This is a genomic window from Pseudomonas sp. SCPG-7 (genome assembly GCF_002156405.1).
Taxonomy (GTDB): Bacteria; Pseudomonadota; Gammaproteobacteria; order Pseudomonadales; family Pseudomonadaceae; genus Aquipseudomonas; species Aquipseudomonas parakoreensis.
This window is the reverse complement of sequence record NZ_MVOO01000002.1, coordinates 229,232-286,902: the sequence shown is the minus strand read 5'-3', so window position 1 is coordinate 286,902 and position 57,671 is coordinate 229,232. Positions and strand designations below refer to the sequence as shown.

Genomic DNA, 57,671 nt, shown 5'->3' with positions numbered 1-57,671 from the left:
CACAGCGCAACCACCACCTCGTCCGGCCAGTGAATCAACTGGCCGCCCAAACCCATGACCAGCAACAGCGCCGGATCCGAAGCACGGCCGATGCTCTGGTACGCCAGGCTCACCTGGGCCAGATCGACCCGTTCAGTCGGTACATTGACGTCACAACGCGAAGCCGCCATCGACGGCAGGCCGAACAACAGCGCGGCCAACAGAAAAAATAAACGCATGAAGAAACACCGAAACGCAGAACCCCAGTAGAGCGCGAGTCTGATGAAGTTTGTTCAAGCGCGCTGCCACAGTTGCGTGACAGTTTGATGAAGTTTTCCGAGCGGTCATTCTCCGACAACGAATCAGGCCGGAACGGTCGATACATCCTCTGCAACAAAACCACTCCCCAGCGATAACCATGTACCGCATGGGCTTGTGACAGCGCGCCTCTAATAGGCATGAAAACCGGAATCACCCGGTCTGCATGCCCTCTGGAGCCCTGTCGCATGACCCATTCGCCTCCCCTTGTAACAGCCGACTTCGGCCTTGATCAGCGGCTACAGCCCAACGTCGATCAACATCTGCACCTGTTGGCCACGGCGCGCTTGAACGACTGTCACCAGCAATGGCTGGACCTCATGGCCCAGCATCCCGGGCAACCCGAAAGTGCCTGGTGGGATGCCCGCGCGCCCGGCACTGCGCTGTCACGGCGCGAGCATGCCTTGAGTCTCTATCAGCAGCACTTTGAGGCCGCGCTTCAATGGGCGGCTGCCGAAGGCAAGCTCGACACCTCACAACGCCACAGGCTTGAGCAGCTTCTCACCCCGTCGAGCCAGGTCGCGGCGGATCTGCGGGTCGCGCAACCGGTACTCAATCGTGTCGATAACAGCCGGGTGCGCCTGTACGGCACGCTGCTGCTTCAGTTGGAGGAAACGCTGCTGCTTTACCTGCCCGCACACCCACAACCGTTGCTCCGCTTCGAAAAACAGGCCGACCTTGAGCGCTGGCTGATGGATCAGCAACCGGAGCAACTGCAAGTCTCCTCGCTGGACTTCATCGAATTCGGTAGTGATCCGCTCAAGCGCGGCGTTGAACCGCTGCTGTCGAGTTCGCCCGTCACTGGCGACAACGGGATCGCACTCGACAAGTTTTTCCCGATCACGTCCGCTCTGCCGCAAAGTGCCGGGCCAAGTGTCGATGAGGTTGCGCCCTTCGGTTTGCTGATGGCCGACATTCCCCTGGATCTGCGCCGGCAGACGCTGGTGCTTGAACAGCGTGCGCTTGACCGCTTGTTTGGCGACGCCGAGCCGAACAGTCCGCAACGTCAACAACTGGCACAACGACTCGTCGCCTTGAGCGAGGCTCAGCAGGCCAGTCATGACGCGGCATCGGCCCTGCTCGACAGCCACAATCCGCTGACCCTGCTCGAATTACGCCGCCGCTCAAACGAGCATTACCAGGCCCTGCTGCAGGCGCGTATCGCAGGGCTGCGCGCGGAGGTCGAACTGCAACGGACGCTGGAGCAACTGTCCGTCGCCGAACATCGGCGAGTCATCGCAATGCTGGACGCACCGGGACACCACCTGCCGCCAACGGACGGGGTCATCGCCTGCATATCCTTGGCAACGGCAGACGACAACATCAGCGTCGTCGAGGAGCTGCCAGGTGTACTGATCATCGCCCCTCTTGCAGCGCTGGCCCCCGGTTCCACCGACAGCCTGCTGCTTTACTGGCCCGGCGAGTTTGGCGGCCTGCAACGTTTTGCTTCGCATGCGGCATTGGAGCAGAACGTGTTCAAACGCTCGCCCCAGGACGGCGGGCTGACCCTGCACCTGACACCACTGACCGATGACCCGCTCGCCTGGTCACTCGATCAGCAGCTCTATCAATGCGAACAACAGGCCGCACAGATCCTGCGCGACAACCCGCTGCCCGGCCGTGCCGGCGAGCGTCAGGCCGAGATGGAAAAGTTGCGCGAACAACACTTGCCACGCCTGACCGTGCCGATCGCGCAGGCCCGCGAACGGGCATTTGCCGAACGTCAGGCGCAAGACCGCAGCGCCGCGCTGGCCGGCAGCCTGCCCGAGTGGTTCGACAACCTCGACGCGGCGCACCGGACCACGCTCAAAGCGCTGATCAGCCACTACCTCAGCGCCATGCATCGCGCCCATGCGCTGCTCGAACGGGAGCTGCCGTCGCGTCAGGCCTTCGCCGAAAAACGCATCGACGCCCGCTTGCGCGCGGACTTCGCGCTCAAACACAGCGTGAGCGTGAGCCTCGATCTGCCCGATTCGACGGTCTGGCAAAAAACCGTGATGGAAGGGGCTGCGCCTGGCACGCCGCAACGCAATGTCCTGACCGCGAGCGACAAGCGCAGCGATCTCGCCCTCGAACAACTGGCACAGCACAACATCGATCAAGCCATGTGGTGGCGACTGTCGTTCATGCAGGCCAGGATCCGTGCCGAGGACGAAACCGATCGGCAGCGCGTCGAAGCCGGACTCAACCCGGTCTACTTGCGCAAACTGGTGACCGAGCTCGATCTGCCCGGACGTTACGAAGAACAGATTCGCCAGGTGTTTTTCGGCGCGCCGGCAGAACCTGCGTTTCAGCAGGCCTGGCGTCGCGAATGCCTGAGCGAACCATGGCGGCTGATGCTCAGGTTGCAAGGTGAATTCGCCCTGCTGCAACGGCACATCGACAGTGCCGGCCATGCCGTACTGAAGGTCGCCATCGATGCGACTTCACCCCAGGCGTATGCCGTTGATGGGAAGCGCATCGCGCTGCTGCCGGTGCAGCTGACGGTTGGTGGAGAGGACACCGCGCATCAGGGACCGAGCACGCTCGCCGGGCTGACGTTCATTGTCGAACAGAACAATGGCCTGACCCTGCTCTACCTGCCCGACAGCACCGACGCCATCTTCCTGCGGCAGTACCCGACGCTGGAACAGGCCCGAATGGATCTGTTCAGGCGTTGTATGGACAGCAAAATGGTCAATTACCTGGCCGGACGCGCCGTGAGCGGCGATTTTGCCAGCCATGTCAGCCGTATCAATCAGGCGCAATTGCGCAATTTCGACGCTCTGATCGGCGTCGGAATGGCCTGGCCGGCGACCACATCGCTGGCCATTCATCTATTGAACGTGCACATGGGTCGATTGCTGGAAGCCCATCGCAGCAGTTCGCGTTCCAACGATGCGTTGTATCTGGAACGCTGTGCACTGAAATCCGGGGCATTGTTCAACTATCTGAAAATGGCCATCGGCATGGTGCCGTTCGTGGGGGCGGCAGTGGCCCTGTATGACGCCTGGAACAGCGCCAATCTGGCCGTCGCGGCGTTCTTGCGCGGCGAGCTCGGGCATGGTCTGGCGGAGGTGGAAGCGGTGCTGCTGTCACTGATCGACGCGGCAATGGATGTGCTGCCCGGAACCGTCTCGGCCCCCGCAGCAGCACGTCTGGCCACACGTCAGCGGCAAGGCGCGGCCCTGGGCGGATTCGCCACCATGTCGTCGTCCTGGCAACGGGCCCGGCAGTCGCTCGACCGCTTCAAGGGTTACGAGTACGAATTCGACATTTCCCTGGCCGGCCTGCACCCGGCCACCCACGGTGTCTATCGCAACGTCTACCGTCACGCCGATGGCGATTTCATCGTTCGTCAGGGCCGCATTTATCGGGTTCAGCTAAGCGATGCACCGCGTGGCTGGAGGCTTTACGGCACATGGATGCGCGGCTACAAACAACCGATCGCCCTCGACGACAGCGGTCAGTGGAACACCCACTATGCGGTGCACGGCACGGTAATGGACGGTGGCGGTCCTGGCGGCGGCGCAGTGCTCGGACATCTGGTCGACGGCCTGGATCCGCTTTGGCCTGCGCCGATCCGCCAGTGGCTACCGCGCTGGTGGACCGATCGGCAACTGCGCCGGCAAATGACCCTGACCAACACCGCCGACAACTACACCCGGCGCCTCGATGCTCAGACCCGCGCCACCAACCAGTTGCTGGAGAACTATCAGAACCTCGATATTGCCCAGCGCAAGCCCCTGCAGACAGCCGTTGACACAGCCTGCCTGAATGACATCGACGTCGCGATCGCCCAATACGACAACCTTGTCGAATTAATACCTTTGAGCCACGGCCGCAAACGTCTGCAGATTGAAGCCATCCAGAGCCGCTGCGCCTGGATCGTGGTCGACCGCGCCGTGCAGCGCGTCACCGTCGCCCGCGACCGCTTGCTGGAACACCTGAACCGGATCGACGCACTGGTCGCCGAGTCCGATGCCGTGCCCTTCGACCACACCAGCGTCCATATCACACTCATGGCCCGGCGCAAGCAGGCGCGCGAGGATTTCCTCAAGGAGTTCGATCAACTGCATGCGATCACCGAGCAGGCCAGACTGTGGAACAACCGCATCAGCAACCGCGCGCAGAAAGCCCGGATGGCGAAAGACATGGCCGCTATCAACCGCAATCTGGGAGACAACACGCATCACTACCTGAGAACTGCGCATCTGCTGGAAATCATTGCCCGCTACGATGCGGTCACTGACCTGTCCTGGGCGTATTTCCATACCCAGCTCAAAGACGCCCGGACCAAGGTCGGGCGCGCGTTGCTGACCCAGCATCACCTGCCAGAGGTCAGCGCCAGCCTGGTTCAGCGCAATCGGGTCCTTGAGGACTGCCTGCAAATCTATGCCGATTTCCGTCGTCAGTTGAACGCCTGGACACTGGGTTATGCACAGCATCTGGATCTGGAACAGGTCGGGCTGTTCCTCGAGGGACTGACTCAGGTCGAAGCGCAGGCGCGGCATGCGATCAGACAACGTGCGCCAATCAAGCCGAAAGAGCCTGGCGGCAAGCAACTGTTCGAAACCGAGGACAACCAGTTGCTGATCGGCACGGAAAGCATCGACGCCGGCACCCGGGAAAAACGCATCACCATTGAAGGCATCGACGGATTCCGCGAAACCTGGCTGCCGCGCTCCGGTGGCAAATACCATCTGCAAGTGCGCACCGCCCCGACGCCAGCAACGTTGCCAACTGACGTTCAGCCACTGCTGGTCGAAGCGCGCAAACGTCTGGCAGCTGTTCCGGTTTACAGCAACAAGGTGCAGGGCTATGCCCGCCAGGACATGCTGCCGGTGGATCTGGAACACATGCTCAGCAGCGAAGCGACCGAACTGAGCACCCGTGCCCAGGCCATCGAGCGACTGTCGCCGACCGAACCGGTAGTGCTGCAACTGCACGACAAGGCCCGCGAACTGCGCCGTACCGGTCGTACGCTGCGCATTGATCAGTCACTGCGCAGCAAGACGCCCACTGAAGGCTATCTGGATTATCTGCTGCACCAGCAAGTGGTGGATATCCGCCGCGAAGGTCCGCTGCGGGCACTGGGCAAAAGGGCTGATGGACGCAAGGATTTCCTTCAGGAATACGCCGTGCGCGACCTCACCTCCACGCCGCCGCGCACGCTGTGGTACGCGCACTTTCACTACACCTCGGACAAGGTGCCGTTTGCTGACTTCGTCAAGGCGCACCTGAAATTGCCGGAGCAACGCAACCTCGGCCTGCAATGGCAGCAGGTTCAGGCCGCCAGCGGGGCACAGGTCGAGGCGATCTGGCGCGGCGATATCGGTAAACCGCTGGGTATCCGGCATTTCGCAGACCTCTAGGGCGAAAAGCAGCGGGGCATGGCGATGCCCCGCTTCTGCTCGAGTGGTCGACAGCACTGTCAACATGAGACAAACTCACCGCCTTCGAATTTGTCACAAGTTTTCCTCATGGGGCCAGCCGTGCTTGAAATCCGTCATCTGAAAACCCTGCATGCCCTGCGCGAGGCCGACAGTCTGGTCGATGCCGCCGACCGTTTGCACCTGACCCAATCGGCGCTGTCACACCAGTTCAAGGAACTGGAGGAACGCCTGGGCATGCCGTTGTTCGTGCGCAAGACCAAACCGGTGCGTTTCACCAGCGCCGGTCTGCGCCTGTTGCAACTGGCCGACGCGACCCTGCCGCTGTTGCGCGCCGCCGAGCGCGACATCAGTCGTCTGGCCGGCGGTACCGCTGGACGCCTGCACATGGCGATCGAATGTCACAGCTGTTTCCAGTGGCTGATGCCGACCATCGACCAGTTCCGTGACGCCTGGCCGGAAGTCGAACTCGACCTCGCCTCGGGTTTCGCCTTTGCCCCGCTGCCGGCGCTGGCCCGCGGTGACCTGGATCTGGTGGTGACTTCCGATCCGCTGGACATCGCCGGCATCACCTACGTGCCGCTGTTCACTTACGAAGCGATGCTCGCAGTGGCGAACCAGCATCCGCTGGCGAGCAAACCGTACATCGTTCCCGAGGACCTGCTGACTGAAACGCTGATCACCTACCCGGTGGAGCGCGACCGGCTGGACATCTTCACCCGCTTCCTCGAACCAGCCGACATCGAACCGGCGCAGGTTCGCACCTCTGAGCTGTCGGTGATGATGATGCAACTGGTCGCCAGCGGCCGTGGCGTGTGCGGCATGCCGCACTGGGCACTGCACGAATACAGCTCGCGCGGCTATGTAAAAGCCAAGCGCCTGGGCGAAAAAGGCCTGTTTGCCACACTGTACGCCGCGATCCGTGCGGACATGCTGGATGCACCGTACATGCGCGACTTCCTGCTGACCGCCAAGGACACCTCGTTCTCGACACTGGATGGGGTTAGCGCGGTGCGTTGATTCACATCCACTTGTGAGAGCCGGTTCAGTGTGGCATCAGAGTTCGCGCCACATGTGAATCTTATCGAAGTAGTCTTCACCCACCCGCACCGCCAATGGCTCAAGGCCGAACTGGATGAAGCCGCAGCGCTGGTACAGGTTGAACGCGGCGTCGTTGCCGGCGGTGACGGTGAGCTGGAGGACTTTCAGTTCGGGATGGGTTTGGGCTTCAGCGATGGCAGCCTCGACCAGTTGATGGCCCAGGCCGTGCTGGCGAAAATCGGCTGAGACGTACAGGCCGAACAAGGTCGACTTGTGGCGGGCCTTCTCTCGCGGTTCGAACGCCAGGCCGACGATGCCGGCCAGTGTGCCTGCCTCGAACGCACCGAGCACCACATCCAGCTTGCTGGTCAGCCGCGCCTCCCACCAGCTCAACGGCATCACCGCGCGCTCGCGCACGCTGGAGGTGAACGCCTGCGGATGGCGGTCGTAGGCTTCGAGCATCAGCTCGCGGTAAGCCAGCGCGTGGCTGGCGTCGAGGCGTTCGATCCACATGCTCAGGCGGTCCTGCGTTGTTCAAGCATCAGGCGCACCGCCAGACCGGCGAGTACAAACCCCATGAAGTAACGCTGCAGCGCCAGCCATGTCGGGTTGCGCACGAACCAGGAAGCAATGCCTGCCGCGAACAGCGCGATCAGCAGATTGACGCTGAAACTGACGCTGATCTGGGTCAGGCCGAGGAGGATGCTCTGGGTGAATACCGAGCCGTGTTCGGGGCTGATGAATTGTGGAAACACCGAGAGGTAGAACACCGCAATCTTCGGGTTCAACGCACTGGTGAGAAAGCCCATGGTGATCAGTTTGCGCGACGAGTCCGGGGGCAATTGCTGCGCCTCGAACGGTGAACGCGCACCGGGTTTGAGCGCTTGCCAGGCCAGCCACAGCAAATACAGCGCACCGGCCCACTTCAGTACCTCGTAGGCCATCGGCACCGCCAGAAACACCGCGCTCAAACCGGCAGCCGCGGCAAACATGTGCACGAAGAAACCACCCACCACACCGAGCAACGAGGTGACCCCGGCCTTGCGTCCCTGACAGATCGAACGCGAGATCAGGTAAATCATGTTCGGCCCCGGCGTCAGTACCATCAACAACGCGGCGGCGGCGAAGATCAACAGGTCTTGAAGCGGGATCATGGTGGACGTCCTGTGCGTGGGGGATCAGGCGATCGCGGTCAGCGAGTGGCGATAAAACGGCAGGATCAGGTCGCGTGTCAATGGCGCCAGAACGACAGCAGGATCACTGACCGGATCAATCCAGATTACTTCCTCGATTTCGGCAGCGGGCGTCACATCGGCATCGATGGTCAATTGAAAGATCTCTGCTTGCACGACAAACCCCGGCTCGTTGGCGGCGGGCGCCGAGAACTGGCCGAGAAAAGACGCCTGTGCCGGATCGATCGTCAGCCCCAGCTCTTCTTCCAGCTCGCGGGCCAGCGCGTGCACTGGCAACTCATGCGCCTCGATCTTGCCGCCCGGTTGCATGAACGCCGTGGTGCCACGCTTGCGCACCAGCAGGGTCTGGCCTTGAGGGTTGAGCAACAGCGCAGCGGCAATACGAATGAGGTTTGGAGCGACAACGGATGCAGAGGTCATGGGTCAGCCACCGGCCTGGAAAAAGCGCAAGGATCCCATGCCCGGGCTGATCACGTCACCTCACAGGTCACTCTCCCAACGCCTTGAGGGCAGTTTCATCCGCCTCCGGCAGCTTGACGAAAATCTGATACTTGCCGCCCTCCATGGCTTCAAAGGCAATCAGCTTTTCCACCAACAGCGCGCTGAGCACTTTGCCGGCGTTGAGCAACAACATGCCGTTATCGGCATTGAGATTGCGCGCCAGAATCATCCCCGCTGCCAGGTCCCGGGTGGTCAGGACCTTGACCGACGGGTCGGCCAGGGTGATGTCGCCGAGAAATGCCGCACACACCTGAATGAAATCTTCGATCAGTTGCGGGTCATACAAGCGCCCGGCGTACTGGCGCAGGTACAGCAGCGCTTCATCGCTGTTCAAATGCCGCTCGAGGATCAGGCCGCGTTGCAACTCGACGAAATCCACCGCCAGTTTCAGCAGGCGCGAACCGAACGGAATGGCCTCGCCCTTGAGCCGGTCGGGAAAGCCGCTGCCGTCCCAGCGTTCCTGGTGATGCAGGATCAGGCGGGCCGCGTCCTTCATCGGGTCCAGCGTCATCAGCAGCGATTCGCTCTGCTTCGGATAGCTGCGATAACGCTCGCGATCGGTATGACGCAGCAGATCCGAAGGCGTGGTCATCATGCCGTCGGTCCAGCTCAGTTTGCCGATGTTGTACAGCGCGGCGGCCATGGTCAGATCGCGGCTGGTGGCCTCGTCCAGAGCATGCTGTTTGCAGTAGCTGCGCACCAGTTCGATGATCTGCCGATTGGTCTGCTTGGCAGGCGGCAGACGCAGATTGGCCAGCAGCGAAAACACTTCGGTGCCGGTGACATAGCTGTGTTTGAGTTCTTCGTAGGCCAGATCGAGCATGTCGGCGGTCTGTTGCAGTTCGGCGGTACGCGCCGCGACATGCTTTTCCAGGGTGCTGTTGAGCAGTTTGAGCTGGTCGTTCTGCACTTGGGTCAGGCGCTCCAGACGCTGACGCTCCTGCTCGGAATGCTGATGGTCGAGCGCTTGGCGCAGGATCAGCAGCAACTCCTCGTCATTCCACGGTTTGCTGATGTAGCGATGAATCTGCCCGTCGTTGATCGCCTTGATGATGGCCGATGGGTCGGCATAGCCGGTGAGCATGATGCGCACGGTCGCCGGATAGCGTTGACGGACATGCGCCAGTAACGAGGCGCCATCCATGTTCGGCATGCGCGCATCGCTCATCACCAGATCCACGGGCTGCTGCTCCAGCATCTCCAGCGCCTGGGCACCGCTGGTCGCCAACAGGACGTCATAAGGTTGCCCCCGCAACAGGCGGCGCAGGCTGTTGAGGATCGATTCCTCATCATCGACCAGCAGCACCGTGGGGCGATGCGACGGCATCGGCGCGGATTGCTCTTGCATGGCATGGCCTCACGCGAAACAGAGTTAACGACACACCGACCGACCGCCCCACTGGCCCGCGCCTGAGTCCAAGGCTAGATGATTTTTCAGTGCATTCACGTAAATCTTCGTCCGGCGCGGCCAGCGCAGTACCGAGGGGCCGACTATGCTGTACACGGCAAAGAACTCCATCGGCTTACAAAACAGGCAATGGCGAGGGAAAAGGATGCCCCGGATGATCACAGCACGCCTTCCCGAGGAGGGCGCGACATGAACCCGCCCACCGCGCCGGTCAATCGCCGCGTGCTGATTGTCGACGACAGTCCGGCGATCCATGACGACTTTGCCAAGATTCTCAGCCCCGTCGTTCCCGGCGACGATGGCCTGGGCGAAACCGAGAACCTGTTGTTCGGCACCTCGTCTGTCCGGCACACCCCACACTTCGAGCTGGATTCGGCCTTTCAGGGCCAGGAAGCCCTGGAAAAACTCGAAGCCGCGCTGGCTGAAAACCGCCCCTACGCCATGGCCTTCATCGACATGCGCATGCCGCCAGGCTGGGATGGCCTGGAGACCATCGAACGGCTATGGCAAGTCGACCCCAAACTGCAAGTCGCACTGTGCACGGCCTATTCCGACTACTCCTGGGAAGACATCGACCAACGCCTGGCACTGAACGACCGGCTCCTGATTCTGAAAAAGCCTTTCGACGCGATCGAGATTCGGCAGATGGCCAGCGCCCTCACGGTCAAATGGCAAATGACCGAAGACGCCGAGCTGAAAATGAGCCTGCTGGAGCACGCAGTGCAGGAGCGGACCCGGGAGCTGTCGGACGCCAACGTGATCGTGCAGAACAGTCCGACCATCCTTTACCGCTTGCGTGGCGAGCCCTCGTTCGCGCTGATGTATATCTCCCACAACATCACCCGCTACGGCCATGTCGCCGCCGACCTGGTGGGTTCGCCCGACTGGGCGAAGGTCCTGATTCACCCGGACGATCAGGCCAGCGTCGACGCGGCAATGGCCCGGGTACTGGATCGGCATGCGTCGGGCGCGTCCATCGAATTCCGCATGCGCACCGGCCAGGGCACCTGGCGCTGGGTGGAGAACCGCTACATCCCGGTACGCGATCAGGACGGCCGTCTGCTGGAAGTCGAAGGCATCATCCTCGACATCACTGAACGTCGCCAGGCCGAGGACAAACTGGCCTTGCTCGCCCGCTCCGATGGCCTGACGGGCCTGGCCAATCGCGCCACACTGATCGAACGCCTGCACCAGGCGTTTGCCGCTGCGCGACGCGGCGCGACGCCGTTTGCGGTGTTTTACCTGGATCTGGACCACTTCAAGCGGATCAATGACACGCTGGGTCACCCGGTTGGCGATCTGCTGCTGCAGGAGGTCGCCCGGCGCATCAAGTCCGGTGTCCGCGAAAGCGACGTGGTGGCGCGTCTGGGTGGCGATGAGTTCGCGATCCTGCAACTGGACGTCAGTGACCCGACCCAGTCGGCGGCGATGGCCGCCAACATCCGCGACGCGTTGCTGGCACCCTATAACCTGGCCGGCAATGCACTGCACATTTCGGTGAGCATTGGCATCAGCAGTTACAGCGAGCTCAGTCTCGACGCCGACAGCCTGCTCGGGCAGGCCGACATGGCGCTGTACCGCGCCAAGGAAATGGGCCGCAACCAGTATCACTTCCACTCCGAGGACATCTCACGGGAAGTGGCCGAGCGCATGACCCTGGTCAGCGAATTGATAACCGCCCTTGAAGGCAATCAACTGCGGCTGCATTACGCACCGGAAGTTGATCTGCACAGCGGCAGGATTCTGGGCATGGAGGCACAAGTCCTCTGGCAGCATCCCCGGCGCGGCCTGCTGCCGGCAGCGGACTTTGTGCCGATCGCGGAGAAAACCGGCGCAATCATTCCGCTCGGACGCTGGGTGCTGGATCACGCCTGCCATCAGATGCATCTGTGGCGTAATCAAGGGGTGGCGCCGCCCGTGATGGCGATCAAGATTTCCCTGGCGCAACTCAAAAGCGGCCCGGAACTGATCTACACCGTGCTGCGCACCACCGCCCGATGGGAGCTCGCCCCCTGGGACCTGCGCTTCGATGTCACCGAGGCCACGCTGGCCCAGACCAAGTGGACGCACAACGACGCGTTGCCGCGCCTGCGTGAACTGGGCGTGACCATCGCCATCGATGATTTCGGCACCGAATATTCCTCGTTCGATTACCTGAAGACCTACCGGGTCAATCAGCTCAAGCTGGCCCAGAGCGTCATCGACAATGCCGCCCACGATGTGGCCGGCGCCAACGCCTTGCGCGCCATCGTCAACTTCGCCCGGGACCTGGACATCGGCATCATCGCTGAAGGCCAGCCGTCGCCGGATCAGCCGTGCGCGCCACCTGCCGCAACCGCGCTGCCCAGCGCGCGCGGGCTGTATTTCAGCGCGGCGGTCAACGCCGAACAGGCCGGGCGATTGCTCAAGGACAGTGCCCATCCGGCACCGAAGGAGGACGAGTGATGAAAACGCCGTTCCCCCAGACCAACCGGCGCATCCTGATCATCGACGACACGCCGGCGATTCACGACGACTTTCGCAAGATCCTTGCCCCACAGGTTCAGGACGCCGTCGATCTGAATCAACTGGAACAGACGCTGTTCGGCACCCAGCAGACGCCGCACCTGAGCTTCCAGCTCGACTCCGCTTATCAGGGCCAGGAAGCTCTGGCTCTGGTCAAACAATCGCTGGTCAACGGCAACCCGTATGCCCTCGCCTTCATCGACATGCGCATGCCGCCCGGCTGGGATGGCCTGGAAACCATCGAACAATTGTGGCGGGTCGATCCGAACCTGCAGATTGCCTTGTGCACCGCGTACAGCGACTACAGCTGGGAGGCGATGGCCGAACGGCTGGAGTTCGGCGACCAGTTGCTGATCCTGAAAAAACCGTTCGACAGCCTGGAAATCCGCCAGATGGCCAACGCGCTGACCTGGAAGTGGCAGTTGGCGCAGGACGCGGCCCTGAAAATGCTCAGCCTTGAGCAGACCATCGAGGCGCGGGTGCACGAATTGCTCAAAGTCTCGCACCTGCTGCAATACGACAGCCTCACGGAGCTGCCCAACAGCACCCTGCTGGGCGATCGTCTGAGCCAGGCGATCGCGGTGTGCCGGCGCCATGACAAGCAACTGGTGGTGATGTTCCTCGGTCTGGATCGCTTCAAGCGCATCAACAATGCACTGGGCCATCCGGCGGGCGACGAGATGCTCAAACGGGTCGCCCGGCAACTGCTGTCCTGCGTACGTGATTCCGACTCGGTGTTTCGTTATGGCTCGGACGAGTTCGTGGTGATCCTTGGCGACATCATCCATCCCCAGCAAACCCACGGCCTCGCGGAAAAACTGCTGGCCGCCATTCGCCTGCCACAAGCGATTGCTGGCCACGACGTCAGCGTCACGGCCAGTCTGGGCATCAGCGTTTATCCCGCTGACGGCCTCGAAGCCATCGAGCTGATCAAGAAAGCCGAGACGGCGATGCGCAACGTCAAGGAGCACGGCCCTGACACCATTGGCTTCTTCATCGAAGCCATGAACCAGCACGCCCGGGAACAGCACAGCATCGAGTCGGGCATCCGCCGCGCGCTGCATGAGCACGAATTCGTCCTGCACTACCAACCGAAAATCGACTTGCGCACGGCCACAGTGGTCGGTGCCGAAGCGCTGATACGCTGGCAGAAACCGGGACACGGCTGGGTCTATCCTTCGGACTTCATCCCGGTGGCCGAGGACAGCGGTCTGATCGTGCCGCTGAGCAAATGGGTGCTGGCTGAGGCCTGTCGTCAGACCCGCGACTGGCAAGTCGCCGGACTGCCGCCGATCCGCATGTCGGTCAATACTTCGCCGATCGATTTTCGTCAGCGTGACTTCGTCGCCGGCATCGAGCGCGTGCTTGAGCAGACGGGCCTGGCCCCAGACTGCCTGGAGCTGGAAATCACCGAAGGCGTGCTGATGCAAAACGTCGAGGCGACGATGACCGCGCTCAAGCGCCTGACAACGCTGGGCACGCGCCTGGCCATCGATGACTTCGGCACCGGCTATTCCAGCCTGAGTTACCTGCGGCGGTTTCCCATCGATGTGCTGAAGATCGACCAGTCGTTCATTCGCAACCTGTGCAACGACCCCAACGATGCCGCACTGGTGAGCGCCATCATCCATCTGGGCAAGAGTCTGGGGCTGAACGTCATTGCCGAGGGTATTGAAACCGCCGAACAACTGGCCTTTCTCAAGGCGCATCACTGCGAGGAAGGTCAGGGCTACTTTTTCAGCAAGGCCCTGCCGGCAGACGCGTTTGCGCGCTTGCTGGCCGGCAGCGAACCCACGCCGTGGGCGATTTGATCAACACGCTGAAAACGGTCCTGAGTCAGGGAGACGATTGCCGATGAGTCTTTTCCACCACGCCATCGTGTTGCTGCTCTGCGGGCTCTGCGCCGGGGCCAGTGCCGAGCCGCTGGACGAGCCGCTCAAACCGTTGCCCGCGGTGCCGCAGCAGGACGTCCGCCGCGTGGAACTGGGTCGGCGCCTGTTCCATGAACCACGGTTATCGATCAACAACACGCTGTCCTGTGCCAGCTGCCACCAACTGGACAAGAACGGTGCCGACAGCCGCGCTCTGTCGCTGGGCTTCGACGGTAAACCGGTGGCGGTCAACACGCCGACCGTGTTCAACGCCGCCCTCAATTTCCGCCAGTTCTGGGACGGCCGTGTCGAAACGCTGGAGGAACAAAGCAACGTCGTCATCACCAGTCCCCATGAAATGGGCAGCGACTGGCGCACGGTTATCGAGCGGATCTCGAACGACCCCGACTACCGTCGCGACTTTGCCGCCACCTACCCGGACGGCGTGACCCAGGCCAATGTCCAGCAGGCGCTGGCCAGTTTCGAACGTACTTTGCTGACGCCCGGTTCGCGCTTCGATCAATACCTGTTGGGCAACACCGACATCCTCACCCTTGAGGAAAAGTACGGCTACCAGCGCTTCAAGGAATACGGCTGCATCGCCTGCCATCAAGGGGTGAACATCGGCGGCAACATGTTCCAGAAGTTTGGCGTGTTCGGCGATTACATTGCCGATCGCGGCAACCCGACCGTGGCTGATCAAGGCCGCTTCAACGTCACCCGGGACGAAGCGGATCGTGAATTTTTCAAAGTGCCGAGCCTGCGCAACGTCGCGCTGACCGCGCCCTACTTTCACGACGGCTCGGCGGACACCCTCGAAAAGGCGGTGGATGTGATGTTCCAGTATCAGTTGGGACGCACGCCGACCGAAGAGGACAAACGGCTGATCATTCTGTTTCTCGAGACCCTGACCGGCCAAAGGGAAGGCAAGCCATGATCAACATCTCCCGTCGGCGCAGTCTGCTGTTGCTCACGCTGGTCGCTCTGGTGCTGGCTTCGATACTGCTGTTTCTGTACTTCAAGTCCAGCTCCGACCAGACCATGACCTATACCGAGTCGCGGGATCTGATCCGGCAGATCAAACAGCAGAATTCGCTGTGGGAAAACGAGATCCTCAAGGCGCGAGTGGCGCTCACCCACAATTATGATCCGCTGGTGTCACCCATGACCGAGATGAACCGGCTCTGGGCGCGCTTCGACGCGATCGAGGCCAGGCATGGCCGCAACGACTCGGCGCAATGGAACGACGCCCACGAGGGTTTTCTGCAGGCGATGCAGGAGAAGATCCGCCTGGTCGAACAGTTCAAATCGCACAACGCACTGTTGCGCAATTCCCTGGCCTTTTTGCCCACCGCCGAAGACGACATTCAGGAGCAACTCGCCAACCTGTCGGACCTGGATAAATTACAGCTGCAAAACATCACCACCGACACCTACGACCTGCTGCTCAGTGCCCTGGAGTTCGCCCAGGTCACTTCCGACGACAGGGCCGCCGACATCGAGGTCGGCCTGAACAAACTGAAGGTCAATGCGCAACGGCTGCCGACGGCGTTTGAAACCCCGATCAAAATCATGAGCAACCACATCAGCCTGATCGCGCGCGAGCAGCCGCTGGTCAATCAGTTGCTCGAAAGCATCGAAAACATTCCCGTGGCCGAGCGCCTGGATACCCTCACCACCCTGCTCGATCGCGATCAACAGCGCGCCGATCGGGTCGACCGCCAATACCACTTCTACCTGCTGCTGTTTTCGGTATTGCTGATGCTCTCGCTGGTGTGGCTGGCGATCCGCCTGATCGGCAGTTTCGCCGAGATCAATCGGGTCAACACGGCCCTGCAAACGGCCAACGATGCCCTGGAGCAACGGGTCGAGGAACGCACCCGCGAACTCAGGGACGCCCAGAGCGAACTGCTCGACGCGGCGCGTCAGGCCGGCATGGCGGAAATCGCCACCAACGTGCTGCACAACGTCGGCAACGTGCTCAACAGCGTGAACATCTCCAGCGACCTGATCACGCGCAAGCTGCGCAACAGCAAGACCCAGGGCCTGGGCAAGGCCATGCAGTTGATCAACGAACACCCGCATGACCTCGGCGCCTTTCTGTGCGAAGACCCCAAGGGCAAATTGCTTCCCGGTTACCTCAATCAGCTGGTGGGTGCGATTGCCCAGGAACAGCAGGAAATGGTCGACGAACTGAACCAGATGAACAAAAGCGTCGATCACATCAAGGACATCGTCGCCACCCAGCAGTCCTACGCCGGCGCCAACAGCATGACTGAACCGCTGTTCATCAATGAATTGCTCGAAGACGCCTTGCGCATGAACGCCGGAGCGCTGACCCGACACCACGTCACGGTGGTCAGGGAGTACGCCGAGGTGCCGCAGGTGATGGGCGATAAACACCGTTTGCTGCTGATCCTGATCAACCTCATCAGCAACGCCAAATACGCCATGTCCGACCTCAGCAACCGCCCTCGCACCATGACGCTGGCGGTAAAAATCGTCGATGACAGCTTCCTCGAAATCAGCGTCAAGGACGATGGCGAAGGCATTGCGCCGGAAAACATGACGCGGATCTTTGCCCACGGCTTCACCACCCGCAAGGAAGGCCACGGCTTCGGTCTGCACAGCTGCGCCCTGGCGGCCATCGAGATGAACGGGCACCTCACCGCGCACAGCGACGGACCGGGCAAAGGTGCGCTGTTCACCTTGCAGATTCCCCTGATCAGCGTCACGGAGAACGCATGAGCGAGCTGTCGAACCGCCGTATTCTGCTGATCGACGACATGCCGTCGATTCATGAAGACTTCCGCAAGATTCTCGCGCCACCGGCGGCGCAGTCAGTGGAACTGGACGAGATGGAGGCGGCGTTGTTTGGTGCACAGGTGCGCGCCGAACGTCCGCCGTTCGAGCTGGACTCGGCCTACGGCGGCGAGGAAGGCCTGGGCAAACTGATGCAGGCCTTGCACGAACAACGCCCCTACGCACTGGCCTTCGTCGACATGCGCATGCCCGACGGCTGGGACGGCGCGAAAACCATCGAACACCTTTGGCAACAGGATCCGCTGTTGCAGGTGGTGGTCTGCACAGCCTACTCGGATTACTCCTGGGATGAACTGCTCGAACGGCTGCAGGCGCATGACCGATTACTGATTCTGAAAAAGCCGTTCGACAACATTGAAGTGCAACAAATGGCCAACACCCTGCTGACCAAATGGCAGATGACCGAACGCGCTTCCTTGCAGATGCATCACCTGGAACATCTGGTCGATCAGCGCACCGCCCAGTTCAAGCAGGCCAGCGAAGCTCTGCAGCGCGAAATCGATGAACGCAAGCAACTGGAAAGTCAGCTGGTGCAGTCGGAAAAGCTCGCTTCACTGGGGCAAATGGCGGCTGGTGTGGCCCATGAAATCAACAACCCGATCGGTTTCATCTCCTCCAACCTCGGCACCCTTGACGGCTACTTCAATCAGTTGCTCAGCGTACTCGATGCCTGGCAGACGCTGGGCGCCACGCCAGACAGCGAATCCGTGGCCCGGCTTGAGCAGCTGCGCAAAGACGCCGATCTGGATTTTCTGCTTGAAGACATTCCGGTACTGATCCGCGAATCCAAGGAAGGCATTGGCCGGGTCGGACAGATCGTCAAGGATCTGAAGGATTTCTCCCGGGTCGATACCCATCAGCAATGGCAGTGGGCGAATCTGCAGCAAGGCATCGAGTCGACCCTGAATATTGTCGCCAGCGAACTCAAGTACAAGGCTGACCTGATCAAGGAGTATCAGCCGCTGCCGGACATCGAGTGCCTGCCGTCACAAATCAATCAGGTGATCATGAACCTGGTGGTCAACGCGGCTCAGGCCATGGGCCCCGAGCGCGGCACCATCACCTTGCGCACCGGGCAACAGCAGGACACGGCCTGGGTGGAAGTCGAGGACACCGGCGCCGGGATTGCGCCGGACATCCTGCAGAAAATCTTCGATCCGTTTTTCACCACCAAACCGGTTGGCCAGGGCACCGGGCTGGGCCTGTCCCTGTCCTACGGCATTGTCAAAAAACACGGTGGTGATATTTCAGTCCGCAGCGAACCGGGGGTGGGCACGACCTTCCGCGTCGAGTTGCCGATGCGTCAGAGCCGGCCCGCGGCCTGAGGCGCCTCAGGTCGCTTCCTGAAAATCCATCTCCGGCGGCTGCCGCCGAAAGCCGCCAGTGAGCACCGCCAGATACACCACGCCAATCGTCAGCCAGCTCAAGCCCAGATACACCGCCAGATGATCAAGGCTGACCATCAGCCACACGTCCGCCAGCAGCCCGATGAACGGGAAGACCAGAAACAGCACCAGCTCACGCGGGCCTTTTTTCTCGCCACCGATCCAGTAATGAAAAATCACCGACAGGTTGACCAGGCTGAACGCCAGGAACGCACCGAAGTTGATGAACGAGGTTGACGTGGTCACATCGAGTTTCAGTGCCAGCAACGCCACGACCGCACACAGCAGGATGCTGTTGACCGGCGTGCCGAAGCGCGCATGCAAGGTGCCGAAAAACGACTTGGGCAACACGCCATCGCGCCCCATGGCAAACAGCAAGCGCGAACCGCTGGCCTGAGCCGACAGCCCCGAAGCGAACTGGCCGACGATCAGGCCGATGAGGAAGATCGAGACGAACAGGTCGCCGCCGATGTTGCGTGCGATTTCATAGGCCGCCGAGTCGACGCTGTCGAACTGGAATGACGGGTGGGCAATCTGCACGAAGTACGACACGCCGACGAAGATCAGCCCGCCGATCAAGGTGATCAACATGATCGCCCGTGGAATGGTGCGGCGTGGGTCGCGGGTTTCTTCGGTCAGCGTACTGACCGCGTCGAAGCCGAGGAACGAATAACAGGCAATCGCCGCGCCGCTCATGATCAGCGGCATTTGCATGTCACCGTTGAAGAACGGTTTGATCGACCACAACGGCGTGCGCGCATCACCGCCGACGTAGTGCACACACAGCGCGACGAAGGCGATCAGCACCAGAAATTGCACCAGCATCAGCAAGGCGTTGATACCGTTGGCCAGTTTCAGGCCAACGATGTTGATCGCGCTGGTGATGCCGATGAACGCCAGTACCCAGATCCACTGCGGGATCGACGGGAATGCCGAAGCAAGGTACGCCGCGCCGATCAGCCAGATCGCCATCGGCAGAAACAGGTAATCGAGCAACACCGCCCAACCGGCGATGAAGCCGAGCCTGGGGCTGATCGCCTTGCGCACGTAGCTGTAGGCGGAACCGGCAACCGGGAACGCGGCGGCCATGCGCCCGTAACTCATAGCGGTGAAGAACATCGCCACCAGTGCTGCCAGGTACGCTGCCGGGACCATGCCGGCGGTGGATTGCGCGAGGATGCCAAAGGTGCCGAGGACAATGATCGGCGTCATGTAGGCGATGCCGAACAGCACCACCGACCCTAATGACAGGGTGCGTTGCAAACGAGCCATGGGCGACTTACTCCGAATGTTATTGGATTTATGGCAGAGCCGAGTTCGGCGAATGTTTCGGGTGTGGCTTTGTTTTTTTGGGTGAGTCAGATGAATCGATAAAAGATCGCAGCCTTCGGCAGCTCCTACAGGAGTACGCAGTGCAATGGTGTAGGAGCTGCCGAAGGCTGCGATCTTTTGATCTTCAGCGCGCAGGAATCAGCAACTCACGCAATCCGCACGCGTGCTCCACCACCTCCCCCGGCAGCTTCAACCGCTGATCATCCAGATAGCGGTAATCCTGGCGCGCGACCTGCAACCGGTCGAAATCCAGCTCGACGCTGAACGTCCCTTCTTCGCGCCCCGCCTCGAACAGCAACGTCCCCAGCGGATCGACCAGCGCACTGCCGCCGGCAAACATCAAGCCGTCATCCCCGGCCTCAACGCGATTGACCATCAGCGCAAACGCCTGATTTTCCTGAGCACGGGCCATGATCGCGGTGCGGTGAGTCGGGGCGTACGGGTCCATGTTGCCGTTGGTCACGATCAGCAACTCGGCGCCCAGTTGCGCCAACGCGCGGGCGGACTCCGGGAACTCGATGTCGTAGCAGATCAGCAGGCCGACGCGCACACCGTTCCACTCGCAGGTGGCGTAGCGGTCGCCGGCCTCGAACACGCCGCGATCCGACGCCCAGAGGTGGGTCTTGCGGTATTTGAGGGCGATGCCTTCGGGGGTGATCAGCAACGTGGTGTTGTAGAAGCGACCGTTGTCGTTCTCAGCCATGCCGATCACCACGGCGAGGTTGCGCTCGCGGGCAGCGGCCAGCACCGCGCGGACGGTCGGGCCATCCAGCGGCTCGGCGATCTGTGCCACGGTGTCAGCCGTCGGGAAGCCCATCAGGTGGGTTTCCGGGAATACGATCAGTTGCGTGTCGGCACCGCACGCGGCAATCGCCGCGAGGGCGCGTTCGAGGTTGTATGCGGTGCCATTGTCACGGCCCGCCAGTTGGGCGAGTTCGACTTTCATTGCGAGTCCTTGTGGTCAGGGCCGGGCGCTGAAAGATTGCCCGGTGGCTGTCTGTGGGCCAGTATGCGCAGCAAGCAACCGGCAGGGAATCACGCGGCCGGGGTAACCCGATAGGGGTAGATTCATGACCGTTTCGTTTGATGACATCACTTGGCACCGCGCCGTCGGGCAGTTGATCGACGCACTGGACAAGCCGAATTTCTGGGCACAACTGGTGCGTCTGCTCGACCAGTACGTGGCGTTCGATAGCTGGGTGGTGTTGCTGTTCAGTGCCGATCAGCACCCGCAAGTGTTCGCCGAATGCCCCGCCGAGGACGGCAGTCCCGACCCGCTGTTTCAGGATTATCTGCGCGGTTTGTATCTGCTTGATCCGTTCTACATCGCCTGCCGCGAGCAGTCGCGCACCGGGCTGTATCGCCTGTCGGAGGTGGCGCCGGAGCATTTCGAGCTGACCGAGTATTACCAGCGATACTTTCGTCTGAATGTGGTCGCCGACGAAATCCAGTTCAATTGCCAGCTCGAAGGCGAACGCACGCTGTGCCTGTCGCTGGGCAGTGAACAACGTTTCACTGGCGAACAGATCGCTTTGCTGTCATTGATCCAGCCGTGGGTGCTGGGTCTGTTGCGCCAGCGCCTGCCGTACGAAATCAACGAAACCGTGGCCCTCGCTGCCGCGCCTGCACCGGCCGACTGGCGGGTGCAACTGGAAGCGTCGGTGCAGCAACTCAAGGGTGCGCAACTGACTGCCCGGGAGCTGGATGTCGGGCGTTTGATGCTCAGCGGTTGCTCCAGTAAAGAAATCGCCCGTAAGCTGGAAATCTCCGTCGAAACCGTGAAAGTCCATAAGAAACACATGTACAGCAAGCTGGGGATCAAATCCCAGTCGGAGCTGTTTTCGATTTTTCTCCAGGCGCAGAACGCCTGAAAAGCCTTGGCATGCAGGAGACATCTGAAGCTTGGAATTCCTTGTGGCGAGGGAGCTTGCTCCCGCTCGACTGCGCAGCAGTCGCAAAACCTGGACACGCGATGCATCAGGCAGACCGTGATGGCCAGGTTTGGGGCTGCTGCGCAACCCAGCGGGAGCACGCGCCCTCGCCACAAGAACAAGCCAGTCTGCGCGCCATGGGTAATCATTGAGTCCGAACCAAGGAAACCGTATGAGCCTGTCACTCCTGAGCCGCTACGCCTTCTTTGCCGTCTGCGTGATCTTCACCCTCGCCAGCCTGCCCTTTCTCGAACACGACTGGCTGTGGCCGATCACCGCCGTCACCGGCGTGCTGAGCCTGCTCGGTCTGTTCGACCTGCTGCAGAGCCCGCACGCGGTGCGCCGCAACTACCCGATCCTGGGCAACATCCGCTATCTGGTCGAAGGCATCCGCCCGGAGATCCGTCAGTACCTGCTTGAATCCGACAGCGACGCCCTGCCCTTCTCCCGCGCCCAGCGCTCGCTGGTCTATTCGCGGGCGAAGAACGAAACCGCCGACAAACCCTTCGGCACGTTGATCGACGTCTATCAATCGGGCTTCGAATTCATCGGCCACTCGATGCGCCCGGCGCCATTGAGCGACCCGAGCAGTTTCCGCGTCACCGTCGGCGGCCCGCAATGCACGCAGCCGTATTCGGCGTCGGTGTTCAACATTTCGGCCATGAGCTTCGGCTCGCTCAGCGCCAACGCCATCCGCGCGTTGAACCAGGGCGCCAAACTCGGCAACTTCGCCCACGACACCGGCGAAGGCAGCATCAGCCCGTATCACCGCGAACACGGCGGCGACTTGACCTGGGAACTGGGCAGCGGTTATTTCGGCTGCCGTACCAGCGATGGCCGTTTCGACCCGGAACGCTTCGCCGCCCAGGCGCAGAATCCGCAGGTGCGGATGATCGAAATCAAGATGAGCCAGGGCGCCAAACCCGGCCACGGCGGGATCTTGCCCAAGCACAAAGTTACCCAGGAAATCGCCGACACCCGCGGCATCCTGATGGGCGAAGACTGCGTTTCGCCGTCACGCCACAGCGCGTTTTCCACGCCGATCGAAATGATGCAGTTCATCCAGCAACTGCGTGAGCTGTCCGGCGGCAAACCGGTGGGTTTCAAGTTCTGCCTCGGGCATCCGTGGGAATTCATGGGCATCGCCAAGGCCATGCTGGAAACCGGCATCCTGCCGGACTTTATCGTGGTCGACGGCAAGGAAGGCGGTACCGGCGCCGCGCCGGTCGAATTCACCGACCACATCGGCGTGCCGATGCGCGAAGGCCTGCTGTTCGTGCACAACACCCTGGTCGGCCTGAACCTGCGCGACAAGATCAAACTCGGCGCCAGCGGCAAGATCGTCAGCGCCTTCGACATCGCCAGCGTGCTGGCCATCGGCGCCGACTGGGCCAACTCGGCGCGCGGCTTCATGTTCGCCATCGGCTGCATCCAGTCGCAAAGCTGCCACACCAACAAATGCCCGACCGGCGTCGCCACCCAGGATGCCCTGCGTCAACGCGCCCTCGTTGTCCCGGACAAGGCCCAGCGCGTCTACAACTTCCACCGCAACACGCTCAAGGCACTGGCAGAAATGTTGGCGGCAGCCGGTCTTGAGCATCCATCACAACTGTCGGCCAAGCACTTGGTGCGACGCATGTCGGCGACCGAGATCAAGCTGTTCTCGCAGCTGCATGTGTTTCTGAAACCGGGGGAATTGCTCACCGGAGAAGTGAATGGCGAGTTTTATTCGCGGATGTGGCAGATGGCGCGGGCGGACAGTTTTGAGGCGCAGGAAATAGCCGCAGCATGATGATCGATGCGCCAGCCCGATCGGCAGGCTGGCGCTCAGCTCCGTTGCTGGCGAAACAGCACAAACCGGAAAAAGCAGTACCCCAACGTCAGGTTCAGCACGCTAAACACCGTTACCGTCAGCAATCCATGCCAGCCATGCGTATCGGCAATCACGCCGATGCCGAAGCTCGCTCCCGCCATCAGCCCCATAAACAGCAAATAGCCCAACACCGACGTTTTGCTGTCAAAGGTGTAAAGCAGGTTCACGTAAAACGAGAACGCCGCCGCCACGCAGAATGCGGCGAAGTTACTGGCTGCCTGGGTCAACCCGATGGCGCTGCATAAAACAAAAAAAATCTGCCAGTGGATAAGTGCATCAGCGATGCCAATCACTGTCAGCGCAGGAAATCCTTTCATTACGGTTCCTTGCCATGGCTTGGTCCGGCTGACCTTCGAAGCTAGGGCAAGGCGCTTGAGTGGTCTACTGTCAGAAATTACAGGTGCGGGATGGATTGCGACGGACGGTCAGGGTTACCACTGCAGCAACCTGCCGTGAGGCGGTTCCTTCATGACGATGAAAGCGTAATCGCCAATCAAGTAAATCCGGTAATACAGGCTGTCCACCAACGCAGGAAAACCCTGATAACCAACGCGTGTGGCGTTGCGCCGTTCGCGTTCGGCGACCACGTTGGTGATGCCTGCCGACGGCAGATTTTCCGCGAGGATGAAGTAGTCGACGTTGAGCAAATAGTGCAACACCGGCAGCTGTTTGAATGAACCGGCCGCACTGGCCAGCCAGCGATCGGAGTAGCTGACCGAGAGGTAAATCCGTTTCGCTTCACGCAGCTCACGATGGGCGGCGATGTCGTGGCTCAGGCTGTACAGCGCGCTGTTGGCAAAGGTTTTCTGCAGGCTCAGCACCCGGCCATAGGCGAAGGACAGCGAGAGTGTCGCCAGCAGCGCAATGATCAGCAGCAAGGGCAATCGGCGGTGCCCGGACGCCAGCGCAACGTGCGCCAGATAGAACAGCCCCAGCAGTAACACGCCGAACCCCATCAGGGTCCGCGCGCCTTCATTGAAATCCCGAAACAGCAGGGTGATTCCGGGCACCAGCAAGACCAGAACGGGCAGCGTGAGCAAACACAGCAGCAGGCTTGGCCAACGGCGTTGGCGGCCCCGAACCAGACGCAGACAGCCCGCGAATGCACACAACACCAGTGCAGCGAAAACCCACGAGTAGCCGCCGTGAAACAGCAGCGCAACATTGTGTAGCACCCGAGAGAAATTGATGCCGATCTGCAACAGCGGGTGGGTGTCCGGGTTCAGCAGATCCGTTCTTCGCAACGTCTCCATGAACGGATAAGCCGTGACGCTATAGATCAGGATGCCGAGGCCCGCTTGTGCGAGCTTCCAGCCCAGCATCCGCAAGATCTGCGGCCACTGCGTTTGCCGCTGAACAGCCCTGATCAACTCGACACCACACAGACCGAAAAACACATTGAGGCTGATCTGATACAGCCCGATCGCCAGTGCCAGCAACGCCGCCGGTACCAGCCAGCGCTGTACCCGCGATGAACCTTCGAATGTGATGGCGTAGATCACCGCGACCATGCTCAAGACCATGATCGGGCCATCGTATTGATAGGACAGGTTCTGCAGCAGAAACGGGTTGTACCAGAGCGGCAACGCGACCAGGCAACAGGCCAGCGTCGGTTCGACAAAGTAGTGAACAGTCAGCCGAGTCAGCGCCAGACTCATGGCCACGACCGCGAGCAACAGGGGTAACGGATAGATGTTCGGTGCCGCCCCGGTGAACGTCAGCGCCTGATAAAACCAGTCGGCAAACAATCGGCCCTGCCCGGCCCAGGCATTCGCGGCGGCCAGCGTGCGCCAGTTGTCGTCAATGTAGGGGAAGTCGGCGAGGATCAGCGGCAGGATGTACAGCAACGTGGCAAGCAGGAAGAACAGCACGACTTGCCGCTGACTGAGCTCTCGCTCGAGAAATGCGCTCGCCCTCATGTCTGCGCCTCGGTTACTGCCGCGCGGGATTGCAAAGAGATACAGGTTTGAGCCTGATCGGCCGCTTTGTATCGCTCTTTCAGACCGGCGGTAACACGGCAAAAGATCGCAGCCTTCGGCAGCTCCTACACAGGAAATGTATCAACCCTGTAGGAGCTGCCGCAGGCTGCGACCTTTTGCTTTTGCTATCGACTACATCAAGTGGCCGAACGCACCGCGCCCTGGGACGCACCGCTCGGCTGCAACTTGAACACGTAGAACAACACCGTCAGCAGCACCAGGAACGCCGGCCCCACGTACAGTGCCACGCGGGTGTCCGGGAAGTACGCCATCAGACCGACCACCAGCACCAGGAACGCCAGCGCGAAGTAAGAACTGACCGGGTACAGCCACATTTTGTATTTCAGGCCGGCACGTTCGCTGGCGCTCAAACCTTTGCGGAATTTCAGTTGCGCCAGCAGGATCATGACCCAGGTCCAGATCGCGCCGAAGGTGGCAATCGACGTCACCCAGACGAAGACTTTCTCCGGCACCAGGTAGTTGAGCAGCACACCGATCAGCAGCGCGAAAATCGACAGCAGCAGTGCCCGGCGGGGCACGCCGTTGGAAGTCTTGGCGAAACCGGCCGGGGCCTGACCGTTCTGCGCCAGGCTGTAGAGCATGCGCCCGGTGCTGAAGATGCCGCCGTTGCACGACGACAGTGCCGCCGTGATCACCACGAAGTTGATGATGCCGGCAGCGGTCTTGATGCCCAGACGCTCGAAGGTCATCACGAACGGGCTGCCTTGAGTGCCGATTTCGTTCCACGGGTAGATCGACAGGATCACGAACAACGCGCCCACGTAGAACAGCAGAATGCGCCAGAACACCGAGCCGATTGCATCGGGAATGGTCTTCTGCGGGTTCTTCGCTTCACCGGCGGTCAGGCCGATCATCTCGACACCGAGGTAGGCGAACATGACCATTTGCAGAGACATCAGTACACCGGTCACGCCGTTGGGCATGAAGCCGCCATGGGCCCACAGGTTGGAAATCCCCAGCGCCACGCCGTCGTTGCCGAACCCGAAGGCAATGATGCCGACGCCGCCGATGACCATGGCGATGATGGTGACGATCTTGATCAGGGCGAACCAGAACTCGAATTCACCGAAGGCCTTTACCGCGATCAGGTTGATCGAACCCATGCTGACCAGCGCCGCCAGGGCCCAGATCCAGCGCGGCACATCGGGGAACCAGATGCCCATGTACACGGCGACCGCCGTGATTTCCGCGACGCAGGTCACCAGCCACAGGAACCAGTAGTTCCAGCCGGTGAGAAAGCCCGCGAGCGGGCCGAGGTAGTCCTGGGCATAGCGGCTGAACGAACCGGCCACCGGGTTGTGCACGGCCATCTCGCCGAGGGCGCGCATGATCACCAGGATCGCCAGGCCGCCGAGAATGTAGGAGAGCATGATCGCCGGACCGGCCATTTCAATGGCCTTGGCCGAACCCAGGAACAGGCCGACACCGATACAGGCGCCGAGCGCCATCAGGCGGATATGCCGTTCACCGAGTTCGCGTTTGAGCGGACCGCCGTGAGCGGTCTCGCCATGGGGCAGGTGATTGCCGACTGGCATAGGGATACAACCTCGTCTTGTTATTGGATATGACCACCGAGTGGCGAAGCGTCGACCGATAGGCCTGAACTTCCCGAAACCGCGCCGGCCTCGTGGGCAAACGCGTCTCGCAGGTCCCGACCTGCAAGATCAGCGGGGCGTGCAGTATAAAAAGCTTGTGGCAGGGCTTTTCACTCTATAAACCGCAACATTCAGCGGGAAATCTCGGCATTCCGCCGGTTTACGGAGAGGCATTACCTGGACTCCGTAGGATTTTTCCCCACTAAAAAGGCCGGCGAGTATTGCACAGCATTGGTGCACCGTCATGCCCCTGTGTTGGTGGTATTGCGTAGGTGATAGCTCTAGCACAGCTGTTTCGATGTGCTTGGCTGTCTATTCCCCTGTGGCGAGGGAGCTTGCTCCCGCTCGGCGGCGAAGCCGTCGTATTACCCGCGCATGCGGTGTTTCAGACAGATCGCGATTAGAGGGATTGGGGCTGCTTACGCAACCCAGCGGGAGCAAGCTCCCTCGCCACAGGTGCAGTTTTCTTCAGAAACCACCCCCACTCAAACCCCGCACATTTTTTTCCCCATCACCAACCACCGTCTAAGCTTCAGTCAAGTCCGATCAATCTGCGTGAATGGATCAATCGACTATGGGCGCTTTGTGGCAAACCGATTCGAGTAAAGCCGTGGTTCCGACTGAACGTGTGGATGAAGCGCCTGTCCCCCCCAAAAAACGCCGCAACCGGCATGGCTGGAAGGCGTTCTGGTTATTGCTGCTGATTATTGCCATCGTCGTGGGTCTGGCTGCGAGCAAGGAGATGCGCACCTCGCGTTTTCAGGCCCGGGAGCTGAGCCAGTACGCCGCCTCGCTCAAATATCAGCTGGAACCGGGCCCCAGCGAAGCGATCCGCTACCCGGGCAACGGGCCGTTCGATCTGCGTCTGGGTTACAGCTCTCTCGATGAATTCTTGCCGCGCCTGCTCAAGCGCGACTACGTGATCACCGAGCAGACGCGGTTTTCTCCGGCGCTGCTGAGCTACACCGACAAAGGCCTGTTCGTGCCTTATTCGGAAAAGATCCAGGCCGGGCTGTCGATCACCGATTGCCGCGCTGCGCCGTTGTATCAGTACAAGTACCCGCAGCAGCTGTATTCGAGTTTTGCAGCCATTCCGCCGGTGGTGGTCAGCAGTTTGCTGTTCATCGAAAACCGCTTTCTGCTCGACCCCAAGCAACCGCTGGCCAACCCGGCGGTGGACTGGCCGCGCTTCGGCATGGCCGCCTGGTCGCAGGTGGCGAAGCTGCTGCACCTGCCGGGGCAATCGGCGGGCGGCAGCACTTTGGCGACGCAACTGGAGAAGTACCGGCACTCGCCCGATGGCCTGACGGTGTCCGGTGCGGAGAAGATCCGCCAGATGATTTCCGCCAGCGTGCGCGCCTATCAGCCCGGGCCGCAAACCCTCGGCGCGCGGCAGAACATCATCCGCGACTACCTCAACAGCGTGCCCCTCTCCGCCGTGCCGGGGCATGGTGAGGTCCATGGCATGGCCGAAGGTTTGCGGGTCTGGTACGGCAGCGATTTCAACCAGGCCAATGCACAGCTGAACAGCTCGGCCACCGACCCGAAAACCATGGCCGACAAAGGCTTGGCCCTGCGCGAGATGCTCTCGCTGATGATCGCCCAGCGCCGTCCTTCGCATTACCTGACCAAGGGCCGTGAAGAACTCGCCGACCTCACCGACAGCCACTTGCGCCTGCTCAAGCAGAACGGCGTGATCGACAGCGCCCTGGCCGATGCCGCGCTCGCGAGCAAGGTCACTTACCGCGACTGGCAGACCCAGCCGACCCTCCAGCCGATCGAAACCAACAAGGGCATCAGCGTTGCCCGCAGCCGTCTGGCGACGATGCTCAATCGCCCGCTGTACGACCTCGATCGGCTCGACTTGTCAGCCACCAGCACCTTGCAGGGCGATCTGCAAACCCAGGCCACCGACTACCTGAAAAAACTTGCCGATCCCGCGTTCGCCGGGCAGATCGGTCTGATTGGCGAACGCCTGCTCACCCCCACCAGCACCACCCAGGTGCGCTACAGCTTCACCCTGTTCGAACTGACCCCGGACGGCTCGCGGGTACGCGTGCAGACTGACAGCACCGATCAGCCGTTCGACATTAACGAGGGCAGCAAGCTGGAGCTCGGCTCGACGGCGAAAATGCGCGTGCTCACCACTTACTTGCAGATCATCTCCGAACTGCACGACAAGTACGGCGCCATGAGCGTGCCGGAACTGAAGAAAGTCGAGGTGCCGGATCAGGATCGTCTCAGTCAGTGGGTGATCGATTATCTGATCCAGAACAAGGATCACGACCTGTCGAAAATGCTCGGTGCCGCGCTCGACCGCAAATATTCCGCCAGCCCCGGCGAGGCGTTTTTCACCGGTGGCGGGCTCCATGTGTTCCATAACTTTCGCAAGGAAGACAACGGCCGCATGCCGACCTTGCGCGACGCCCTGCGCGAATCGATCAACCTGCCGTTCATTCGCCTGATGCGCGATGTGGTGCGCTACGTCACTTACTCCGGCCCCAACAGCAGCGCCGAATTGCTCAAGGACGACCGCGACCCGCGACGGCAGGAATACCTGGCCAGTTTCGCTGACCGCGAAGGCACCTCGTTCCTGCTCAAGTTCTGGAAGAAGTACAAGAACAAGGACACCCAGGCGCGCCTCGACACCTTCCTCGACAGCATGCGCCCGACGCCGATCCGCATGGCCGCCGTGCATCGTTACTTGCTGCCCAATGCCAGTCAGGAAGACTTCAACAGCTTCGTGCGCGCGCACCTCAAAGGCGCCAAGCTCACCGAAAAACTCACCGACGATCGTCTGATCCGGCTGTACGACGCCTACGGCCCGGGCACCTACGATCTGCCGGATCAGGGCTTCATCGCCAAGGTGCACCCGCTGGACCTGTGGCTGATGGGCTACCTGCTGCACAACCCGGATGCCACCTTCAGTCAGGTCGTCAAGGCCAGCCAGTTCGAGCGTCAGGAGGTCTACAGCTGGCTGTTCAAGAGCAAGCACAAGGGCGCCCGTGACAGCCGCATCCGCACCATGCTCGAAATCGAAGCGTTCCTCGAGATTCACCAGCGCTGGCAGAAAGTCGGCTATCCGTTCGACCATCTGGTGCCGTCGCTGGCCACCGCCATTGGCAGCTCCGGCGATCGCCCTGCCGCGCTTGCCGAGCTGATCGGCACCATCCTCAACGATGGCGTGCGCATGCCGACCCTGCGCATCGACAGCCTGCACTTTGCCGCTGGTACACCCTATGAAACCCGCCTGACCAACGACCCGCATGTCGGCAAACGGGTGATGCCGTCGGAGGTCGCGACGGCAATGCGCGAAGCCCTTTCGCAAGTGGTGGACTCGGGCACGGCGAAACGCGTTTCCGGCAGTTTCAAAACCGCCGACGGCACGCCGTTGGTGATGGGTGGCAAGACCGGCACCGGCGACAACCGCATCGAAGCCATCGGCTCCGGCGGGCGGATCCTCAGTTCCAAGTCGATCAACCGCACCGCGACCTTCGTGTTCTACATCGGCAACAACCACTTCGGCACGCTTACCGCGTTCGTCCCCGGGCGTTCGGCGGAGAACTTCAAGTTCACCTCGGCGCTGCCGGTGCAGGTGCTCAAGGGCATGGCACCGATCCTTTCGCCGTATCTGCAGCCGGGTACGCATACCCTGTGCCAGCCCGATCCGATGACCGCAGCACGTTAGGCTGGCGCCTGGGTGGTAACGGAGTATTTTTTGCCGTTGAATTTCCGCTGTTTCGCGGCGTAAACACGCCGCGCTTCCAACCTGTTTTTGCGCTTTTTTCGCGCCGGGTCATTTCTTAGTCTGATCGCTCCATTTTGATCAACGGACGATCAGGCCATGCCCAACCCTTCCCTGACACTGTATCGATCGCAGCAGACGCCTTCTGCCCAAGGTCATAAAAGTGTCCATCACGATCTGGTTAAAGATGCCCTTCCCGACTGGCTGTACAAGGCTTCGGCAGCACGGGTCGAATCATTGAAAAACGTCACCTTGACCATGCCTGCATGGCATCGCAGCGCTGCGGCCAGCGAGCATCAACGACTCAAGGATGAAATGCGCCAGGCATGGACCGCGCAGAACAACATCGATCGCGCACTGAGCAAGCTGCAGGATGCGCGCACCTTCGCCAGACCCTTGCTGCAACAGGCCTTGAAGACGCGCTTCGGTGTCGAGGACGATGTCGAGGACACCTGGGTGCGGCTGTACATGCCAGTCAGAACGTCCTGGTGGGCGCATGACTTTGCCAAAGGCACGCAGAGTCGCACGGTATCGCTGCTGGACGCGGCATTGCACAACTTTTCCAGCGACGAAACGTTCACTGCCGACTCCTGCTTTATCACCCGTCCCGATGCGCTCGGGCAGTTCTCGGTCAAGGCACTCAAGCACAAGATCAGCATCGAGCAATTCAAGGCATTGTGTCGCGAGCTGGATATCGGCGCGCGCTACCAGACCCACTTGCACGAATTCGTGCTTTCGAAAAACCAGGTGGCCCGTCAATACCTGCAGCTCAAGGTGACGCACAGCCAGAAACAGACACTGCGAGTCGCCGCGCGCATGGCCCTGCTCAAGGGCGACATCGACCGTCAGGCATTTGAAGTGGTGCAAGGCATGCTCGAAGACCGTGCACAAGTACTGTGGCACGGCAAGGCCGTGCGCTATCACACGTTGACGATGATGGACACACCGCTGACAGGCATTGTACTGATCAGCGCCGACCCGCTTGCCGCCACGCGGCCCGTGCCGGTTCTGGCCTATGTGCCCCACGACCCGGAACACCCACTCAAGCAATATCCCGATTCACTGGCGTTCATGGCCGAGCTGACCCGCCAGTTGCGCGACACCTCTCCGTCCTCGTCTTACCAGCGGTTTTTCAGTCAATTTGTCCCGCAGCGCCAGCGAGGCTATTTCTTCGCCCGACTGAACGAGCGCCTCAGCCATGTGACATGGCAGGCGACGTCCTCCGGGTCGAACTTGCCCAACTGGCGCGATACGCCTGTGAATCATCCCAACCTGCAATTTCGCGTAGCGCCGGTTCAACAGGATCGCGAAACACGCTTTACCGGTGACCTGTGGCAGTACCTCTACCAACAGAAACTCAACAAGATTCTCAACGATGCCCGGGAGATTGCGATAGCCACCGAATACGCCGACCGCATGGCCCGTTGGGCATGGTGGGACAATCTGGAAAAAATCCTGACGGACATGCTCAATCTGGCGATGCTGGTGGCCGTGCCCTTCGTTCCCGAGCTGGGCGTGTTGATGCTGGCCTATACCGCGTATCAGGTCACCGATCAGATTGTTGAAGGAATCGTCGACCTGGCCGAAGGTCACTTGGCACAAGCCGGTGCTCAAGCCATCGGTGTGCTGGAAAGTATCGTGCAACTGGGGATTTTCGCTGCCGGTGCCAAGCTGGGCAGCGCGGCACTGGTCAGGCTCTCGCCGTTTTTTGAAAGCCTGAAGCCGGTAAAACTCAGCGACGGCCAGACGCGCCTCTGGAACCCCGACCTCACTCCGTATCGCGTGACCGACCAGATACTGCCCGCCACCACCCGTCCCGATGCGCAAGGCTTGCACCCGCTGGGCAGCAAGCACGTGGTGAAGCTGGATCAGCAGGTGTTCGAGGTGACCCGGGATCCGCTGAGCGGTGAACACCGGATTCGTCATCCACGCCGCCCCGACGCCTACGCGCCGACGCTCAGGCACAACAGCCATGGCGCATGGGTCTGTGAATCGGAAAACCCGCGCCAGTGGCAAGGCCCGCAGTTGATGCGCCGAATCGGCCACGCCACCGATGGATTCAGCGATACGCAACTGGAACAGATTCGCCAGTTGACCGGCACCGATGAGAACATCCTGCGGCGCATGCATGTGGAAAACGCGCCGCCCCCGCCTCTGCTGGCCGATACCCTGCTGCGCCTGGCAAGCCAGCCGGCACCGGAGGACGCGGCGCCGGCTCTTTCTACCCCGGCCGCCCGGGTACTGCGTGACTGCCCGCAACTGACGCCGGTGCTGGCCGAACGTGTTATTAGCCAGGCCCGTCCTCTGGAGATGCAGCGGATCACCCTTCGACGGCAGGTGCCGCTGCGTCTGAAAAACCTGGCCCGCGAGCTGGAGTTTGAGGTGCAGTCGGTTCGAGCGGCGCAAGGGCTGCAACGCGAAGCGCTGATCACGGTCGAGAGCGAACGCCTGGCCTTGGGCGCGTTGCGTCATCACAGCGATGCCTTCGGCGCGCTGCGGATCGACATCCGTGACGGAACATTCGACGGCCCCCTGCGCAGCAGTGCCGGCGCCGAGTCGGCCGAGCGCGTCCGGGTGCTGGTGCGCACTGGCGAAAACCTTTATCAGGTGCGCGATGGCTCGAATCAACTGCTGCGCCGGGCTTGCGGTCTGTATGAAGCGATTCTCTACGCGAGCGAACATCAGGGCCGAAGCGTACTGGGTTACAGCACCCGCGACGCCGAGCAGCTCAAGCAATGGATCATTGCCAAAACCACCGCCCCGAGCGAACGGCGCACGCTGCTGGCCGAACCGCCGATCCGCCCCGTTGTTCAATTCGACACCCAACTGTTGGTGCGCGGAGGCGGTTTGAGCCGAGACGGCGCGAGCCTGCACGAACGCATCGAAGATCTGCATCCGCACTTCACTGCGCGCGAGGTCGATGCCTTCGCCGAGGCCTTGACCGAACAGGGCGAACCACTCAAAGCCATCGAGGCAATGGAGAACGATCTGGATGAACTGCGTGAAACGGTCAATCGCTGGCGCTATCAACAACCGGACACTTGGGGACCGGGCAGCCATGGCTTTCGCGATGGCGGCGGATTACACATTCACGAACGTCTGCTGGCTTGTTTTGAACGCAAGACCGAACACTTGGGACAACGCAGCGATCCATCCTCTTACGCGCTGGATCTGTCGCGCGAGATGCTTTCCCTGAACCTGGAAACCTGGTGGGCCAAACGCCCGGAGCTGAAAAAATTCCTCGACAAGGTCACCGTGCTCAAACTCGATAACACACGCTTTGCCACTGATTCCAGCGGCTTGCTCAAGGACTTCCCGCACCTGATCGAACTGAGCGCCAAAGGCTGCGACCTGCCCCGTTTGCCAGAGCGCATCGGCACGTCCTTGCGCCGGCTCGAACGTTTGCGTCTGAGCGATAACAAGATTGTGCTGGATGCCGCCACCGTCGAGCGTTTACGCAGCCTGACGTACCTGGAAGTGCTGAAACTCGATGACAACCCGCTGGGGCTGTCGCCGAACCTGTCACGCATGCCCAGGCTCAAGGTGGTGGGCCTGAAGAACACCGGGCTGACCGCCTGGCCTGAAGGCATTCTGGCCAGACCTCGTCCCCGTGGCTTATTACTTGATCTGCGCGGCAATCCGCTGACGACAATTCCGGAGGTGGTCAGCGGCTCCGAGGCACAGTGGCTGGTGGCACGTACGCGCCTGGACGTGGCCAGCCTGTCTGAGGTCAATCAGGTGATCTATCAGACCCATCGACGCGCAGTGGGCCTGCCCGAGGAGACGGTTCTGCCGGCCGATCCCACGCGCAACTTCTCGATCATTTCCGCGTTTGGCGCCGATTATTGGAGCGACGTGCCCGGTTGGGGCATCAACCGTGAAACGCCTTGGTCGGAGCTGGTGGAGGAACCGGCCGCGCAACCGTTCATGGCTACGCTGCTCGGTGTACGCGAATTCGCCGACTACCGCGCCGGCGGTGAACTGCGCCAGCAACTGATGCAGCGTGTGTGGCGCATGCTCGATGCCGTGCACCACGACAGTCGGCTGCGGGAAAAACTCTTCACCATGGTGGTCGCTCCGGTGGACTGCGCGGACGCCGGCGCTCAGTTGTTCAACCACATGGGCATCAACGTGCTGGCTTCCGAGGCCTATGCCTACGCGATCGGCCCCCGGGAACTGGAAAACAGACTGGTCACCCTGGCCCAGGGCGCGGCGCGCCTGGAACAGGTGAACGACATTGCCCGTGCGGACGTCGACAGTCGCGGCGGCAATCCTGACGATGTCGAAGTCTATCTGGCGTATCAGACCGGCCTGGCCAGACGCCTGGGCCTGCCCTGGCAGACCGAGTCCATGTTGTTCCGACCGGTGTCGGGCGTGACTGACGCGATGATTGATACGGCGTACGACACGGTGCTGGCACTGGGTGAAGGCGATGGTCTGGTGGACAAGATGCTCGAACAGGACTTCTGGCAGAACTACCTGCAAGAACAGTTTCCAGCGCGCCTGGCCTCGAACAAGCATCGCTACCTGAAGCTGTTCGAACAACTGGAAACCTTACGCGAAGTGCAGCAGGAATGGCTGGCTTCGACCACGGATCAACAGCGCGCCGAGCGGCGCAGCCGACTGCGCGAACTCGCTGCCGATCTGCCGATCCCCGACACCGTGCTGTTCGCTGATACACCGATCAGCGAAGCGACCTATAACCGCGTGCTGATCGATTTGGTGGATGAGGAAAAGGGTCTGTCCAGACGCTTGACTCGTGATGCCATGAGACGCGCCGGTTTGTAATGACGGCATGACACAAGACACCTGACGGCCTCGCGCCTTACACCTCGGAATCCCAGATCACAATGACAACCCCGGAATAGGTGCCGCCTGCACCGGGCCGCAGCATGCTGACCATTGAATGTGGCGGAACCTCGAAATGCAGCGTTCCCGGTGCCTGATCGACATAGAAACCAGGTTTGAAATATTGCTCGTTCCCCGTCCCGGGCCGCAGTCGTAAATCCCGCACGGGCTGACCGGACAGGTCGGTGATGCCGTTGGGCATACTGACGCTGATGTACAGCTCGACTCGACGATTCTCTTCCCGGTTTTCCAGAGCACATTCGCCATTCAGCCCGGGCCCGCAGCTCATGAGCATCTTGAACCGCGACGATGCCGAGATATTGAACGTCTGATCGCGGATCAAGCGCACCGGCCGACGTCCTGAATGCAGCCAGCTCTGCCAGCCGCCCTCGGGCACCAGTCGGACCTTGTCACCACCGGGAGGGATATCGACCTTGAGGGTGTGCTGCACGTCGAGATTGAAACTCAGCGCCAGTGTCGAACTGCTCGGCAGCATGACATCGCCAAAATCGAAATCGCCATTGGGACCGACGGTATACGTCAGCGAGCCAAGGTACCTGCCCGACGACATGCCCAAAGGATCCGGAGTCTCCAGTTCATAGGCGAAGTCGAGGTAGCCCAGGCGCAACCACGGGATGTCGAACTTTGCCTGCTTGGCACACGCTTCCTGCGACGGGGTTTTCCAGAAAAAACTGTAAGCGGTGGGGATAAACCAACCGACGCCACTGTACTGGCAAGGTGACGGGGCATAGACCCAGCTCAATCCCCATAAAAGATTGTGCGCGACGCGATAGTCTGCGGCGCCGCCTACCAGCTTCATGACATCTTCAGTGATGTATTCGGAGCCAATGCCGGCAATCCGTACCTTCACCTTTTCCGGCTTGCCGGTGTGTTCGTGATAGACCGTCAACTCGCGCCACTGCGCCGGCACCTTGAGCATCGCACCCTGGCGCGGTGAATCATGATTGGCACGAATGGGCGCCCGCGATTCAAACTGGATCGGAACGCGCAAACTGAACATTTCGTTATCTGCACACTGCCCCGGATTGTTCGCACAATAGCCGCTCAACGGCGTGGTATTGATAAACCGGTTTCTTTGCGGCTGTGCCGAGTCAGGCTTGAACAGCGCCGTGATCTCGACCTGTTCGGCACTCGTACGCTCGGCCGACAAACCCAGCAACAGAGCACCGCATAGCCAACGGATGACTATCATGAATGGCTTCCCAACGCTGCTCATTGCGGCGCTACCGCATTGAATATCAGGTGCACGTTGCCGTAGTAACTCCCCGGTTTGTAACCACCGGCAGGCACGATCGGCTGGATGTCCAAGGCATAACGCCCGCCGACCCTCGCCTGCTCCGCCGTGACCACCTGCCGTGGCGGCGTTTCATGCGTCAGTTGGGTGCCGGCAAAGCTCACGCGCAGATAAATGTTCTGTTCGTCGCGGCCATTGGACAGATACGGCTCGCTGTCCAGGCGGGCCTCGATGGCACTGGTGTCGTGCTTGACGTCGAACTGTTTGCGTAATCCGCCCAGGCTCTTTGTTGTCACGTTCCACGGCAGAATCTGCGGGCGATGAATCCAGTCCGTCTCGGCCGGAATCACGTAAAAACCGAGGGTCGGAATATCCACCGACACCTCGAATCGGTGCTCTTCACGCGCCGCAAACAGCGCAGCACTGCACAACGTCAGCGCACCCGCGCCCACGGCAATCAACGATTGCTTGATCATCTCAGGTCATCCCGTGATTAGTTGCCGACAACTCGCAAGGCTTTCTTGCTGTCGCCCTCGACCAGATTGAAGCGGTACTCGCGCCCGGGCTGCTTGACGAACTCGAAACTGCCGCCGCCGCGGATGTGGTGTTTGGTGATCGGCTCGCAGGCGGTTTCCTCTTTCAGGGCACAATTGCGGAACTCGTCGATCAACACCACGGTGTTGCCGTTGTTGCGTATGCGATACGTGCTCGATTGGTCCTCGATCACGCTGTCGAAGCGACTGTCTTTCGGACGTACGAAGAACACCGTGCCGAAGCCGGTCATGACGTTGACCCCGGCCGACAGGGTGTTTTTGTATTCGTCGCGTTCCTCGGCGGAAATCGCGAACTCGTCCTCTTTCTCCGGGACCACGGGAATGAAGCGCACGCGGAAGTAACGCTCGGTGTCACGGTTGCCCATCAGCAGCAAGCGAGTGCCCTGCATGCCGTTGGCCGGGACGATCAACCGTGCGGGGCTGGCTATCAGACCATCACGACGGCTGATGTCCGTCTGACTCTTGACCTCGATTTCCCGGGCGCTGCCGTCGGCGTCGTAGACGATCTCGAGAATGTCGACCTTGACGAACGCGGTGCTGTCGCCGCTGTTGAATACCCGTTTCAGGTAGGTACTTTTGTCACTGTCGAGATAGTCGTAGACGGTACCGACGTTGATCTGCGGGCCGGCATGTAGGCCGAAGGAAAAACCGCTCAAACCCATCAATAACAACAGACGTTTCATTACCTTGAATCCTTGGTCGTTGAACACAGTGCCGGCTCGAAGCTTCGCTCGGCGGCGCATCAGATTTCCGAATCCCAGATCACGTAGACCGCGCCGGCGTAAGTGCCGGCAACACCGGGTTGCAGCATGAATTCCATCTGGTGTGGCGGTATCTCGAAATGCAGCGTGCCCGGCGCACGGTCCACATAAAAACCAGGCTGGAAATACAGCGCGTTCTCCGCCCCCGGACTCAATCGCCTGTGCCTGACCGGTTGCCCGGCCATGTCCGTCAAGCCAGGAGGCAGACTGACGCTGACGTTTATCTGAACTCGCCGATGGGTTTCTCGATTCTCCAGCGCACAGTCGGGCGCCAGGTTCATTTCGCACCTCAATTGCATCTTGAATCGCGATGACGCCGAGATATTGAAGATCTGGTCACGGAACAGGCTCACGGGCCGGCGACCGGCCTGCAGCCAGCTCTGCCAACCACCGGCCGGTACTAACTGAACCTTCTCGCCACCTGGCGGGATCTCGACCTTGAGGGCGTGCTGTACATCCAGAGTGAAATGCAGCGCCAGGAAGGTGTCGTCGGGCACCATGACGTCCCCCATGTCGAAATCGGCACCAGGACCAAGCGTGTAGAGGACCTGGCCGGTATAAAGCCCGGTGGACATGTGCAACGGATTGGGCGTGCGCAGTTCATAGGCGAAGTCCAGATACTCGTAGGTCATGGCCGGGATTCGAAACATGGCCGGTTTGACGCAGTTACCCTGACGCGGGGTCTTCCAGAAGAACCGGTAGAAATCATCCGAATAGGCACCCACGCCACTGATTTCGCACGGCGACGGTGCATAGACCCAACTGCCACCCGACCACAGGGCCTGATGCCCTTCGAGTACACTGTCAGCCCCCGTCAGTCTGACGGCCGTATCACTGAGCCGGTATTGCGAACCAATGCCGGCGATCCGCACTTCAACCCTTTCCGTTTCTCCCGTTTCAGCGTTGGTCACGTTGAGCCCGCGCCAATCCGACGGAACCCTGAACATTGCAGTGTCACGTGCACTTGCATTGGGCTCCAGAGCCTTGACCGAGTTGAAGCGCAGCGGCACCCGGATGCTGAACATGTTGTAGGCCTGACACTGCTCGGGATAACTCACGCAATAGCCGCTGGAGGGCGTCTTGTTGACGAATTTGTTGCTCTGCGGATTATCTGGATCAGGGATGAACAGCGCCCTGATGTCCTGTGTCGCCGCCTCGATCGTGGGCGCCAGAAACAGCGCCAACCAGCAAAAGTATCGCGGTAGAAATGTCTTGAGATTCACCACTCAACCAGCCTCCTGTCGATTCACAGAGACATCCGCCAACGTATCCGGCGAGCAGCGCAGATCGCCGATCATCAGCACGTTGCTTTCACTGCGGTGTTTGGCGGTATCGAGCCGGAACTGGCACAACAACTGGTCGGCGTAGCGCACTTCCAGGGTCGGTGAGCCAACATGCATTTCCATCGAGAAAAACCCGTCGACCTCGCTCACCCCACGGCTGGCGTGGTTGATCACGTGGTGGCCCTTGAGCGGCCGCCCCTGCGGATCGAGCAAGCGTCCAAGCACGGTCACGGTTTTCATCACGCGCACCTTGCGGTACTCCACGCCGCCCTTGTTCAGGTGGTAGCGGGTGCGTGCCGGTTCGATATTCGCGGCGGGGGCGTGATTGCCTTCGAAGTCAAAGCTCACCGAGCTGTTCTTGTAGGCCGTCAACGGGATGAAATTGCGCCCCACCCGCAACGCCGCGCTGCCTGCGCCGAGATCGTCGGCACGCAAGGCAATGTCGTCGATGTCTGACTCGACATCGACGATCATCCCGGCGCCGCGCCCCAGATGCTGGCTGGTCATGACCAGTTGCTGGCCTCCCATGACAATCGTGCTGTCGAGATTGAGGCCGCCAGTGAAGTTGCCGTTGTAGGACGAGCGCTGAAGAAAGCCGTCGCCATTGACCTGATCGGTGCGAAAGTTGGCCAGACTCGCCAGGCCGACACCGTACGTGTCGGTCAGCGCGGTGACCGACACGCTTTGCAGAACATGGTCCTGCAGGTCTTTGCGATAGCCGAACGAGCCGTTGTTGTCGCGGCTGCCATCACGGGCGGTACGGCTGCCGATACTGGCGGACAATTGCTGGCTCGGCCCGCCCAGCGCCATGTTGATACTCAGGTCGATCCCGCGATTGCGTGCATCGCCGCTGCTGTAACTGCCCGGCCGATCGAACAGCGACAGGCGCCAATTGGCGTCGCTGCCAAACAGTTCGGTGCGTTGCGTCCAGCCCAGGTCCATGCCCACGCCTTCGACGTTGCCTTCGCTGTGCGAGACCCGCGCACTCAGGGAGTTCTTGCGACTGATGCGATGGTTGAGCGCCAGCGACGAGTTGCTGGTTTCGCCGGTGAACACGTTGCGCTGGCGTACGCGGGTGCCATCGGGCAGCGTGTCGTAGGTGTTGCGGGTGTCGAGCCAGCTGCGGTTGTGGCTGACCACCAGGCTGCCGGCGCCGTAGTTGTACAAGCCCTGCACATCGGCGCCGGTGCCGTGATCTTCGGTCTGGTAAAGGTTGGCGTAGAGGCTGATGCTGTCCGCCAGGCTCCAGTCGATCGAGCTGCCGTACTGCAACGTATCGCGGACCTGGCGCGCCGACAGGCCGAGGATCACTCGCGGGTGCAACAAATAGTTGAGCGCGGCGCCGGCGGTGAGATCGCCGCTTTGCTGTTGCTCCCAATTGCTCAGCAGTTTGCTTTCCTGCCCGGCGAACACGTTGTAGCGCCAGCGCTCGTCGAGGTTTTGCCAGTTGACCGGTTTGTAGACCAGCTCCTGAGTGGTCGAGGTGGTCTGGCCATCCTCGATCAGACGCACTTCCACCTCATAAATGCCACCGGGCAGCGGCCGGGTGTCGAGGGTCTGCAGACCGGCAGTGACTGACTGGGTATTGATCAACAGTCCATCGCGATAGATCTCCACCGATGCCTGGCGATTGGCGGTGACGAAAATCGGGTAGACGCTGGGCCGCGGGCTATCGACCGCCAGACTGTCGGAGCTGCCATACATCACGCCGACCGCCGTGTCCGGGCTGGTGCCGAACGAACGGGGCTGGCGGGTCAGGCCTTCGGAATTGGGGGTGAAATAGCCCAGACGGAAAAAACTGCCCTGCAGTTCGCGCTGGGTGTAGAGCTCGTGCACCGCGTGATAGGTCTTGGTGTCCGGCCCGCCGAGGCGCGCCAGCTGCATATTGAAGGACTGGCTCCAGTTGCCGAGACTGGCACTGGCTTCCAGACCGAAACGTCCGCCCAGATCCTGATCCTGGCCGCCGTTGAGGTTCAGCTGATTGCGCAACATCAAGCCATGGCTGCCACCTTCCGGCTGATCATGAAAACGCTGGACCTGCAGATCGCGCTCGGCGTTTGCAGTGGCGATCGACAGCAGCGAGTTTTGCAGGTTGTAATGCAACTCCAGCAATTGCTCGGGGCACTGTCCGCTGCATTTGCCGAGGGCCACACCGGGTTTGAGAATGCTGGCCCACGTTTGCTGTTCGATCGCGCTGAAACGGCTGTCACTGGTGTCAGTGAAGTCGAGCAAGGTAATGCGATCATCGCGTGACAACACAATCATTGCCTCGCCCAGCGGTTGTTGATCAAGTTCGACACGAACCGCCAAAGGCACATCAAAGAAATGCTCTTCGAAGTCCGCCGGTAGACCTTTCGCCTGAGCCAGCAAACTTCGCGGGGTATTATCGACTGGAGGCGGCGCCGCCAGTACGCTGCTGCTCAAAAGCAACGCAAGCGCAGTCGCGATGGGCGTCATCGGATACATGAATTAATACTCTGATTACCGGAAGTAAAAGCCCGGCCGGGCAACTTGCAAGTTGCAAATTGCCGACCGGTTACGCCACTTGAACAAGTAACGTCAGGTATTTCCGTTATTACTTACACCGAAGGTTCGACGACCAGCATGACCACACCGGTGTAGTCGCCTGCGGCCGGTTTGGCACCGGTGGCGCTGATCTTGAACGGTGCGCGATAACGGGTATTGGACTCGGTATCACCCACCACTTCCTGCGAAGTGGTGGTCAGTGTCTTGCCGTTGAGTTCAACCTTCAGATCGATGGTCTGGTTGCCGGCGATGAGCTTCGGCACACCTTCCAGACGCGCGTGAACCTTGCCTGCGGTATGCAGCACATCGAAGTGGCCGTTGACTTCGCGCATCGAAGCGGTCGCCGGGTTGTAGCTCATGTCCTGATCCTTGTTGACCAGATCGGCATCCACCGGCACCGCATAGAAGTCGTCAGCCGGTACGTGCGCCACGATGCTGATCGAGTGCTTGGCTTCGGTCGCGGCAAACGCCATCGAGGCGCTCATGGCCAATACAGTCAGAGGGGCGGCAAAGGCGAGTTTCTTGAACATCATTGAATACCTGTCTTATATAAATTAGTTGAGTCGTCGACCTGTCAAGGCGAACAGAACAGTCACGAGCAATCCCTGTTCACCGTTAACTTTCAACGCCGAAGCATGTTCAACCAATTTATCTTCAAAGTAAGCAGGCAACGTCCTGCGACCTTGTAGCCTGGACGCCATTAGATGAGAAAGAAAAAACCACGAAATTCAGGAAAGTTCCTGTCCGACTGTAAGATACAGGCTACAGCGCGCCACCCGAGTGACTGTACGCGCCACAACTTTGCAGCAACTTCCGTCAGACATGTACGACACTTTGCCGGAAATAAAGGGCGAAACAGAACATTAGAGACTCAGCACTAATCTGCGCCTTTGTCGGGGGATTTAATACTGCGTTTTCTTGATCATTTTCCGGTTTTTTTGGCCGCAGATTCGATCGATCAGGTGTGCACCGTTGGTCAGGCCCCCTTGCATGAGCGATAAGATATATCTTAAGTTGTATCTAAACACGACGAGAGAGAAGGAAAATGAGAGACCATCATGCCCCCCATCACCACCGCGAACACGGCGACGGCCGTGACGGCTTCGAAAAACGCCCCGGCCGTGAACGCGGCGGACGCGGCCCACGGGTGTTTGCCCCGGGCGACCTGAAATTGTTACTGCTGGCGCTGATCGCCGAACAGCCCTGCCACGGCTACGACCTGATCCGCCAGATCGAAGGCATGTTCGACGGCGCGTACAGCCCAAGCCCCGGGGTGATCTACCCGACCCTGACTTTCCTCGAAGAAAGCGACCTGATCAGTGGCGACGCCGAGGCTGGCAAAAAACGCTACAGCGTGACCGACACCGGTCGTCTGTCGTTAAGCGAGCAAGCCGTCGCACTGGACGGTGTGCGCATGCGCATCGACGTCAGCAAACGTTCGTTGCGCGGCCATGACCGGCCGCCGGAAATCCACGAGGCCGTGCACAACCTGCGCCATGCCCTGCAAATGCACCACGGGCGCTGGAGCGCCGAAGAAATCCTGCGTGTGCGTGACCTGCTCAACGACACCGCCAAAGCCATCGTCGACGGCCCCGCCGTTCAATCTGCCCCGGAGAAAGCCGAATGACTGCAGTCGATACCCAAACCATTCACCGCGTGATGCACGACATCAAACGCCGCAAGCTCGAAGTGCTGCGCGTGGTCGACCTGACCCCGCGCATGCGCCGCATCACCCTTGGCGGCCCGGAGCTGGCCGGGTTCATCAGCCTGGGCACCGACGATCACGTCAAACTGCTGTTCCCGCAGAACGCCGAACAGGCTGCAGCGCTGGAAACCATGGTGCTCGGCGCGGGCAAGGACAATGGCCCGATGCCCGAGATGCGCGACTACACCCCGCGTCGCTACGACCTGGAAAAACTCGAGCTGGACATCGACTTCGTCCTGCACGGCGATGGCCCTGCCTCGACTTGGGCCGAACAGGCCCAGCCTGGGCAATTCCTGCACATCGGCGGCCCGCGCGGCTCGATGATCGTGCCGGACATCTTCGACAGCTACCTGCTGATCGGCGACGAAACCGCCCTGCCCGCCATCGCCCGGCGCCTCGAAGGTCTGGCGGCCAATCGCAAGGCGCTGGTGGTGATCGAAGTGGAGAACGGTGCCGAGCAACAGGTGCTGGAGAGCGCGGCGCAGGTCAACGTGATCTGGGTGCTGCGTGAAGGTGGCAAGGACAACCTGCTGACCACCGTCAAACAGCTGCAGGTGCCCAAGGGCAATTTGTATGCGTGGGTAGCGACCGAGACCAAAGTCTCGCGGCAGATCCGCCGAGTGCTGCTGGATGAGCATGGGCTCAATGAACAGTTCGTCAAAGCCGTGGGCTACTGGCGGGTCGAGGGTTCTTCTGAAGAGGAATGACGTTCACTCCACCGTTAAGATGAACACCTTTGTGGCGAGGGAGCTTGCTCCCGCCCGGCTGCGAAGCAGTCGCAAAACCTGTGGTCGCGATGTGCCTGACGCATCTTGTTGTCCGGGTTGAGGGTTGCTTCGCAACCCAGCGGGAGCAAGCTCCCTCGCCACAGGTTTACACGCTATTTTTCAGCCTCACGCCAGCGATCCAGGCCGATCACCAGCAAGCCAATCAGCACAAACCCCACCAATATCCCCCCGGCATTGATGAACACCTGTGCATAACCGAGCAGTGCCACATCAATGAACGGATACGCGTACGCGCCGAGCTGATGCCCGCGCAGCAACGCGTAAATGAAATACACCAACGGGTAAATCAGCCACAGCGGCAGGTGCCAAAGGCGCAACGTGCCTTTGGGTACGCAAAACCACCAGTAGCCGAGAAACAGCAGCGGCATCACGTCGTGCAGCAGTTCGTCAGCGATAAACTGCCAGCCCTGCGGATGCCACAAATGCCGAAGCAGAATACTGTAGGCGAGACCGACCACGGCAATGCTCACGGCAATCCCGCTGCTGACCCACGGCTGCAGAAACCAGCGTCGCGCGGCGGATTCACGCCGGGTAACCGCACAGGTCAGCACGCTCGCCACCAAGGTATTGGTCAATACGGTGAAGTAACTGAAGAAGCTCACCAGCCCGCCCAGCAGACTGGCGTCGACACTCAGCCGTGCGAGGAAAATCAGGTACAGCTGAATGCTCAGCCCGGCCCAACCGAGGCTGGCGATGACCGTGATCAGGCGTCGCCGCATAACGGCGTCCATCTCAGAGCGGTCGCTTGGTGCGCATCAGTTTCACGTACAAGCGCTCGACCTTCTCCCGTGCCCAAGGCGTTTTGCGCAGGAACGTCAGGCTCGACTTGATGCTCGGATCGCTCTTGAAGCAGCGGATATCGATACGCTCGGCCAACCCCGACCACTCGTAATGCGCCACCAGCGCATTGAGGATCTGTTCGAGGGTGACGCCATGCAGCGGATCAGGAGAGTGGTCGTTCATGCCAAGCCTTTGGACGGAGTGAAAATGCACAAGCCGCGCACCTTAGCCGAGGGGCCGGTCAGGTGGAAGGCCTTGCATCAAATGTAGGCCAACCCGAGAAGATCTCAGCCTGTGGTCCGCGCCACAATGCGCCCGTTTGACGCACTGTTACCGAATCCGAAATGCTGCATGTCTGCAAAAGCCCTTTGTCTTTTTGTTACAGATCATTATCCTGCCGCCCTTCAGCTGAATCGCTTCACTGCCTGCGTCAAATTGAAGCGCTCGGTTTACCCCCGTAAAACACCAAAAAAAGACTGACCCATGCCTGATTTTTCCTTCTCCCGAGACAGCGCTATCTCAGCCTTGCGCCTGCTCGGCGGCTGCACCGCGCTCGGCTTCGCCACTTACGCCCAGGCAGCCCCCGCCTTCGACAGCGACTCACCGTGGATGCTCGGTGACTGGAACGGCACGCGTACCGAACTCGCGGAAAAAGGCTACGACTTCAAACTCGATTACACCGGCGAAATGGGCAGCAACCTGCACGGCGGCTACGACCACGATCGCACCGCGCGTTACAGCGATCAGTTCGGTCTGGGCACGCACCTGGACCTGCAAAAAATCCTTGGCTGGGACGACGCCGAGTTTCAGCTGACCCTCACCAAGCGCAGCGGCAACAACATCAGCAACGACCGGATCAACGATCCACGCGTGGGCGGCTTCACCTCGGCCCAGGAAGTCTGGGGCCGTGGCCAGACCACGCGCCTGACGCAGATGTGGTACCAGCAGAAATTCTTCGATCAGAAGCTCGACATCAAGGTCGGCCGTTTCGGTGAAGGCGAAGACTTCAACAGCTTCCCGTGCGACTTCCAGAATCTGGCGTTCTGCGGCTCGCAGGTCGGCAACTGGGTCGGCGGCATCTGGTACAACTGGCCAGTCAGCCAGTGGGCGCTGCGGGTCAAATATCACCTGACCCCAGAGTTGTACGCGCAGGTCGGCGCTTACGAGCAGAACCCGTCGAACCTCGATCGCGGCAACGGTTTCAAACTCAGCGGCAGCGGCACCCAGGGCGCCGTGCTGCCGGTGGAGCTGGTGTGGACGCCAAAGCTCAATGGCCTGCCGGGCGAATACCGCGCCGGTTACTACTACAGCAGCGCCAAGGCCTCTGACGTCTATAAAGACCAGAACGGCCAGCCTGCCGCGCTGAGCGGCGAAGCCTACCGCAGCGCGTCGAGCAAACACGGCGTGTGGTTCGGCGCGCAGCAGCAAGTCACCAGCATTGCCAGCGATCATTCGCGCGGCTTGAGCGTGTTCGCCAACGCGACGATGCACGACAAGAAAACCAACGCGATCGACAACTACGTGCAGGCCGGCGTGGTCTACAAAGGCCCGTTCGATGCCCGCGCCAAAGACGACATCGGTTTCGCCCTGGCCCGCGTCCACGTCAACCCGGCCTTGCGCAAAAACGCCGAAGCGAGCAATCAGGCGCAGGCGGTCTACGACTACGACGACCCGTCCTTTCTGCCACCGCAGGACACCGAATACAGTGCCGAACTGTATTACGGCGTGCACCTCGCCAACTGGCTGACCGTGCGCCCGAACCTGCAATACATCCGCCATCCCGGTGGCGTGAACGACGTCGATGACGCGCTGATCGCGGGGATCAAGATCCAGTCGTCATTCTAAAAAACACTGAAGAAACCTGTGGGAGCTGGCTCGCCAGCGATGCGATTTCACATTCGCCATTATCGTCGGCTGACACTCCGCCATCGCTGGCAAGCCAGCTCGCACAGGGATCGGGAAAAATTCGTTAGCTAGACAAGTTTTTATCTGAACCATACCCGCGCCCAATCGTCATCTAAAGTGACTACAGCGCGGGACTACATAAACGTCACGGAGAATCACACTATGAGCACCGAAAGTGCTTCGAGTCGGGGCCGTCTGCTACCGAGCCTGCTCGGCATTCTGCTTCTACTGATGGGCCTGGCCATGCTGGCCGGAGGGGTCAAGCTGAGCATACTCGGCGGCTCGCTGTACTACCTGCTGGCCGGTATCGGCATCGCCCTGTCCGGCATTCTGTTGCTGCTGCGCCGTCGTGCAGCGCTGGGCCTGTACGCTATCGTGCTGTTCGCCAGCACGGTCTGGGCCCTGTGGGAAGTCGGTCTGGACTGGTGGCAACTAGTGCCGCGCCTGGCCCTGTGGTTCGTCCTCGGCATCGTGATGTTGCTGCCGTGGTTCCGTCGTCCGCTGCTGCTCAATGGCCCGGCGCCGATGGGCACTGGCGGTCTGAGTGTGGCCGTGGTTCTGGCCGGTGTCACCGCTCTGGCCAGCCTGTTCACTCACCCGGGTGAAACCTTTGGTGAACTGGGCCGCGACACCGCGGACATGACCAGCACCGCACCGCAAATGCCTGATGGCGACTGGCAGGCCTATGGCCGCACCGAATTCGGTGACCGCTACTCGCCGCTGAAGCAGATCACCCCGGCCAACGTCGGCAAGCTGCAAGAAGCCTGGCGCATCCAGACCGGCGACCTGCCAACCGCAGATGACCCGGTCGAGCTGACCAACGAAAACACCCCGCTCAAAGCCAACGGCATGCTCTATGCGTGCACCGCGCACAGCAAAGTACTGGCGCTGGATCCGGACACCGGCAAGGAAATCTGGCGCTTCGACCCGCAGATCAAGAGCCCGGTGGGTTTCAAGGGCTTCGCCCACATGACCTGCCGTGGCGTGTCGTACTACGACGAAGCGGCTTACGCCAAGTCTGAAAACGCCGCGTCCGCCGTCATCTCCGAAGCCGGCAAAGCCGTTGCTCAGGCCTGCCCGCGTCGCCTGTACCTGCCAACCGCCGATGCCCGCCTGATCGCCCTGAACGCCGACACCGGCAAGATCTGCGAAGGCTTCGGCAACAACGGCGTGGTCGACCTGACCCAAGGCATCGGCCCGTTCACCGCCGGTGGCTACTACTCCACCTCGCCGGCGGCGATTACCCGTGATCTGGTGATCATGGGCGGTCACGTTACCGACAACGAATCGACCAACGAGCCATCGGGCGTGATCCGCGCCTTCGATGTGCGCGACGGTCACCTGGTGTGGAACTGGGACAGCGACAAGCCAGACGCCACCGAGCCATTGGCCCCGGGCGAAACCTACAGCCGCAACTCAGCCAACATGTGGTCGCTGGCCAGCGTCGACGAAAAACTCGGCATGGTCTTCCTGCCACTGGGCAACCAGACGCCTGACCAGTGGGGCGCTGACCGCACCCCAGGCGCCGAGAAATTCAGCGCCGGCATCGTTGCCCTCGACCTGGCCACCGGTAAAGTGCGCTGGAACTACCAGTTCACCCACCACGACCTGTGGGACATGGACGTTGGCAGCCAGCCAACCCTGCTCGACATGAAAACCGCCGACGGTGTGAAACCGGTACTGATCGCTCCGACCAAACAGGGCAGCCTGTACGTCCTCGACCGTCGTGACGGCACGCCGATCATCCCGATCAAGGAAATCCCGGTACCGCAAGGCGCCGTGAAAGGCGACCACACCGCACCGACCCAGGCCCGTTCGGACCTCAACCTGCTGGCCCCGGAACTGACCGAAAAAGCCATGTGGGGCGCGAGCCCGTTTGACCAGATGCTGTGCCGCATCCAGTTCAAGGAACTGCGCTACGAAGGCCAATACACGCCTCCGTCGGAACAGGGCAGCCTGATCTACCCGGGTAACGTCGGCGTGTTCAACTGGGGCGGCGTCTCGGTCGACCCGGTTCGCCAGATGCTGTTCACCAGCCCGAACTACATGGCCTTCGTTTCGAAAATGGTGCCACGCGAGAAAGTCGCCGCCGGCAGCAAACGCGAAAGCGAAACTGCTGGCGTGCAACCGAACACCGGCGCGCCTTACGCGGTGATCATGCACCCGTTCATGTCGCCACTGGGCGTACCGTGCCAGGCCCCGGCCTGGGGCTACGTTGCCGGTATCGACCTGACCACCGGCAAAGTCGTGTGGAAACGCAAGAACGGCACCAGCCGCGACAGCTCGCCAATCCCGATCGGTTTCACCCTGGGCGTGCCAAGCATGGGCGGCTCGATGGTCACCGCGGGCGGCGTCGGCTTCCTCAGCGGCACCCTCGACCAGTACCTGCGCGCCTACGACGTGAACACCGGTAAAGAACTGTGGAAATCGCGTCTGCCGGCTGGCGGCCAAGCGACTCCGATGACCTACACCGGCAAGGACGGCAAGCAATACGTCCTGCTCGTGGTGGGCGGTCACGGCTCGCTGGGCACCAAAATGGGTGACTACGTGATTGCGTACAAACTGCCGGAATAAGTTTTAGCGGCGGTAAGAGAAAGGCGATGCTCCGTGAGGGGCATCGCCTTTTTTGTGCCCACCCAATATCCCTTCGGCAGCTCCTACAGGAAAATGTGCTGGTCTATGGGAAATGTGTTCGTCCTACAAATGCTGGTGATTGCGCGGAGTTTTCCGACAGGTCGCGTCGGTTGTGCCTCGGAAGTTGGCTGGATAGGCTCTGGTGGTCGCTGGAAATTCAGCGGCCGGGCGTCGCGGCCCGAGCAGTTCATTCGATTTAATGCATAATCGCCGGCCCGAACTGGAGCGCTCAGGTGCTTTCGTTTGGTTTGATGGTGGCTGTGCGCGGGATACCTTCGGGTATGCCGAGATTGCCGAATGGCTCGGTCCGCGAACCCGCGTACAGCTGCCACCCTCAGTCGCGTCGCGGCGATTGAGAGTGACAGCCCCACTTCTCATTCGGAGCTTCACCATGATCAAACCCACACCCAATCCCCCCGAAACCTCCCCCTACGAATCCCTCGATTCCAGAAAACTCCACGACGCCGCCGAGCGTGCGCTGGATCACTACCTGAAACCCTCCGTCGCCGCGGTGAGATTCCACAAACCCAGCAGCATGTTCCAGGTCGCCCCGGACATGGACAACGAAAGCCTGCTGGTTCACGCCTGCGAATCACTGGCCCAAGCCAGCCTCATGACCAGCGACATCGCCGCGTACATCGACATCCCGCAGCGCCGGACGATACTGGCCATTCAGCAAATCATCATGCTCGCCGAACTGGCGGTGAACCGAGTGCTGGATAACCACGAAATCTCGCAATCTCCAACACACAACTAATCCCCTGTGGGAGAGAGCCTGCTCGCGAAGGCGCCAGCGCATTCAATATCTAAGGTGCCTGACCCACCGCTTTCGCGAGCAGGCTCGCTCCCACAGGTAAATTGAGTGCATTCAGCCAGAACATGGTCGGCTGTCAGGCCGCCATCGCTGGCAAGCCAGCTCCCACAGTTTTGATTTGTGCATGCCCCATGCGGCGCAGCCGCCCCACTCCAGGATGAGCGTTAGCTCGGCTGCAGCTCTTGATCTTGATCCACGGGCGACGTCGGAAGGCTGAGTGGAGGGGTTGATCCGGGGGGGGGGGGAGCGCAGCGACCGTTTGGCGAAGCCAAACACAGCGAGAGGAGGTGCAGCGAAGCAAACCGTAGGCGCTGCCCCCGGATCAATCCCGGAGCGAAGGGACCCCGAGCCCCAGCGAGCGGGCCGAACGCAGGAGCAAGCCTTTTTTTGCTTACTTTTTTGAGGCGTTTGTCAAAAAAGTGAGTCGCCGTAAGGGCGAAACCCTAAGTAGCCGTTACCAAAAAAACGGATATACACCCAAAACCCCAAGAACCTGGTCGGCCCAAAGGCCGCCAAGCCCAAAGCGTGACGCCTGTCAAAACCCTGAACACACAAGCAGAAACACCGCCCCCCATTGAAACCACCCCAAGCCTGCCCCATCTAAGACCCATACCCCATTGCGCAGGTGCCCCAATGAGCGACCAGCAAGAATTCCCGGACAACCCCGACGACTACACCGAAGCCGAACACATCGAACACCATTCCACCGGCAAAGGCCTCGCCCTGCCCGGCCAGAACCTGCCGGACAAGGTCTACGTCATCCCGATCCACAACCGCCCGTTCTTCCCGGCCCAAGTGCTGCCGGTCATCGTCAACGAAGAACCCTGGGCCGAAACCCTCGATCTGGTCAGTAAATCCGAACACCACTCCCTGGCCCTGTTCTTCATGGACACGCCCCAGGAAGACCCGCGCCACTTCAACACCAAAGCCCTGCCGGAATACGGCACGCTGGTGAAGGTGCACCACGCCAGCCGTGAAAACGGCAAACTGCAGTTCGTCGCCCAGGGCCTGAGCCGCGTGCGCATCAAGACCTGGCTCAAGCACCACCGCCCGCCGTATCTCGTTGAAGTCGAATACCCGCACCAGCCCACCGAGCCGACCGACGAGGTCAAGGCCTACGGCATGGCGCTGATCAACGCGATCAAGGAGCTGCTGCCGCTCAACCCGCTGTACAGCGAAGAGCTGAAGAACTACCTCAATCGCTTCAGCCCCAACGATCCGTCGCCGCTGACCGACTTCGCCGCCGCCCTCACGTCGGCGACAGGTAATGAGCTGCAGGAAGTGCTCGACTGCGTGCCGATGCTCAAGCGCATGGAAAAAGTCCTGCCGATGCTGCGCAAGGAAGTCGAAGTCGCGCGCCTGCAAAAAGAGATCTCCGCCGAGGTCAACCGCAAGATCGGCGAGCATCAGCGCGAGTTCTTCCTGAAAGAACAACTCAAGGTCATCCAGCAGGAACTCGGCCTGACCAAGGACGACCGCAGCGCCGACCTTGAACAGTTCGAACAACGCCTGGAAGGCAAAGTCCTCTCGCCACAGGCGCAGAAACGCATCGAAGAGGAAATGAACAAACTGTCGATCCTTGAAACCGGCTCGCCAGAATACGCGGTCACCCGCAACTACCTCGACTGGGCGACCTCGGTGCCGTGGGGCGTGTACGGCGAGGACAAACTCGACCTCAAACACGCGCGCAAGGTGCTCGACAAACACCACGCCGGCCTCGACGACATCAAGGACCGCATCCTCGAATTCCTTGCGGTCGGTGCCTATAAAGGCGAAATCAGCGGCTCCATCGTCTTGCTGGTCGGCCCGCCGGGCGTGGGTAAAACCAGCGTCGGCAAATCCATCGCCGAATCCCTTGGCCGGCCGTTCTACCGCTTCAGCCTCGGCGGCATGCGCGACGAAGCCGAGATCAAGGGCCACCGCCGCACCTACATCGGCGCGCAGCCGGGCAAATTGGTGCAGGCGCTGAAAGACGTCGAAGTGATGAACCCGGTGATCATGCTCGACGAGATCGACAAAATGGGCCAGAGCTACCAGGGCGACCCGGCCTCGGCGCTGCTGGAAACCCTCGACCCGGAACAGAACGTCGAATTCCTCGACCACTACCTTGACCTGCGCATGGACCTGTCGAAAGTCCTGTTCGTATGCACCGCCAACACCCTGGATTCGATCCCCGGGCCGTTGCTGGACCGCATGGAAGTAATTCGCCTGTCGGGCTACATCACCGAAGAAAAAGTCGCCATCGCCAAGCGTCACCTGTGGCCGAAGCTGTTGGAAAAGGCCGGCGTGTCCAAAGGCAGTCTGAGCATCAGCGACAGCGCGCTCAAGGCCTTGATCGACGGTTACGCCCGTGAAGCCGGGGTGCGCCAACTGGAAAAACAGATGGGCAAACTGGTACGCAAAGCGGTGATGAAGCTGATTGAGGACCCGAAAGCGGTGATCAAGCTCGGGCCGAAAGACCTCGAAGCCTCGCTGGGTCATCCCGTGTTCCGCAACGAACAAGTGCTGTCCGGCACCGGTGTGATCACCGGTCTGGCCTGGACCAGCATGGGCGGCGCCACCCTGCCGATCGAAGCCACACGCATTCACACGCTCAATCGCGGTTTCAAACTCACCGGGCAACTGGGCGATGTAATGAAAGAGTCGGCGGAAATCGCCTACAGCTACGTCAGCTCGCACCTGAAGTCGTTCGGCGGCGATCCGAAATTCTTCGACGAAGCCTTCGTCCACCTGCACGTGCCGGAAGGTGCCACACCAAAGGACGGCCCGAGCGCCGGCGTGACCATGGCCAGCGCCCTGCTCTCGCTCGCCCGCAATCAGCCGCCGAAAAAAGGCGTGGCGATGACCGGTGAACTGACCCTGACCGGGCACGTGCTGCCGATTGGCGGGGTGCGTGAAAAGGTCATCGCGGCGCGGCGGCAGAAGATCTTCGAACTGATCCTGCCGGAGCCGAACCGGGGCAACTTCGAGGAATTGCCGGATTATCTGAAGGAAGGGCTTACCGTGCACTTCGCCAAGCGTTTTGCGGATGTGGCGAAAGTGCTGTTCTGACAGAGCGTTAGCGCCTGACCTGACGCTATCGCTGGCAAGCCAGCTCCCACAGTGTTCGAGGTGCTCACAAATCCTGTGTTCACCACGTTCCCTGTGGGAGCTGGCTTGCCAGCGATGGCGTCAGTTCTGATTACACTGGACTGCCCGACTGTCACACTTTGTCTCATCTTCAGTTATGCTCGCCGTTCGTCGCCAACGTCGGAGCCGCTGACCTTATGTCCCCCACTCGCCTGTTTGTCCCCCTCGCCCTTTCTCTGCTGGCCGCCTGCGCCACGCAACCGAAACAGAACGTGACCGTGGAAAAACAGAGCGAATGCCCCGTGCGTCTCACCAACGGACAACACCTGATTGTGATGCTGCCGAGCAATCCCACCACCGGCTACCGTTGGGCGATTCAGGACTCGGCCGGTGGCGTGCTGCGCGCGCTCAGCCCCGAGGTCTACAGCAGTCCGAAAGACTCGGGGATGGTCGGTGCGGGCGGATTCTCCACCTGGCGCTTTCAGGCCTTCGCTACCGGCACCGGGCGCCTGCGCCTGACCTCGCAGCAACCTTGGGAACCGGAAGTTGAACCGGCAGAAACCTTCGACTGCGCGATTTCGGTGAACTGATCGTGGGCTGGCTGATTCTGGCACTGATGGGCGCGGCGACATTTCTCTACGGCGTCAGCACCCATGCGGCGCTGCTGTGCCTGTTGGTCAAACCGTTGCCGGTGCTGGCGCTGCTCGGCTGGCTGCACGATGCACCACCCAGCGACTATCGGCGCTGGATCAGCCTCGGGCTGATTTTTTCTCTGCTCGGTGACGTGTTGCTGGCGTGGCCGGGGGATCTGTTTGTGTTTGGCCTGGGTGCGTTTCTGGTGGCGCATCTGGCGTACCTCAAGGCTTACCTCAGCGATTGCAAACGTCTGGCGCTGTTACCGCTGCTGCTGGCGCTCGGCGTTGGCGCAGTGTTGCTGGGGATGCTGATTTCCAGTGGCTTGGGGCCGTTGTTGGTGCCAGTGATCGTCTACGGCAGCGCCATCAGCGCCATGCTCTGGCGCGCCCTTGCCCGCCTCGGCACCGACGTGCCCAAGCGCTCGGCGCTGCTGGCGGCGGCGGGTGCGCTGGCGTTCGTGTTTTCAGACAGTGTGATTGGTATTGATCGTTTCGTATCGCCATTCCACGCGGCGCCGTACGTGATCATCCTCAGTTACTGGCTGGGGCAGTGGGGGATCGCCGCTTCGGCGTTTTCCGTGAAACACCGCTAATTTTGTAGTGAGGGGATTTATCCCCGATCGGCTGCGCAGCGGCCCCGAAAGTTGTCATTCAGTTATGTCAGACAGACCGCAGCCACAGGTTTTGGGGCTGCTTCGCAGCCCATCGGGGATAAATCCCCTCGCCACGTCGGACAACCCAAGCATCCCAGCGCCACTTTGGCTAAAATGCCGGCCTTTTCCATCGACACCGCCGGAACCGCCGTGAGCAAAGAACCCGATCGCATTTTCGCCCAGCCGATGGCCCAGGTGCCTGACTTCGCCTTCAACGAGGACGTGGTGCGGGTGTTCCCGGACATGATCAAGCGCTCGGTACCAGGTTACCCGACCATCGTCGAAAACCTCGGCGTGCTCGCGGCGCAATTTGCCCAACCGAACAGCGTGCTGTACGACCTCGGTGCTTCGCTCGGTGCCGTGACCCAAGCCTTGCGCCGTCACGTGCGCACCGACGGTTGCCGGGTGATCGCGGTGGATAACTCGGCGGCGATGGTCGAGCGTTGCCGCGAATACCTCAATGGTCAGGATTCGATGTTCCAGGAGCTGCTCCCGGTCGAGGTGATCGAAGGCGACATTCTCGCCCTCGAATTCAAACCGGCTTCGGTGGTGGCGCTGAACTTCACCCTTCAATTCATCGCTCCCGAGCAGCGCACTGCGTTGCTGTCGCGCATTCGTCAGTCGCTGCTGCCCGGCGGCGCGCTGATTCTGTCGGAGAAGCTGCGCTTCAACGATGCGCAAGAGCACGCGCTGCTGACCGATCTACACGTCGCGTTCAAACGCGCCAACGGCTATAGCGAACTGGAAATTGCCCAGAAGCGCAGCGCCATCGAAAACGTCATGAAGCCCGACAGCCTCGAAGAACACCGCGAACGCCTGCTGGCCGCCGGATTCTCGAAAGTCGTGCCGTGGTTCCAGTGTCTTAACTTTGCCTCGTTGATTGCCTTGCCATGATTGATCTGTCCCCTCTCGCCCGCCGTCTAGCCGGCACACCGCTGGCCAACTGGGCCAACACCCTGCAAGGGCAACTCGACAAGAAAATGGAGAAAGGCCACGGCGACCTCGAGCGCTGGCAGAGTGCGCTGGACGCATTGCCGAAGATCCAGCCGAGCGAAGTCGATCTGCTCAACGGCCTGAAACTCGATACCGACTGCGACGACGAAACCCGCGCGCAAATGCGCACCGCGCTGATGGGCCTGTCGCCATGGCGCAAGGGGCCGTTCGACCTGTTCGGCGTACACGTCGACACCGAGTGGCGCTCGGACTGGAAGTGGTCGCGGGTCGCCCCGTATCTGGACCTGAAGGGCAAACGCATCCTCGACGTTGGTTGCGGCAACGGCTACTACATGTGGCGCATGCTTGGCGCCGGTGCCGACAGCGTGATCGGCGTCGACCCGAACTGGTTGTTCTTCTGCCAGTTCCAGGCCGTGCAACGCTACCTGTCGGAACCGAATGCCTGGCACCTGCCGTTTCCGTTCGAAGACCTGCCGCCGAACCTGGAAGGTTTCGACACGGTGTTTTCCATGGGCGTGTTCTACCACCGTCGTTCGCCGATCGAGCATTTGCTGGCGCTGAAGGATTGCCTGGTCAAGGGCGGTGAACTGGTGCTGGAAACCCTGGTGGTCGAAGGCGACAAGCATCAGGTGCTGGTGCCGGAAGATCGCTACGCACAGATGCGCAACGTGTGGTTCCTGCCGTCGGTGCCAGCGCTGGAATTGTGGTTGCGCCGGGCAGGCTTCACCGACATTCGCTGCGTGGACGTCAGCACCACGACGGTTGAAGAACAGCGCGGCACAGAGTGGATGAAGTACCAGTCGCTGAGCGACTTCCTCGATCCCGAGGATCACAGCAAGACTATCGAAGGGCTGCCGGCGCCGATGCGGGCGGTAATTGTCGCTCGCAAATAAAGCAGAATCAAAAGATCGCAGCCTTCGGCAGCTCCTACATCGATCCCTGTAGGAGCTGCCGAAGGCTGCGATCTTTTGATCTTAATCCCGGTTTGCCCGCCGCGCCCGGAAGAATTCGGTCAGCACCGCCCCACACTCCTCCGCCAACACCCCACCTTCATACAGCACCCGGTGATTCAAAAAGCCCTGGGTAAAGAACTGCCCCTGACTCTGCACAATTCCGGCCTTGGGCTCCAGTGCGCCATACACTACGCGAGCAACCCGCGAATGCACGATCAGCCCGGCGCACATGCTGCACGGTTCCAGCGTCACGTACAGCGTGCTGCCCGGCAGGCGATAGTTGTTTACGGCCTGGGCAGCGGCGCGGATCGCGACCATTTCCGCGTGGGCACTCGGGTCGCTGGTGGTGATCGGGCAGTTGTAGCCACGCCCGATGATTTCACCGTCCTGCACCAGCACCGCGCCCACCGGCACTTCGCCGAGGGCGGCGCCTTGGGCGGCGAGATCCAGGGCTTCGCGCATGAAGTCGCGGTCACGGCTGCGGTCGATGATCGCGGCGGGGCGAATCTGGCGCATCACTTCACCTCGATGGCGGCCATCAGGCCGGTTTCCATGTGGTCGATCACGTGGCAATGGAACATCCACACCCCCGGGTTATCCGCCACCAGCGCCACTTGCGCACGCTCGTTCTTGCCCAGCAGATAAGTGTCGGTGAAGTACGGCGTGATCTTGTGCCGGTTCG

Annotated in this window: 41 protein-coding genes (2 of these 41 running past the window's edge); 21 read left to right on the top strand and 20 right to left on the bottom strand. The window is 60.9% G+C overall.

Annotated features, from left to right (window positions below; translation table 11 throughout):
* On the bottom strand, nucleotides 1-218 hold the 5' end (the start) of the coding sequence (locus B1722_RS05640; protein ID WP_086791766.1) for an alpha/beta fold hydrolase. 802 nt of this gene lie to the left of the window's left edge; the window shows 218 of its 1,020 coding nt (coding positions 1-218); the start codon lies at nucleotides 216-218; its stop codon lies off the left edge, out of view.
* 267 nt (nucleotides 219-485) lie between these two features.
* Here B1722_RS05640 and B1722_RS05635 point away from each other — a divergent pair, with 267 nt between their 5' ends.
* Both B1722_RS05635 and metR read left to right on the top strand, forming a co-directional pair.
* Nucleotides 486-5,651, top strand: a complete 5,166-nt coding sequence (locus B1722_RS05635; protein WP_086791764.1) for a dermonecrotic toxin domain-containing protein — start codon at nucleotides 486-488, stop codon at nucleotides 5,649-5,651.
* Between the two features lie 120 nt (nucleotides 5,652-5,771).
* Nucleotides 5,772-6,689, top strand: a complete 918-nt coding sequence (gene metR / locus B1722_RS05630) for a transcriptional regulator MetR (RefSeq protein ID WP_007968856.1) — start codon at nucleotides 5,772-5,774, stop codon at nucleotides 6,687-6,689.
* Nucleotides 6,690-6,725: 36 nt separating this feature from the next.
* On the opposite strand, the gene B1722_RS05625 is transcribed toward metR, so the two are convergent.
* The 4 genes from B1722_RS05625 to B1722_RS05610 all read right to left on the bottom strand — a co-directional run bounded on the left by B1722_RS05625 (nucleotide 6,726) and on the right by B1722_RS05610 (nucleotide 9,752).
* Nucleotides 6,726-7,223 carry a GNAT family N-acetyltransferase gene (locus tag B1722_RS05625; protein WP_047296233.1) on the bottom strand — a complete coding sequence of 166 codons (498 nt, stop codon included), beginning with the start codon at nucleotides 7,221-7,223 and terminating at the stop codon, nucleotides 6,726-6,728.
* 2 nt (nucleotides 7,224-7,225) lie between these two features.
* Nucleotides 7,226-7,864: a LysE family translocator gene (locus B1722_RS05620; protein ID WP_041068320.1), complete on the bottom strand. Its 639-nt coding sequence runs from the start codon at nucleotides 7,862-7,864 to the stop codon at nucleotides 7,226-7,228.
* Nucleotides 7,865-7,888: 24 nt separating this feature from the next.
* The gene (locus B1722_RS05615) at nucleotides 7,889-8,323 is read right to left on the bottom strand and encodes an NUDIX domain-containing protein (protein ID WP_041068318.1); all 435 of its coding nucleotides are present in this window, start codon (nucleotides 8,321-8,323) and stop codon (nucleotides 7,889-7,891) included.
* 67 nt (nucleotides 8,324-8,390) lie between these two features.
* Nucleotides 8,391-9,752 carry an HD domain-containing phosphohydrolase gene (locus tag B1722_RS05610; RefSeq protein WP_086791762.1) on the bottom strand — a complete coding sequence of 454 codons (1,362 nt, stop codon included), beginning with the start codon at nucleotides 9,750-9,752 and terminating at the stop codon, nucleotides 8,391-8,393.
* Nucleotides 9,753-10,001: 249 nt separating this feature from the next.
* Here B1722_RS05610 and B1722_RS05605 point away from each other — a divergent pair, with 249 nt between their 5' ends.
* From B1722_RS05605 to B1722_RS05585, 5 genes are read left to right on the top strand one after another with little or no spacing between them, the layout of a single operon-like run.
* The gene (locus B1722_RS05605) at nucleotides 10,002-12,257 is read left to right on the top strand and encodes an EAL domain-containing protein (protein WP_174376819.1); all 2,256 of its coding nucleotides are present in this window, start codon (nucleotides 10,002-10,004) and stop codon (nucleotides 12,255-12,257) included.
* On the top strand, nucleotides 12,257-14,128 hold the full coding sequence (locus B1722_RS05600; RefSeq protein WP_041068312.1) for a bifunctional diguanylate cyclase/phosphodiesterase: 1,872 nt from the start codon (nucleotides 12,257-12,259) through the stop codon (nucleotides 14,126-14,128). The genes B1722_RS05605 and B1722_RS05600 overlap by 1 nt, the downstream gene beginning before the upstream one ends.
* 43 nt (nucleotides 14,129-14,171) lie before the next feature.
* Nucleotides 14,172-15,125 carry a cytochrome-c peroxidase gene (locus B1722_RS05595; RefSeq protein WP_041068310.1) on the top strand — a complete coding sequence of 318 codons (954 nt, stop codon included), beginning with the start codon at nucleotides 14,172-14,174 and terminating at the stop codon, nucleotides 15,123-15,125.
* Nucleotides 15,122-16,936, top strand: a complete 1,815-nt coding sequence (locus B1722_RS05590) for a DAHL domain-containing protein (protein ID WP_086791758.1) — start codon at nucleotides 15,122-15,124, stop codon at nucleotides 16,934-16,936. The genes B1722_RS05595 and B1722_RS05590 overlap by 4 nt, the downstream gene beginning before the upstream one ends.
* Nucleotides 16,933-18,336 carry an ATP-binding protein gene (locus tag B1722_RS05585; RefSeq protein ID WP_041068306.1) on the top strand — a complete coding sequence of 468 codons (1,404 nt, stop codon included), beginning with the start codon at nucleotides 16,933-16,935 and terminating at the stop codon, nucleotides 18,334-18,336. The genes B1722_RS05590 and B1722_RS05585 overlap by 4 nt, the downstream gene beginning before the upstream one ends.
* 6 nt (nucleotides 18,337-18,342) lie before the next feature.
* On the opposite strand, the gene B1722_RS05580 is transcribed toward B1722_RS05585, so the two are convergent.
* The gene (locus B1722_RS05580) at nucleotides 18,343-19,668 is read right to left on the bottom strand and encodes an APC family permease (protein WP_041068304.1); all 1,326 of its coding nucleotides are present in this window, start codon (nucleotides 19,666-19,668) and stop codon (nucleotides 18,343-18,345) included.
* A gap of 184 nt (nucleotides 19,669-19,852) precedes the next feature.
* Nucleotides 19,853-20,674: a carbon-nitrogen hydrolase family protein gene (locus B1722_RS05575; RefSeq protein ID WP_041068302.1), complete on the bottom strand. Its 822-nt coding sequence runs from the start codon at nucleotides 20,672-20,674 to the stop codon at nucleotides 19,853-19,855.
* 124 nt (nucleotides 20,675-20,798) lie between these two features.
* Here B1722_RS05575 and B1722_RS05570 point away from each other — a divergent pair, with 124 nt between their 5' ends.
* Nucleotides 20,799-21,599: a LuxR C-terminal-related transcriptional regulator gene (locus B1722_RS05570; protein WP_041068300.1), complete on the top strand. Its 801-nt coding sequence runs from the start codon at nucleotides 20,799-20,801 to the stop codon at nucleotides 21,597-21,599.
* Nucleotides 21,600-21,831: 232 nt separating this feature from the next.
* The gene (locus B1722_RS05565) at nucleotides 21,832-23,451 is read left to right on the top strand and encodes an FMN-binding glutamate synthase family protein (protein WP_086791756.1); all 1,620 of its coding nucleotides are present in this window, start codon (nucleotides 21,832-21,834) and stop codon (nucleotides 23,449-23,451) included.
* A gap of 35 nt (nucleotides 23,452-23,486) precedes the next feature.
* Here the strand turns inward: B1722_RS05565 and B1722_RS05560 are convergent, their stop codons facing one another.
* The 3 genes from B1722_RS05560 to B1722_RS05550 all read right to left on the bottom strand — a co-directional run bounded on the left by B1722_RS05560 (nucleotide 23,487) and on the right by B1722_RS05550 (nucleotide 27,067).
* Entirely contained in the window at nucleotides 23,487-23,849 is a 363-nt protein-coding gene (locus B1722_RS05560; protein ID WP_086791754.1) for a GtrA family protein, read from the bottom strand.
* A gap of 114 nt (nucleotides 23,850-23,963) precedes the next feature.
* A complete protein-coding gene (locus B1722_RS05555; RefSeq protein ID WP_086791753.1) occupies nucleotides 23,964-25,451 on the bottom strand; it encodes a glucosyltransferase domain-containing protein in 1,488 nt (495 codons plus the stop codon).
* A 197-nt stretch (nucleotides 25,452-25,648) separates the two neighbouring features.
* Nucleotides 25,649-27,067: an amino acid permease gene (locus B1722_RS05550; RefSeq protein ID WP_086791751.1), complete on the bottom strand. Its 1,419-nt coding sequence runs from the start codon at nucleotides 27,065-27,067 to the stop codon at nucleotides 25,649-25,651.
* Between the two features lie 634 nt (nucleotides 27,068-27,701).
* On the opposite strand from B1722_RS05550, the gene B1722_RS05545 reads away from it, so the two are divergent.
* Together B1722_RS05545 and B1722_RS05540 are read left to right on the top strand one after the other, a co-directional pair.
* Complete coding sequence (locus tag B1722_RS05545) at nucleotides 27,702-30,815, top strand: transglycosylase domain-containing protein (protein WP_086791749.1); 3,114 nt, start codon at nucleotides 27,702-27,704, stop codon at nucleotides 30,813-30,815.
* 156 nt (nucleotides 30,816-30,971) lie between these two features.
* Complete coding sequence (locus tag B1722_RS05540) at nucleotides 30,972-35,660, top strand: dermonecrotic toxin domain-containing protein (RefSeq protein ID WP_086791747.1); 4,689 nt, start codon at nucleotides 30,972-30,974, stop codon at nucleotides 35,658-35,660.
* Nucleotides 35,661-35,697: 37 nt separating this feature from the next.
* Here B1722_RS05540 and B1722_RS05535 read toward each other — a convergent pair whose 3' ends face one another.
* The 6 genes from B1722_RS05535 to B1722_RS05510 all read right to left on the bottom strand — a co-directional run bounded on the left by B1722_RS05535 (nucleotide 35,698) and on the right by B1722_RS05510 (nucleotide 42,629).
* Entirely contained in the window at nucleotides 35,698-36,933 is a 1,236-nt protein-coding gene (locus tag B1722_RS05535) for a hypothetical protein (protein WP_086791745.1), read from the bottom strand.
* Nucleotides 36,934-36,953: 20 nt separating this feature from the next.
* Complete coding sequence (locus B1722_RS05530; RefSeq protein ID WP_041068278.1) at nucleotides 36,954-37,451, bottom strand: CS1 type fimbrial major subunit; 498 nt, start codon at nucleotides 37,449-37,451, stop codon at nucleotides 36,954-36,956.
* A 17-nt stretch (nucleotides 37,452-37,468) separates the two neighbouring features.
* Nucleotides 37,469-38,212 (bottom strand): pilus assembly protein, encoded by a 744-nt coding sequence (locus B1722_RS05525; RefSeq protein WP_041068276.1) that lies wholly within the window; start codon nucleotides 38,210-38,212, stop codon nucleotides 37,469-37,471.
* 59 nt (nucleotides 38,213-38,271) lie between these two features.
* Entirely contained in the window at nucleotides 38,272-39,516 is a 1,245-nt protein-coding gene (locus tag B1722_RS05520) for a hypothetical protein (protein ID WP_086791743.1), read from the bottom strand.
* A complete protein-coding gene (locus B1722_RS05515; protein ID WP_086791741.1) occupies nucleotides 39,517-42,039 on the bottom strand; it encodes a TcfC E-set like domain-containing protein in 2,523 nt (840 codons plus the stop codon). It lies immediately after the preceding gene.
* Between the two features lie 113 nt (nucleotides 42,040-42,152).
* Nucleotides 42,153-42,629 (bottom strand): CS1 type fimbrial major subunit, encoded by a 477-nt coding sequence (locus tag B1722_RS05510; protein WP_174376817.1) that lies wholly within the window; start codon nucleotides 42,627-42,629, stop codon nucleotides 42,153-42,155.
* A gap of 515 nt (nucleotides 42,630-43,144) precedes the next feature.
* Between B1722_RS05510 and B1722_RS05505 the strand changes: the two genes are divergently transcribed.
* Both B1722_RS05505 and B1722_RS05500 read left to right on the top strand, forming a co-directional pair.
* On the top strand, nucleotides 43,145-43,726 hold the full coding sequence (locus tag B1722_RS05505; RefSeq protein ID WP_041068268.1) for a PadR family transcriptional regulator: 582 nt from the start codon (nucleotides 43,145-43,147) through the stop codon (nucleotides 43,724-43,726).
* Nucleotides 43,723-44,511 (top strand): siderophore-interacting protein, encoded by a 789-nt coding sequence (locus B1722_RS05500; protein ID WP_041068266.1) that lies wholly within the window; start codon nucleotides 43,723-43,725, stop codon nucleotides 44,509-44,511. The genes B1722_RS05505 and B1722_RS05500 overlap by 4 nt, the downstream gene beginning before the upstream one ends.
* Nucleotides 44,512-44,684: 173 nt before the next feature.
* On the opposite strand, the gene B1722_RS05495 is transcribed toward B1722_RS05500, so the two are convergent.
* Together B1722_RS05495 and B1722_RS05490 are read right to left on the bottom strand one after the other, a co-directional pair.
* A complete protein-coding gene (locus B1722_RS05495; protein WP_086791739.1) occupies nucleotides 44,685-45,323 on the bottom strand; it encodes a Pr6Pr family membrane protein in 639 nt (212 codons plus the stop codon).
* Nucleotide 45,324: 1 nt separating this feature from the next.
* Nucleotides 45,325-45,555, bottom strand: coding sequence for a VF530 family DNA-binding protein (locus tag B1722_RS05490; protein WP_041068262.1), 231 nt, complete (start codon nucleotides 45,553-45,555; stop codon nucleotides 45,325-45,327).
* Nucleotides 45,556-45,855: 300 nt separating this feature from the next.
* On the opposite strand from B1722_RS05490, the gene B1722_RS05485 reads away from it, so the two are divergent.
* From B1722_RS05485 to cmoB, 8 genes are all read left to right on the top strand, one after another.
* Nucleotides 45,856-47,217, top strand: a complete 1,362-nt coding sequence (locus B1722_RS05485) for a carbohydrate porin (protein WP_086791737.1) — start codon at nucleotides 45,856-45,858, stop codon at nucleotides 47,215-47,217.
* Between the two features lie 222 nt (nucleotides 47,218-47,439).
* The gene (locus B1722_RS05480; RefSeq protein WP_086791735.1) at nucleotides 47,440-49,851 is read left to right on the top strand and encodes a glucose/quinate/shikimate family membrane-bound PQQ-dependent dehydrogenase; all 2,412 of its coding nucleotides are present in this window, start codon (nucleotides 47,440-47,442) and stop codon (nucleotides 49,849-49,851) included.
* Between the two features lie 451 nt (nucleotides 49,852-50,302).
* Nucleotides 50,303-50,668: a DUF6124 family protein gene (locus tag B1722_RS05475; protein ID WP_041068256.1), complete on the top strand. Its 366-nt coding sequence runs from the start codon at nucleotides 50,303-50,305 to the stop codon at nucleotides 50,666-50,668.
* A 690-nt stretch (nucleotides 50,669-51,358) separates the two neighbouring features.
* Nucleotides 51,359-53,776: an endopeptidase La gene (lon, locus tag B1722_RS05470; protein WP_086791733.1), complete on the top strand. Its 2,418-nt coding sequence runs from the start codon at nucleotides 51,359-51,361 to the stop codon at nucleotides 53,774-53,776.
* Nucleotides 53,777-53,991: 215 nt separating this feature from the next.
* Nucleotides 53,992-54,384 carry a protease inhibitor I42 family protein gene (locus B1722_RS05465; protein WP_086791731.1) on the top strand — a complete coding sequence of 131 codons (393 nt, stop codon included), beginning with the start codon at nucleotides 53,992-53,994 and terminating at the stop codon, nucleotides 54,382-54,384.
* 2 nt (nucleotides 54,385-54,386) lie between these two features.
* A complete protein-coding gene (locus tag B1722_RS05460; RefSeq protein WP_174377331.1) occupies nucleotides 54,387-55,022 on the top strand; it encodes a lysoplasmalogenase in 636 nt (211 codons plus the stop codon).
* 174 nt (nucleotides 55,023-55,196) lie between these two features.
* Nucleotides 55,197-55,976 carry a carboxy-S-adenosyl-L-methionine synthase CmoA gene (cmoA, locus tag B1722_RS05455; protein ID WP_174377330.1) on the top strand — a complete coding sequence of 260 codons (780 nt, stop codon included), beginning with the start codon at nucleotides 55,197-55,199 and terminating at the stop codon, nucleotides 55,974-55,976.
* Nucleotides 55,973-56,929: a tRNA 5-methoxyuridine(34)/uridine 5-oxyacetic acid(34) synthase CmoB gene (gene cmoB, locus B1722_RS05450; protein WP_086791727.1), complete on the top strand. Its 957-nt coding sequence runs from the start codon at nucleotides 55,973-55,975 to the stop codon at nucleotides 56,927-56,929. Before cmoA ends, cmoB begins: the two co-directional genes overlap by 4 nt.
* Before the next feature lie 81 nt (nucleotides 56,930-57,010).
* On the opposite strand, the gene tadA is transcribed toward cmoB, so the two are convergent.
* Together tadA and B1722_RS05440 are read right to left on the bottom strand one after the other, a co-directional pair.
* Nucleotides 57,011-57,505 carry a tRNA adenosine(34) deaminase TadA gene (gene tadA, locus B1722_RS05445; protein WP_086791725.1) on the bottom strand — a complete coding sequence of 165 codons (495 nt, stop codon included), beginning with the start codon at nucleotides 57,503-57,505 and terminating at the stop codon, nucleotides 57,011-57,013.
* Nucleotides 57,505-57,671 carry the 3' portion of a multicopper oxidase family protein gene (locus B1722_RS05440; RefSeq protein WP_047296321.1) on the bottom strand. It continues 1,210 nt past the right edge of the window, so 167 of the gene's 1,377 nt are visible here — the last part of the coding sequence; its start codon lies beyond the right edge, outside the window; the stop codon is at nucleotides 57,505-57,507. Before B1722_RS05440 ends, tadA begins: the two co-directional genes overlap by 1 nt.

Excerpts from the sequence above, each read along its gene's own strand:
- B1722_RS05600 (WP_041068312.1), top strand. The coding sequence starts at position 12,257 with ATGAAAACGCCGTTCCCCCAGACCAACCGGCGCATCCTGATCATCGAC.
- cmoA (WP_174377330.1), top strand. The coding sequence starts at position 55,197 with ATGCCGGCCTTTTCCATCGACACCGCCGGAACCGCCGTGAGCAAAGAA.
- B1722_RS05535 (WP_086791745.1), bottom strand. The coding sequence starts at position 36,933 with ATGATAGTCATCCGTTGGCTATGCGGTGCTCTGTTGCTGGGTTTGTCG.
- B1722_RS05620 (WP_041068320.1), bottom strand. The coding sequence starts at position 7,864 with ATGATCCCGCTTCAAGACCTGTTGATCTTCGCCGCCGCCGCGTTGTTG.
- B1722_RS05575 (WP_041068302.1), bottom strand. The coding sequence starts at position 20,674 with ATGAAAGTCGAACTCGCCCAACTGGCGGGCCGTGACAATGGCACCGCA.
- B1722_RS05610 (WP_086791762.1), bottom strand. The coding sequence starts at position 9,752 with ATGCAAGAGCAATCCGCGCCGATGCCGTCGCATCGCCCCACGGTGCTG.
- B1722_RS05465 (WP_086791731.1), top strand. The coding sequence starts at position 53,992 with ATGTCCCCCACTCGCCTGTTTGTCCCCCTCGCCCTTTCTCTGCTGGCC.
- B1722_RS05530 (WP_041068278.1), bottom strand. The coding sequence starts at position 37,451 with ATGATCAAGCAATCGTTGATTGCCGTGGGCGCGGGTGCGCTGACGTTG.
- B1722_RS05615 (WP_041068318.1), bottom strand. The coding sequence starts at position 8,323 with ATGACCTCTGCATCCGTTGTCGCTCCAAACCTCATTCGTATTGCCGCT.
- B1722_RS05480 (WP_086791735.1), top strand. The coding sequence starts at position 47,440 with ATGAGCACCGAAAGTGCTTCGAGTCGGGGCCGTCTGCTACCGAGCCTG.
- B1722_RS05605 (WP_174376819.1), top strand. The coding sequence starts at position 10,002 with ATGAACCCGCCCACCGCGCCGGTCAATCGCCGCGTGCTGATTGTCGAC.
- B1722_RS05490 (WP_041068262.1), bottom strand. The coding sequence starts at position 45,555 with ATGAACGACCACTCTCCTGATCCGCTGCATGGCGTCACCCTCGAACAG.
- B1722_RS05475 (WP_041068256.1), top strand. The coding sequence starts at position 50,303 with ATGATCAAACCCACACCCAATCCCCCCGAAACCTCCCCCTACGAATCC.
- B1722_RS05485 (WP_086791737.1), top strand. The coding sequence starts at position 45,856 with ATGCCTGATTTTTCCTTCTCCCGAGACAGCGCTATCTCAGCCTTGCGC.
- B1722_RS05550 (WP_086791751.1), bottom strand. The coding sequence starts at position 27,067 with ATGCCAGTCGGCAATCACCTGCCCCATGGCGAGACCGCTCACGGCGGT.
- B1722_RS05585 (WP_041068306.1), top strand. The coding sequence starts at position 16,933 with ATGAGCGAGCTGTCGAACCGCCGTATTCTGCTGATCGACGACATGCCG.
- B1722_RS05515 (WP_086791741.1), bottom strand. The coding sequence starts at position 42,039 with ATGTATCCGATGACGCCCATCGCGACTGCGCTTGCGTTGCTTTTGAGC.
- B1722_RS05570 (WP_041068300.1), top strand. The coding sequence starts at position 20,799 with ATGACCGTTTCGTTTGATGACATCACTTGGCACCGCGCCGTCGGGCAG.
- B1722_RS05500 (WP_041068266.1), top strand. The coding sequence starts at position 43,723 with ATGACTGCAGTCGATACCCAAACCATTCACCGCGTGATGCACGACATC.
- tadA (WP_086791725.1), bottom strand. The coding sequence starts at position 57,505 with ATGCGCCAGATTCGCCCCGCCGCGATCATCGACCGCAGCCGTGACCGC.
- B1722_RS05505 (WP_041068268.1), top strand. The coding sequence starts at position 43,145 with ATGAGAGACCATCATGCCCCCCATCACCACCGCGAACACGGCGACGGC.
- B1722_RS05555 (WP_086791753.1), bottom strand. The coding sequence starts at position 25,451 with ATGAGGGCGAGCGCATTTCTCGAGCGAGAGCTCAGTCAGCGGCAAGTC.
- B1722_RS05540 (WP_086791747.1), top strand. The coding sequence starts at position 30,972 with ATGCCCAACCCTTCCCTGACACTGTATCGATCGCAGCAGACGCCTTCT.
- B1722_RS05590 (WP_086791758.1), top strand. The coding sequence starts at position 15,122 with ATGATCAACATCTCCCGTCGGCGCAGTCTGCTGTTGCTCACGCTGGTC.
- B1722_RS05635 (WP_086791764.1), top strand. The coding sequence starts at position 486 with ATGACCCATTCGCCTCCCCTTGTAACAGCCGACTTCGGCCTTGATCAG.
- B1722_RS05560 (WP_086791754.1), bottom strand. The coding sequence starts at position 23,849 with ATGAAAGGATTTCCTGCGCTGACAGTGATTGGCATCGCTGATGCACTT.
- cmoB (WP_086791727.1), top strand. The coding sequence starts at position 55,973 with ATGATTGATCTGTCCCCTCTCGCCCGCCGTCTAGCCGGCACACCGCTG.
- B1722_RS05595 (WP_041068310.1), top strand. The coding sequence starts at position 14,172 with ATGAGTCTTTTCCACCACGCCATCGTGTTGCTGCTCTGCGGGCTCTGC.
- B1722_RS05580 (WP_041068304.1), bottom strand. The coding sequence starts at position 19,668 with ATGGCTCGTTTGCAACGCACCCTGTCATTAGGGTCGGTGGTGCTGTTC.
- B1722_RS05565 (WP_086791756.1), top strand. The coding sequence starts at position 21,832 with ATGAGCCTGTCACTCCTGAGCCGCTACGCCTTCTTTGCCGTCTGCGTG.
- B1722_RS05495 (WP_086791739.1), bottom strand. The coding sequence starts at position 45,323 with ATGGACGCCGTTATGCGGCGACGCCTGATCACGGTCATCGCCAGCCTC.
- B1722_RS05510 (WP_174376817.1), bottom strand. The coding sequence starts at position 42,629 with ATGTTCAAGAAACTCGCCTTTGCCGCCCCTCTGACTGTATTGGCCATG.
- lon (WP_086791733.1), top strand. The coding sequence starts at position 51,359 with ATGAGCGACCAGCAAGAATTCCCGGACAACCCCGACGACTACACCGAA.
- B1722_RS05545 (WP_086791749.1), top strand. The coding sequence starts at position 27,702 with ATGGGCGCTTTGTGGCAAACCGATTCGAGTAAAGCCGTGGTTCCGACT.
- B1722_RS05625 (WP_047296233.1), bottom strand. The coding sequence starts at position 7,223 with ATGTGGATCGAACGCCTCGACGCCAGCCACGCGCTGGCTTACCGCGAG.
- B1722_RS05525 (WP_041068276.1), bottom strand. The coding sequence starts at position 38,212 with ATGAAACGTCTGTTGTTATTGATGGGTTTGAGCGGTTTTTCCTTCGGC.